This window comes from Vibrio sp. GJ43-1 (genome assembly GCF_055808835.1).
The window spans coordinates 3171931-3229601 of the sequence record NZ_CM147884.1; the positions used below are offsets into that span (position 1 = coordinate 3171931).

The 57671-nt window shown below is 45.7% G+C and carries 23 protein-coding genes, 1 other RNA gene and 21 pseudogenes (2 of these 45 only partly in view); 17 read left to right on the forward strand and 28 right to left on the reverse strand.

Features of this window, described 5'->3' with window-relative positions; all coding sequences use genetic code 11:
• The 17 genes and pseudogenes from secA to rsmI form a co-directional block, all read right to left on the reverse strand.
• A protein-coding gene (gene secA, locus AC0L66_RS15030; RefSeq protein WP_265673678.1) for a preprotein translocase subunit SecA crosses the window boundary here: on the reverse strand, window positions 1-561 show its beginning. Its footprint begins 2172 nt before the window's first position; 561 of the gene's 2733 nt are visible here — the first part of the coding sequence; the start codon lies at window positions 559-561; its stop codon lies off the left edge, out of view.
• Between the two features lie 554 nt (window positions 562-1115).
• Window positions 1116-2035, reverse strand: a pseudogene (gene lpxC, locus AC0L66_RS15035) (UDP-3-O-acyl-N-acetylglucosamine deacetylase).
• A gap of 99 nt (window positions 2036-2134) precedes the next feature.
• Window positions 2135-3360 (reverse strand): annotated as a pseudogene (gene ftsZ / locus AC0L66_RS15040) (cell division protein FtsZ).
• 29 nt (window positions 3361-3389) lie between these two features.
• Window positions 3390-4652: a cell division protein FtsA gene (gene ftsA / locus AC0L66_RS15045; RefSeq protein WP_265673675.1), complete on the reverse strand. Its 1263-nt coding sequence runs from the start codon at window positions 4650-4652 to the stop codon at window positions 3390-3392.
• Between the two features lie 137 nt (window positions 4653-4789).
• A pseudogene (locus AC0L66_RS15050) lies at window positions 4790-5480 on the reverse strand (cell division protein FtsQ/DivIB).
• Window positions 5481-5838: 358 nt separating this feature from the next.
• Window positions 5839-7307 (reverse strand): annotated as a pseudogene (gene murC / locus AC0L66_RS15055) (UDP-N-acetylmuramate--L-alanine ligase).
• Between the two features lie 18 nt (window positions 7308-7325).
• Complete coding sequence (gene murG, locus AC0L66_RS15060) at window positions 7326-8387, reverse strand: undecaprenyldiphospho-muramoylpentapeptide beta-N-acetylglucosaminyltransferase (protein WP_265673673.1); 1062 nt, start codon at window positions 8385-8387, stop codon at window positions 7326-7328.
• Window positions 8374-9596 (reverse strand): annotated as a pseudogene (gene ftsW, locus AC0L66_RS15065) (cell division protein FtsW). Before ftsW ends, murG begins: the two are co-directional and overlap by 14 nt.
• Window positions 9597-9612: 16 nt before the next feature.
• Window positions 9613-10946 (reverse strand): annotated as a pseudogene (gene murD, locus AC0L66_RS15070) (UDP-N-acetylmuramoyl-L-alanine--D-glutamate ligase).
• A 21-nt stretch (window positions 10947-10967) separates the two neighbouring features.
• Window positions 10968-12050 (reverse strand): phospho-N-acetylmuramoyl-pentapeptide-transferase, encoded by a 1083-nt coding sequence (mraY, locus tag AC0L66_RS15075; protein ID WP_250615751.1) that lies wholly within the window; start codon window positions 12048-12050, stop codon window positions 10968-10970.
• Window positions 12047-13410: pseudogene (locus tag AC0L66_RS15080) on the reverse strand (UDP-N-acetylmuramoyl-tripeptide--D-alanyl-D-alanine ligase). The gene mraY and the pseudogene AC0L66_RS15080 overlap by 4 nt, the downstream one beginning before the upstream one ends.
• Window positions 13407-14891: a UDP-N-acetylmuramoyl-L-alanyl-D-glutamate--2,6-diaminopimelate ligase gene (gene murE / locus AC0L66_RS15085; protein ID WP_265673669.1), complete on the reverse strand. Its 1485-nt coding sequence runs from the start codon at window positions 14889-14891 to the stop codon at window positions 13407-13409. The pseudogene AC0L66_RS15080 and the gene murE overlap by 4 nt, the downstream one beginning before the upstream one ends.
• Before the next feature lie 15 nt (window positions 14892-14906).
• Window positions 14907-16641 (reverse strand): annotated as a pseudogene (locus AC0L66_RS15090) (penicillin-binding transpeptidase domain-containing protein).
• Entirely contained in the window at window positions 16638-16958 is a 321-nt protein-coding gene (gene ftsL, locus AC0L66_RS15095) for a cell division protein FtsL (protein ID WP_250615755.1), read from the reverse strand. The pseudogene AC0L66_RS15090 and the gene ftsL overlap by 4 nt, the downstream one beginning before the upstream one ends.
• A gap of 11 nt (window positions 16959-16969) precedes the next feature.
• Complete coding sequence (gene rsmH, locus AC0L66_RS15100; protein WP_473567836.1) at window positions 16970-17920, reverse strand: 16S rRNA (cytosine(1402)-N(4))-methyltransferase RsmH; 951 nt, start codon at window positions 17918-17920, stop codon at window positions 16970-16972.
• Between the two features lie 152 nt (window positions 17921-18072).
• Window positions 18073-18478: RNase P RNA component class A (gene rnpB / locus AC0L66_RS15105), an RNA gene on the reverse strand.
• Window positions 18479-18508: 30 nt separating this feature from the next.
• Window positions 18509-19372 carry a 16S rRNA (cytidine(1402)-2'-O)-methyltransferase gene (gene rsmI / locus AC0L66_RS15110; RefSeq protein ID WP_265673666.1) on the reverse strand — a complete coding sequence of 288 codons (864 nt, stop codon included), beginning with the start codon at window positions 19370-19372 and terminating at the stop codon, window positions 18509-18511.
• A 62-nt stretch (window positions 19373-19434) separates the two neighbouring features.
• On the opposite strand from rsmI, the pseudogene AC0L66_RS15115 reads away from it, so the two are divergent.
• The 4 genes and pseudogenes from AC0L66_RS15115 to AC0L66_RS15130 all read left to right on the forward strand — a co-directional run bounded on the left by AC0L66_RS15115 (window position 19435) and on the right by AC0L66_RS15130 (window position 23029).
• Window positions 19435-21355, forward strand: a pseudogene (locus tag AC0L66_RS15115) (penicillin-binding protein activator).
• Window positions 21356-21388: 33 nt separating this feature from the next.
• Window positions 21389-21745, forward strand: a pseudogene (locus tag AC0L66_RS15120) (YraN family protein); the annotation flags it as partial.
• A 2-nt stretch (window positions 21746-21747) separates the two neighbouring features.
• Complete coding sequence (locus AC0L66_RS15125) at window positions 21748-22338, forward strand: phosphoheptose isomerase (protein WP_473567838.1); 591 nt, start codon at window positions 21748-21750, stop codon at window positions 22336-22338.
• Window positions 22328-23029, forward strand: a complete 702-nt coding sequence (locus AC0L66_RS15130) for a BON domain-containing protein (protein ID WP_473567839.1) — start codon at window positions 22328-22330, stop codon at window positions 23027-23029. Before AC0L66_RS15125 ends, AC0L66_RS15130 begins: the two co-directional genes overlap by 11 nt.
• A gap of 137 nt (window positions 23030-23166) precedes the next feature.
• Here the strand turns inward: AC0L66_RS15130 and ilvN are convergent, their stop codons facing one another.
• The 5 genes and pseudogenes from ilvN to erpA all read right to left on the reverse strand — a co-directional run bounded on the left by ilvN (window position 23167) and on the right by erpA (window position 30665).
• The gene (gene ilvN, locus AC0L66_RS15135) at window positions 23167-23661 is read right to left on the reverse strand and encodes an acetolactate synthase small subunit (protein ID WP_265673661.1); all 495 of its coding nucleotides are present in this window, start codon (window positions 23659-23661) and stop codon (window positions 23167-23169) included.
• A gap of 1 nt (window position 23662) precedes the next feature.
• The gene (locus AC0L66_RS15140) at window positions 23663-25399 is read right to left on the reverse strand and encodes an acetolactate synthase 3 large subunit (protein ID WP_265673660.1); all 1737 of its coding nucleotides are present in this window, start codon (window positions 25397-25399) and stop codon (window positions 23663-23665) included.
• A gap of 431 nt (window positions 25400-25830) precedes the next feature.
• Window positions 25831-28964: pseudogene (locus AC0L66_RS15145) on the reverse strand (efflux RND transporter permease subunit).
• Window positions 28965-28974: 10 nt separating this feature from the next.
• A pseudogene (locus tag AC0L66_RS15150) lies at window positions 28975-30087 on the reverse strand (efflux RND transporter periplasmic adaptor subunit).
• A gap of 236 nt (window positions 30088-30323) precedes the next feature.
• Window positions 30324-30665, reverse strand: a complete 342-nt coding sequence (gene erpA / locus AC0L66_RS15155; protein WP_102468319.1) for an iron-sulfur cluster insertion protein ErpA — start codon at window positions 30663-30665, stop codon at window positions 30324-30326.
• A 297-nt stretch (window positions 30666-30962) separates the two neighbouring features.
• Here erpA and hemL point away from each other — a divergent pair, with 297 nt between their 5' ends.
• From hemL to AC0L66_RS15180, 5 genes and pseudogenes are all read left to right on the forward strand, one after another.
• Window positions 30963-32258 carry a glutamate-1-semialdehyde 2,1-aminomutase gene (hemL, locus tag AC0L66_RS15160; protein ID WP_473567840.1) on the forward strand — a complete coding sequence of 432 codons (1296 nt, stop codon included), beginning with the start codon at window positions 30963-30965 and terminating at the stop codon, window positions 32256-32258.
• A 485-nt stretch (window positions 32259-32743) separates the two neighbouring features.
• A pseudogene (locus tag AC0L66_RS15165) lies at window positions 32744-33818 on the forward strand (AI-2E family transporter).
• A gap of 69 nt (window positions 33819-33887) precedes the next feature.
• A complete protein-coding gene (gene rsmC, locus AC0L66_RS15170; RefSeq protein ID WP_473567841.1) occupies window positions 33888-34910 on the forward strand; it encodes a 16S rRNA (guanine(1207)-N(2))-methyltransferase RsmC in 1023 nt (340 codons plus the stop codon).
• Window positions 34911-35204: 294 nt separating this feature from the next.
• Complete coding sequence (locus AC0L66_RS15175; RefSeq protein ID WP_473567843.1) at window positions 35205-35573, forward strand: hypothetical protein; 369 nt, start codon at window positions 35205-35207, stop codon at window positions 35571-35573.
• A gap of 707 nt (window positions 35574-36280) precedes the next feature.
• The gene (locus AC0L66_RS15180) at window positions 36281-38590 is read left to right on the forward strand and encodes a response regulator (protein WP_473569274.1); all 2310 of its coding nucleotides are present in this window, start codon (window positions 36281-36283) and stop codon (window positions 38588-38590) included.
• 121 nt (window positions 38591-38711) lie between these two features.
• Here the strand turns inward: AC0L66_RS15180 and acnB are convergent.
• The 4 pseudogenes from acnB to hrpB all read right to left on the reverse strand — a co-directional run bounded on the left by acnB (window position 38712) and on the right by hrpB (window position 49057).
• Window positions 38712-41351, reverse strand: a pseudogene (gene acnB / locus AC0L66_RS15185) (bifunctional aconitate hydratase 2/2-methylisocitrate dehydratase).
• 302 nt (window positions 41352-41653) lie between these two features.
• A pseudogene (locus AC0L66_RS15190) lies at window positions 41654-44006 on the reverse strand (patatin-like phospholipase family protein).
• 163 nt (window positions 44007-44169) lie between these two features.
• Window positions 44170-46525, reverse strand: a pseudogene (mrcB, locus tag AC0L66_RS15195) (penicillin-binding protein 1B); the annotation flags it as partial.
• Window positions 46526-46555: 30 nt separating this feature from the next.
• A pseudogene (hrpB, locus tag AC0L66_RS15200) lies at window positions 46556-49057 on the reverse strand (ATP-dependent helicase HrpB).
• Between the two features lie 56 nt (window positions 49058-49113).
• Between hrpB and sfsA the strand changes: the two are divergent.
• The 7 genes and pseudogenes from sfsA (at window position 49114) to panC (ending at window position 55089) form a co-directional block, all read left to right on the forward strand.
• On the forward strand, window positions 49114-49824 hold the full coding sequence (gene sfsA, locus AC0L66_RS15205) for a DNA/RNA nuclease SfsA (protein WP_265673650.1): 711 nt from the start codon (window positions 49114-49116) through the stop codon (window positions 49822-49824).
• A 126-nt stretch (window positions 49825-49950) separates the two neighbouring features.
• Window positions 49951-50397: an RNA polymerase-binding protein DksA gene (dksA, locus tag AC0L66_RS15210; protein WP_250615776.1), complete on the forward strand. Its 447-nt coding sequence runs from the start codon at window positions 49951-49953 to the stop codon at window positions 50395-50397.
• A 160-nt stretch (window positions 50398-50557) separates the two neighbouring features.
• A pseudogene (gene gluQRS, locus AC0L66_RS15215) lies at window positions 50558-51447 on the forward strand (tRNA glutamyl-Q(34) synthetase GluQRS).
• Window positions 51448-51534: 87 nt separating this feature from the next.
• A complete protein-coding gene (gene pcnB, locus AC0L66_RS15220) occupies window positions 51535-52893 on the forward strand; it encodes a polynucleotide adenylyltransferase PcnB (protein WP_265673648.1) in 1359 nt (452 codons plus the stop codon).
• Window positions 52890-53374: pseudogene (gene folK / locus AC0L66_RS15225) on the forward strand (2-amino-4-hydroxy-6-hydroxymethyldihydropteridine diphosphokinase). The gene pcnB and the pseudogene folK overlap by 4 nt, the downstream one beginning before the upstream one ends.
• 25 nt (window positions 53375-53399) lie before the next feature.
• Window positions 53400-54194, forward strand: coding sequence for a 3-methyl-2-oxobutanoate hydroxymethyltransferase (gene panB / locus AC0L66_RS15230; protein WP_473567845.1), 795 nt, complete (start codon window positions 53400-53402; stop codon window positions 54192-54194).
• A gap of 7 nt (window positions 54195-54201) precedes the next feature.
• On the forward strand, window positions 54202-55089 hold the full coding sequence (gene panC, locus AC0L66_RS15235) for a pantoate--beta-alanine ligase (protein ID WP_473567846.1): 888 nt from the start codon (window positions 54202-54204) through the stop codon (window positions 55087-55089).
• A gap of 143 nt (window positions 55090-55232) precedes the next feature.
• Here panC and AC0L66_RS15240 read toward each other — a convergent pair.
• Window positions 55233-56491 (reverse strand): annotated as a pseudogene (locus tag AC0L66_RS15240) (methyl-accepting chemotaxis protein).
• Window positions 56492-56623: 132 nt separating this feature from the next.
• On the opposite strand from AC0L66_RS15240, the gene AC0L66_RS15245 reads away from it, so the two are divergent.
• Window positions 56624-57385: an ion transporter gene (locus tag AC0L66_RS15245; RefSeq protein WP_473567848.1), complete on the forward strand. Its 762-nt coding sequence runs from the start codon at window positions 56624-56626 to the stop codon at window positions 57383-57385.
• Between the two features lie 80 nt (window positions 57386-57465).
• Here AC0L66_RS15245 and AC0L66_RS15250 read toward each other — a convergent pair.
• Window positions 57466-57671: pseudogene (locus AC0L66_RS15250) on the reverse strand (CYTH and CHAD domain-containing protein); it runs 1314 nt beyond the window's last position.

Sequence of the window (57671 nt, forward strand, 5' to 3'; positions counted from 1 at the left end):
TAGGTAGTCGAAACCAAATTCGTTATTTGTTCCGTACAAAATGTCCGCTTGGTAGGCTTCTTTTTTCTCTTGGGGATGCATATTGGGAACGTTGACACCAACGGTCATGCCCAGGAATTCAAACAACGCTCGGTTTGTTTCAGCATCACGTTTTGCTAGGTAATCGTTGACGGTAACGATATGAACACCTTTGCCTGGCAGAGCATTCAAGTAAGCTGGGAGTGTTGCTGTCAGTGTTTTACCTTCACCTGTTCTCATTTCAGCGATTTGACCTGAGTTCAGTACCATGCCACCAATGAGCTGCACATCAAAGTGACGCATGCCGAATACACGTTTCGATGCTTCACGTACCGTTGCAAATGCTTCTGGCAAGATGCGGTCTAGGTCTTCACCTTTATCCAGTCTCTCACGGAACTCTATCGTTTTCGCTTTTAAATCTTCATCCGATAGTGACTCAAATTGAGGTTCAAAGTCGTTAATCTGTTTAACAATTTTTTTTAGTCGACGCAATGTTCTATCATTGCGACTACCAATGACCTTCGTCAGTAGCTTAGTAATCATTGTGAATTTTTTCTCTCTACCATTAGATCATACTGACCTATTAAAATTGCCTTCCGTCTCGACTAGGGTCTATTGACCTAACAGAGATAAAATCTATATAAGCTGATATTGAGTTCAAACTTAAAAATTTCAAGGCAGACTTACCAATTAATGGCCATAGTGTAAGGAATTTTTGTCCTAACAACCAAGTAACTAGGCAAACTAACCTCAATTTGTTTGATGTATTTGGAAGTTTTTGCAATTTGAGTGTTTAAAAAACAAAATTGTCGCCGAAATAGCGCGATGAGGATACCGAGTAGTCTCGGTTAAAAATGCAATCTAAACATGCAGCAATACGCTCCCCAGTCTCATCCGAGTCACCTACAAACGCCATAACACGGCAATATCGATTAGAGTTTACGAAAAATAGGTTAACAAAGGGCAAGAATTTGCCGTGGTTATTGATAGATAGGCAAGAGAGCTTAGTCATGTCACGTTTAGTGAGAAGTGGAAAAAGTGAGTCGCTTAAACGAAAAAAATCAGGCGCTAGGCCTGATTTTTCATTTAGATTCTTATTATGCTAGAACCATTGCCGGGTCAGCAAAAGCAACTAGAGTGATCCAACTTCTTCTTCGAATGTTGCCCACTCCCAGGCTTCTTGGTCCGCTAGAACCGCACGCAATAACTGGTTATTGAGGCCGTGTCCTGACTTATAAGCAGAGAACTCACCAACAATGGCATGTCCTGCCATGTATAAGTCACCAATGGCATCCAGTACTTTATGAGTGACAAATTCATTCTCAAAACGAAGACCTTCTTCATTTAAGATTCGGTACTCATCAAGTACGATGGCGCAGTTGAAACTACCGCCTAAGCATAGATTTTGAGATTGAAGGTACTCAATATCACGCATAAAACCAAAAGTACGAGCACGTGAAATTTCTTTCACAAAACCTTGAGATGAGAAATCAAACTTCAGTCGCTGCTCATCTGAATCAATTGCAGGGTGGTTGAACTCAATTTCAAAGTCCATGCGGAAACCGTTGTATGGGCGTAGTTCTGCCCATTTATCTTCATCTTCAAAGCGCACTGGCTTTTTGATGCGAATAAAACGCTTCGGTGCATTTTGCACTTCAATACCCGCTTGTTGAAGTAGGTAAACAAACGGACTTGCACTGCCATCCATAATTGGAATCTCAGGCGCATCAACTTCAACAATAATGTTATCAATACCCATACCCGCTAACGCAGCACTAAGGTGCTCAACAGTAGAGATACGGATACCTTCGTCGTTCACCAGTGCGGTACAAAGCATTGTGTCGCGCACTGACAATGGGTCTGCAGGAAAATCAACAGGAGGGTTTACGTCTGTACGACGGTAAATCACACCAGTGTTAGCCGCAGCTGGTCGTAGAGTTAGTGTTACTTTACGGCCAGAGTGGAGGCCCACCCCCACTGTAGTCACTATTTCTTTCAGCGTACGTTGTTTGATCATCTGCAAACCTCTTAATCTACGTTACATATCACTGTTGATAATGTAAGCAACCGCGAATCCTACCAGAATTTTGAGCTATGTCAAATTCAAGCGGATTTATTAGTCCGCTTGACGACGCAAAAATGCTGGAATATCTAAGTAGCCATTTTCCTTTTCAGGTTTTGGTACAGCGTTGTTTGCTGAACTCGCTACGGCGCGCTTGCCGATGGTGCAGGTTGCTGTTTAACCTCTGGCTTCTGAGTATTTACATGCACATTTGGTGCCACTTTCTCTTCTACTTTCGCAGCTTGAGTTTGTGGTGCCGACTGTGGCTGAGCAGTTGCAACGGGGGCTTTACCACCAGCAACTAAAGTAATATCAGGTTTACGTTCATTGCCAATACCTGTAGCAACAACCGTTACTCGAATTTCATCGCTCATATCTGGGTCAAGAGACGTACCAATAACAACCGTTGCATTATCAGAAGCAAATGCCTTAACCGTGTTACCAACCGTTTCAAACTCGTCCAAGCGCATGTCTAGACCAGCAGTAATGTTCACAAGAACACCACGAGCACCAGCAAGATCGATGTCTTCAAGAAGTGGGCTAGAAATGGCCATTTCAGCCGCCTCTTCCGCTCGGTCTTCACCTTTAGCGACACCACTACCCATCATTGCATGTCCCATTTCAGACATCACGGTACGAACATCGGCGAAATCGACGTTAATCATACCAGGGCGAGTAATCAACTCAGCAATACCTTGAACCGCGTTTTTAAGTACGTCGTTCGCACTTGCAAAGGCTTCAAGTAAAGTCACACCGCGACCTAGCACCTTGAGAAGCTTTTCGTTCGGGATTGTAATCAAAGAATCAACATGCTTAGAAAGCTCTTCAATTCCTTGCTCAGCAAACGCCAAACGTTTTTTACCTTCAAAGCTAAATGGTTTCGTTACTACGGCAACGGTTAAGATGCCCAGTTCTTTCGCCACTTCAGCAATCACAGGCGCCGCACCAGTACCTGTGCCACCGCCCATACCTGCTGCGATAAACACCATATCGGCGCCAGTAATGCTTTCTTTAATTCTTTCTTTATCTTCTAGAGCTGCATCACGTCCAACTTGTGGGTTTGCACCCGCACCCAAGCCTTTTGTGATATCACCACCAATTTGAATGACGTGGTTAATACTCGTTTTGCGAAGCGCTTGTGCGTCTGTATTTACACTGATGAAATCAACCCCTTCGATTGATTCGCGCACCATGTGTTCAACAGCGTTACCACCGCCACCGCCAACTCCAACTACCTTGATTACCGCTTCGTCAGACATTTCCATCATCGGTTCAAACATTTGTTATCTCCGTTTCCCTGCAACTCAGGTTAAAACTCTTTTTGTATCCAATTACGCAATTTTCCGAATAGTGTCGACACCGATTGACGTTTTGGTTCGTTATAATCATTGTCGTCATTAATCTGACTATCTCTTGCGTAATGAAGTAATCCTACAGCCGTCGAATGATACGGCTCTTTAACGTAGTCCGTAAGGCCACTAACCTCGAGAGGTTTGCCAACACGGACCTGGTTGCGAAAAACACGTTCTGCGCATTCAACAACCCCTTCAATTTGCGCGGCGCCACCTGTTAAGACGACTCCGGCAGCGAGATGGTGTTTAACACCACTCTCTCTTAATTTAACCTGTACATTATCAATGGTCTGATTTACCAACCCCATTAACTCTGTATAGCGTGGTTCAATCACTTCCGCCAGCGTTTGACGCTGTAAACTGCGAGAAGGACGTCCACCAACACTTGGGACATTAACCGTGTCGTCTTTACTGACTAACTCACTTAATGCGCAGCCGTGTTTAACTTTAATCTCTTCAGCATCACTTAATGGTGTACCGAACGCAAACGCGATATCGCTAGTCACGGCGTTACCTGCGTATGAAAACACTTCTGTGTGTCGCAACGCTCCGCCAGTCCAGATAGACACATCCATCGTGCCAGCACCGATATCAACCACACAAACGCCAAGCTCTCGCTCATCTTCAGTAATGACAGCATTACTTGATGCCAAGCCAGAAAAAACAAGCTGCTCGACTTTTAAGTCACAACGCTCTACCGCCTTAATGATATTCCGTGCCATATCGTTATGGCAAGAAATCAAATGGACACTGACCTCCATTCGAACACCGGATAAACCGAGAGGGTTTTTTATGCCTTCTTGATAGTCTATGGTAAATTCTTGCGGAATTACATGCAGAATACGTTGTTCATCACCAATTTTTATAGATTTAGCGGTATGAATCGCTCGGTCCATATCATCTTGTGACACTTCTTCTTCAGAAATGGTTCCCATACCTTTTTCGATACGGCTGGCAATATGACGACCTGACAGAGAGATAAAGACATTGGTGATCTTACATTCAGCCATTAATTCGGCTTGATCAATCGCACGCTGGACTGACTTAACGACAGACTCAAGATCGTTGACACCACCCTTATCCATCCCTCTAGATGGACTGGATCCAGCACCAATAATATTCACCTGACCGTCTGGTAAAATCTCTCCTACCAAGGCCGACACGGTAGCAGTGCCTATATCAAGACCGACAATTAAATTGTCATCCATGGTCTTAGTCATCTGTACTCTCTTATTGTAAAGTTTCAATTACCATTTAAGTTTCTCCACCAGATCAATAATTTCACGGATAAAGAGACTTAATCGCAAGACTGAATTTATGTATCAACACTCAAAATATCGATACATAATGTCAGTCGTTAACTTGCTATATTCTTGGCGCTACCATTGCTTTCCATCACTTCAGCATCAGGAAACCAACCCACAGCCGCACCGCGTATCGTATCGCAAATCAATATAACTCACTTGAGATACCTTCTCACCGAGTCGTTGATATAAGAAAATAAATCGCTGCAAACGGTCGTTCAGTGCATCTTTACCGAGCTCGACTCGAATTCCATTATCTAAAATCACCTGCCAAGCACGGCGCTCATTTAATACTAAAGATGAAATCGATAGCCCTAATGCCGACAATTTTTTATTGCTTTCTCTATAAGCGTTCAACACTTTGAGCTGTGTTCCTGCTTAAGCTCCATACAGTTTCACTTTTTCTTCTTCAATTTGCGAAACATCGCCATTAAAGATCACACCGGAAGCATCCAGCATTTCAATACCATTCCAAATAGCACTGGCTTGATATTCCGTTAAAAATACTTTAACAGTATCTGGCCACTGCTTTCTTACGGAAGCTTGAGATACCCACTCGATATTCTCAACACTGGCTTGCAATACATTAATGTCCTGAGACATGAATGTACCTATATGATCAAGGTGAGCAAACGCATCTTGCACGTCTTTTGCCGACACGTGAGTCAGTTCACCCTGCAATACAATTTTAGACAAAGGAAGTCGTTGATCGTCCCACATCCAACTTATAGTGGCGTAGAGCATAGAGCCGATAGCAATAATGACAATAAACAAAAATGCCAAACCTAAACTGTTTTGCTTCAACAACGTGACGGGTTGTTTTAGCAAAGTGGCGGATTTTTTGTATGTTGCGCTGCTCGCAGAAGCTTCTGTCAAACCTATTGGTCCCTAATTAGTCTCTTCACCTTTTAAGATTGCCGAGTAAGCGTCTATTCTATTGTCTATAACCTTAGGATTATACTAACGAATATCAAACTATCAAACACTGAACCACATAAATCTGATGATTTGAGCGGGAAATCCGTAAAAAATCGGCTTGGGCAACTTTATAAGTTAAAACCAAGCCGTACAGCGTACTTTTATTTAACAGAATACACAATAACTAGCAATCGCTATTTTGCATCGTTTTGATGCTTAGCTCCATCGCTTGTAGTTGTTTCGCTACTTTACCGATATCACCTGCACCTTGCGTCAGCACTAAGTCTCCATCTTGCAAAAGATTGGATAAAACCGAGGGTAAACTGTTAATTTCTGGAACAAAAACAGGATCTAGTTTCCCTCGCGTACGTATAGTCCGACACAGGGCTCGACCATCGGCACCTACAATTGGCGCTTCGCCCGCAGAATACACATCCAACATCACTAATACATCGACCTGTTCCAGTACATTGGCAAAGTCTTCATACAAGTCACGAGTCCGGCTGTAACGATGGGGTTGAAATACCATGACAAGGCGCTTATCACTCCACCCATTGCGTGCCGCTTTAATGGTCACGTCAACTTCTGTAGGGTGATGCCCATAGTCATCCACTAGCATGACATTGCCATTACCGGTATCAAATTCACCCAAGTGCTCAAAGCGACGACCCGTCCCCTCAGTACCCAGCATAGCTTTGACTATCGCCTCGTCAGAAATATTATCTTCCGTTGCAACTGCAATCGCCGCGGATGCGTTCAGAGCATTATGCTCACCAGGTATATTGAGCGTAATATCTAGGTTATCTCGGTCTTTTCTGACAACAGTAAACTTACCTTGCTGCCCTTCTTGACGGTAATTTTCAATACGAACGTCGGCATCATCAGAAAACCCGTAAGTAATCACTTGGCGGCTGATACGAGGAATGAGCTCTCGCACAACGGGATCATCGACACAAACCACCGCTTGACCATAAAATGGCAGATTATGCAGAAAATCGATAAACGTCTGTTTCAGCGTATCAAAATCTCCACCGTAGGTATCCATGTGGTCTGCCTCAATATTAGTGACAATACTGACCATGGGTTGAAGGTGAAGGAAAGACGCATCACTTTCATCGGCTTCAGCAATTAAAATACGGCTTGAACCAAGGCGTGCATTGGTTCCAGCGCTTTTCACCAAACCACCATTCACAAACGTCGGATCCATGCCTGCTTCAGAATAGATCTGTGTCACTAAGGCTGTGGTGGTCGTTTTACCATGTGTCCCCGCGACTGCGATACCATGGCGGAAACGCATCAGTTCAGCCAACATTTCCGCTCGCTGCACTACTGGTATACGCAACTCTTTTGCCGCCATCAACTCAGGGTTATCGGCATTAATAGCCGTTGATACAACAACAACACTCGCCTGATCGATATTGCTTGCTTGATGACCAAGATAGATCGTTGCGCCTTTTTCGAGCAAGCGTTCGGTCACGGCATTACTTCCAAGGTCAGAGCTAGAGTAATTTGATACCCCTCATTGAGTAATACCTCGGCAATCCCACTCATTCCTGCGCCACCGATACCAACGAAGTGAATGGTTTTCACTCGTCGCATTTCCGGTACTAAAGCACGAATTTGTGCTAAATCTTGTTTGTGCTGCTGTGTCATTAAAAACGTCTCATTAATCTAATTTGTTAATTCTATAATTTCGTTGGCTACGCGCGTATCTGCGTCAAGTTTAGCGGCTTTTCGAGCATTTATCGCCAAACTAACCAACTGCACTCGATCTAGAACGCGAATTTGTTCTGCGAGAGCGTCCACCGTTAAATCGGGTTGCTCAATCATATACGCAGCACCACTATTCACAAGATGATCGCCATTAAGCGCTTGTTGTCGATCTTTATGCATAAATGGTACAAAAATAGCACCAACGCCAACTGCGGCCAATTCCGATACCGTTAAGGCACCTGAACGGCATACCACTAAATCGGCCCATTGGTACGCGGCGGATACATCATCAATAAAATCGCTAACGGTCGCACGCGATACACCACATTGTTGATACTCACGACTCACCGACTCTTGATTTCCTTTGCCCGCTTGATGGCGAACCTCATAACCGTCCCCCAACGCTTGCAATACTGGAGGAAGCGTTTTGTTGAGAATCTGAGCGCCTTGGCTACCACCCATTACAAGAACGCGAATATCCCCTTCTCGATGAGCAAGACGTGCCTCTGGTGGTTCAATATTCAATAAATCTTGTCTGACCGGATTTCCCACCACTTCTGCATTAGGAAATGCACCAGGAAACGCTTGAAAGACCTTTTTAGCAATCTTGGATAACCAGCTATTCGTTAAACCTGCTACGCCATTTTGTTCATGCAATACGACCGGAATTCCTAAGCTCCAAGCGGCAATCCCCCCGGGACCACTGACGTATCCTCCCATGCCAAGTACCGCATCGGGCTGCCAGTTTTTAAGATGAGCTCTGGCTTGTAAAATCGCACTAAAGATCTGGAACGGGGCCTTGATCAACTTTGCAATACCTTGACCACGTAACCCTTTAACTTTAATGAAATCAATTTCAATACCATGTTTCGGGACAAGCTCGGCTTCCATTCTGTCCGCCGTACCAAGCCAGCGAATATCCCATCCCTGCTCCTGAAGTCTTGTCGCTACAGCGAGACCAGGAAAGACGTGACCGCCAGTACCACCAGCCATCACCATTAATCGTTTATTTATCTTCATTATTCACTACTTTTTCTTCTGGCGCTTTTTGCGGTTTCTTAGCCTCAACACTATCCGGTAATAGACGGCATTCGTGGTCAATTCTCAGTAAAATTGACACTGCCACGGACATAATAATCAAACTCGAACCACCATAACTAATCAGCGGCAGTGTTAAGCCTTTCGTCGGCACCATGCCAGCGGCGGCTCCCACATTAACAAGGGTTTGAAATGCAAACCAGATACCAATAGCAAAAGAGAGATAACCACCAAAAAGTTCTTGTTTTTCAAAGGCTCTCTTACCAATAAATAGCGCTTTAATTACCAAGCCAAAGACTAACATCAAGACTAATACTACGCCGATATAGCCCAACTCCTCAGCCAAGACTGCAAAAACAAAATCGGTATGCGCTTCTGGTAAATATTCCAACTTTTGAATGGAGTTACCTAGCCCTTGCCCCATCAAGTTACCACGACCAAATGCCATTAATGATTGAGTCAGTTGATAACCGCTCCCGAACGGATCTTCCCAAGGGTCCAAGAACGATGTCACCCGTCGTACACGATAGGGTTCAGCTAAAATAAGCCCTATGACCGCTGTTACTCCTGCAACAAAAAGCGCAATAAAATGCGAGAGTTTTGCTCCAGCAACAAACAGCATGCCGAACAGTGTCACTAGCATCACGACAACAGAACCTAAGTCAGGTTGCCCCAATAAGAGCACAGCCAATGTCATGAATACCAAAATGGGTTTAATGAATCCCCCAAAGAACGACTGTCGAACCTCATCTTGTTTACGAACCAAGTAGCCTGACATAAAAATAAACAGCGACAATTTTGCCACTTCTGCAGGCTGCAAGTTAAACAGCCCCAACGGGATCCAGCGAGAAGCCCCATTCACCGATTTACCCGCTACCAATACCACTACGAGCAAAAAAACGGAGATAGCTAAAAGATAAGAGCTGTATTGAAACCATTTTTTAACCTAGGCACTTGTAGCACTACCGATGACACACCAATGGCTAAGCATAAAAAAATGGCATGTCTAAACATGAAGTGGAAAGGCTGATCAGTTAATCGAGAACTGATTGGAAAGGAGGCGGATGTCACCATCACTAGGCCGATCATCATTAAACCAAGTGCTAACCAGACAAGCTGTCGGTCATAAAGCGCCTTCGGTGCTGGCATAGATAACCAATCTGAAGTGCGTTGTTTAACTTGATGAAACATACTCGACCTGTCCGTATTAACTAACTTGTGGTGCGTATTGCAAAGCCAGTGCTGAAAAATGATCACCACGAGCCATAAAGTTGGCAAACTGATCAAAGCTTGCACATGCTGGAGAAAGCATCACCATATCACCCTTGGTGAGCATTGGCGTAATATGAGCAATCGCGTCATCAAGCGAAGAAAATTGTTGGGCGCTTGAGTGAAGCTCGGTAAAACAAGCTTTATCACGACCAAAACAGCAGAGCATGACATTTAATTGAGATAAGGGGTCAGCCAAGGCACTGAAATCTGCGCCTTTACCCTCGCCGCCAACAAGAAGATATAGTTTACCTTCTAATGTTAGGCCCGATAACGCCGCTAGCGTGCTCGCCACATTCGTCGCCTTGGAGTCGTTGACCCACGTCACACCTTGTTTCTTTACTACCGCTTGACAGCGATGGCTCAAACCAGAGTAGCGCGTCAATGTGTCAATGGCACGGCGATAATCGATGCCCGTAAGCTTAAGTAGCGCACAAGCCACCAGCGCATTAGACCAGTTATGTTTACCCACCAGACTTAAGCGTGTTGTGTCGACTATCGGCTCACCATGATCCATTAACCATGTCGTGCCCTGTGCCTCCGACATACCAAAAGCCTGATTATCAAAACCAAACGTCTCAATCTGGCAAGTAGTACCCAATTCATCAGGATACGTTTCCGGCTCGGCTCGATTAACAAGGGCATATTCAGCGTTCATGAAAATACGACGTTTCGCTTGCGCGTAATCGCTCATCCCTTGATATCGGTCCATGTGGTCTTCTGACAGATTTAAAAATGCCGCCACAGTCAGCTTTAAACTCGATGTTGTTTCCAACTGAAAGCTCGATAATTCCAATACATAAAGATCCGCATCCATAGTAAGCAAATCTAAAGCCGGTACGCCAATATTGCCGCCGACGCCAACTGACATCCCCGTCGCTTTAGCCAACGCTCCCGTTAGATCGGTCACGGTACTTTTACCGTTAGAGCGGTAATGGCGATGACGGGTTTCGTATTTGCCCAAGCAAACAATTCAATATCACCCACAACGGGAACACCAGCCTGCCTAGCAACATCAATTTCGGGCGTCGCTAAAGCAATACCAGGATTGCACACCACAAGATCAGCCTCATTTAACCACTGCTGATTAAAGCTTCCACAATGCAACTCAACACCATCAGGCAACTCACTTGCACCCGGAGCTTGAGTTCGAGAATCCATGACGCGAATACAAAGCGTATGTGGCAGTTTTTGAAGGTGATTAACGACTGAGAGCCCGGTAATACCGAGCCCTACAACAACAACATTGTGAATGTTTTGCCAACGTTCCATGCTTACTTTCCCTAACCTGACTTAACGTACTTTTAGCGTAGCTAAACCAATTAAAACAAGAACGATAGAGATAATCCAAAAGCGCACAATAACACGAGGTTCTGGCCATCCTTTTAGCTCATAGTGGTGATGGATAGGCGCCATACGGAAAATACGCTGCCCACGCAGCTTGTAAGAACCTACCTGCAAAATCACCGACAAGGTTTCCATAACAAAAACACCACCCATGATCACTAATACGAACTCTTGGCGAACCAATACCGCTATTACACCAAGCGCGCCGCCCAGTGCCAGTGAACCCACATCGCCCATAAATACTTGTGCTGGATAAGTGTTAAACCACAAAAAGCCAAGCCCTGCACCAACGATCGCGGTACAAACCACCACTAGCTCGGACGTATAAGGGATATGAGGGATATGCAAATAATTGGCAAAGTTCACGTTACCCGTTGCCCATGCAATCACCGCAAAGCCAGCTGCTACCAATACCGTTGGCATAATCGCCAAACCATCTAAGCCGTCGGTCAAGTTAACCGCATTGCTGGTACCGACAATAACAAAGTAAGTGAATACAATGTAAAACAGTCCCATTTGCGGCATCACATCTTTAAAGAAAGGCACGACTAGTTGAGTCGCGGCGGTGTCTTGTCCGTGAGCATACAAGGCAAATGCCACCACTAAAGCAATCATTGATTGCCAAAAATACTTCCAGCGAGCAATCAAACCATCGGTGTTTTTGCGGACGACTTTACGGTAATCATCGACAAAGCCGACAGCGCCATAGCCAAGCAGGACAAAGAGAACCGCCCATACATAGGGGTTACTCAAATCAGACCAAAGCAAGATGGTAATGGTGATAGCAAACAGGATCATCACGCCACCCATTGTCGGTGTACCGCGTTTGCTAAAGTGAGATTCTGGACCTTCGTTACGAACCACTTGACCAATTTGCAGCATCTGCAATTTAGCGATCATTTTTGGTCCCATCCATAAGGATATACCGAGCGCCGTCAATACACTGACAATCGCTCTAAATGACAGGTATTCAAAAAGACGAAAAAAAGAAAAGTATGGCTGAAGCAGCTCTGCAAGCCAAATAATCATGTAAAGTTCTCCTTCAGTGCATTGGCTACTTTAAACATACTCTGACACTGTTCGCCCCTTTCACCAATAAGGTGTGAGAGGTCTGATTTAGTAATAATAGGTGTTGCTCAATATAATCAAGCATAGCGTCGTGACTTTGAAAATGCTTACCACCGCAAAGGTCACTGATCGCTTTCGCATCTTCACCATAGGTTAAAACATGCTCGAAAGCGAAAGGTGCAGCATGTTGTCCGACTTCTTTGTGAAGTGCAAGGCTTTCATGCCCCAATTCCGCCATGTTGCCCAAAATCAACCAGCGCTCCCCATCAAATTGGGAGAGGAGGTCCACCGCGGCTTTCATCGCAGGCACACTGGCGTTGTAGCTATCGTCAATCAAGGTGATCGTATCTGTCAGTGTCTCTACCTCAACACGTCCTTTCACTTTGTCTAACGTTTTCAATCCAAGTTGAATATGCGCTAATGTTCCACCACATTGCACAGCAAGTGCCGCCGCCGCAATCGCATTACTCACGTTATGCGCGCCCACTAAACCAAGCTGAATCGCCACTTGCCCGATTGGAGTATGCAGTGTAAAGGAGGAGCTACCCTTCGATGACATTGCTATGTCAGAAGCAAAATAGTCTGCGTCAGAGTTTTGCTGAGCAAAAGTGACCACGCATTTATCACGCAGAACATCTTGCCACATTGTCCCACCTTGGCTATCAAGGTTAACTAAAGCAATGCCCCCTGCTTGCAAGCCTTGATAAATTTCACCTTTGGCTTGTTTTACACCATCTAGAGAGCCAAAACCTTCAAGGTGGGCTTCTGCGACATTATTCACTATCGCGATATCAGGATGGGTAAGTTGAGTGGTGTAGGCTATTTCACCAATATGATTTGCGCCCATTTCAATCACTGCGAAATCATCATCTTTGGTGCTTCTTAACAACGTCAAAGGCACGCCAATATCATTGTTAAAATTGCCAGCAGTATATAACACCTGACCCTGCTGGCTTAAAATGCTCGCCACCATCTCTTTAACGGTTGTTTTTCCGCAACTACCAGTAATCGCCACGGTTTTAGTGTGACAACCTTGATGCACATATTCACCGAGTTGACCCAGAGCCTTCAATGAATCTTCAACGATAATTTGCGCAATATCCACGTCGAGCACTCGCTCGACAACAACGGCAGTTGCTCCGTTGTCTTTGGCCTGACCAACAAAATCATGCGCATCAAAACGTTCACCAACTAAGGCAATAAACAGCGCGCCAGTTTCGATCGCTCGTGTGTCGGTCGTGACGTGTTCAATTTGTGTATCTTCACCAATCAGTCGCCCATCGACAACTTGCGCCAGCGTAGATAAAGCAAGTGTGATCATAACGCTACCCCTAATAGAGTCGCGGCCGACTCACGATCAGAGTAGTGTCGAGACTCTTGGCCTATAACCTGATAATCCTCATGCCCTTTACCCGCTAGTAAAATAATATCGGCAATCCCAGCATTAGAGACGGCAAGCTTAGCCGCATCAAATCGGCTATGCTGCACCATGATAGAGTCAGGACTTTGCACACCCGCTAGCATATCAGCAACAATGGCGGCTGGATCTTCACTGCGAGGGTTATCATCACTGATAATGACATGGTCGGCGAGCTGCTCGGCAATGCTTGCCATGAGAGGTCGTTTACCTTTATCACGATCACCACCACACCCAACAATCACCCAAAGTTTTCCTTCACAGTGAACGCGTAGTGCTTGCAGCGCTTTTTCTAATGCATCTGGCGTGTGCGCGTAATCAACCACAACTTTCGGTTTTGATACGGCGTGAAATAGCTCCATCCGCCCCAAAACAGGTTGTAAGTTTTGCGCACATTCAATTAACTGCTGCTTATCAAAACCTAACCGAAGCAAAGCTGCCAATGCCAGCATGACATTACACGCATTAAACTGGCCAATAAGGGGAGCCTTGAGTTGACCTTGACCAAAGCAACCATCAAAGTCGATTTCAATACCGTTTTCACTGTATTTGACCTGACTTGCCCACAGCGCATGTTGACCTATTTGATGACCATTAACGGAAACCGCTATCGCATCAGGGCGAGCTTCAAGCCAGCGCACCCCCACTTCATCATCAACATTAATTACCGCGTGTTCACAGTGATGTTGAGTAAACAGTTGTTGTTTCGCCGCTTCATAGCTAGCCATCGTGCCGTGATAGTCCAAGTGGTCGCGGCTAAGGTTGGTGAAAATGCCCAACTTAAAAGGTACAGCGGCGACGCGCCCTTGAATTAACCCATGGGAAGAGACTTCCATCGCTGTATATGACGCACCTTGCCCATCTAGAGAGGCCAATGTTTTTTGCACTTCAATGGCATTTCCAGTGGTGTTCTTTGCCACTTCAAGCTGCTGTAAAAAACCATTACCTGTCGTCCCCATGACTGCCGCACGCTGACCAAGTAATTCGATCCATTGAGCGATAAGCTGAGTGATGGTAGTTTTGCCGTTGGTGCCAGTAATCCCAATCACATTTTGCTGGTAACGATAGAGACGCGCTGCGAGTGTTGATAGAAAGCCGTCTAAGCCATAAAGATAAACAATCGGCACTGAGCCTGTTACGGATACTCGCCCATGCTGGCTTTCTTCATCGGCTTGAGCAATCACACTACTGGCACCCGCCGCAATGGCCTTCTCGATAAACTGGCGACCGTCCACTTCATGACCAATAATGGCAACGAAGGTGTCACCTTGGGTAATGGCGCGGCTATCCAACTCAAGGTTAGCCACTTTGATCGCATCCAGGGTTTTATTGTCGACTTTGAGCCAAGGCTCAAGCAACGCTGTCAATGTCAAAGACGTCAACATAGAAATAGCTCACTTTTATTGAAACTGATTTTCATCAGGCGCAACATTTAAAATCTGCAGCGCCCCTTTCATAATTTCAGAGAATACTCGGTCCCGCGACAGACCCACCGTAGTACTGATCGCCCTGCGGTTCATTGATCACCACGACCAGCGAGACTCTAGGGCGACTAATCGGCGCAACGCCAGCCGTTAACGCCACATATTCATCACTGTATCCACCTGCACTCGCTTTACGCGATGTCCCCGTTTTCGCGGCGACACGATAGCCAGGAACCGCAGCTCGGGTGGCGGTTCCACCCGGTTTCGTAACCCCTTCAAGGTAATGCAGTACTTGCAGCGCATTATCATGCTCCATGACTTGCTTCGAGAGATCTTGCTGATTGTTTTCAATGATATGCACTGGTTGGTACAAACCGGCATTACCTAGCGTGGCGTATGCATGCGCCAACTGTAATGGCGTAATAGAGATGCCATAACCAAACGCCAGTGTCGCAATTTCAAATTTAGACCAACGACGGCGATTTGGAAAAATTCCCGACGCCTCACCAATAAGATTAAGTCCAGATACTTGCCCAAAGCCAATCGAGCTATACATTCCCAGTAGCGCTTCTAATGGCATATCTAAAGCCAATTTCGCCACACCGATGTTGCTCGACTTTTGTAGTATTTTCGCGAGGTCCGCTTTCCCTACCTTCGACGTATCCCGAACTCGGCTACCGCCAATTTGCATAATACCGTTGCCAGTATCAATCACCGTTTTGTCATCTGCGGTACCGGCTTCTAATGCCGCGAGCACAACAAACGGTTTCACCGTAGAGCCTGGTTCCATCGAATCGGTAATCACGCGGTTTCGCATGGTAAATGACTGGCGAGACATACGGTTATTTGGGTTATAAGAGGGGGCATTCACCATCGCGAGCACCGCGCTTAGGTTTCAACATCAATCATCACCGCGCTACCCGATGTGGCACGGTAGTCTGCGACCGCTTGCTTAATGGCGCGATACGCTATCGCCTGTAGGCGTTGGTCAATCGTTAACTCTAATGGTTTGCCTTCTTCACGCTCTTCAAGGGAAATATTTTCAACGACCCGTCCATAGCGATCTTTACGAATAATTCGCTTACTAAGCTTCACCCGTTAACCATTTATCGTAACTGCGCTCGACCCCTTCAAGTCCATGACCATCGATGCCTGTCACGCCCACTAAATGAGAGCTCACTTCCCCAGCCGGATAATAACGACGAGATTCCGCTTTTAGCCCAATCCCAGATAATTTGAGTTCTTTTATATACTTAGCCATCGCAGGGCTGACTTGGCGCTGAAGATAGATAAAGCGGCGTGATTTATTCTTGTTAATCTTGGTAATTAAACCTTGGCGTTCCAAACCTAAAACGTCAGCAAGAGCATGCCAGCGATCAATTTCTTGAAAGCCACCATCTTTAAAAATAGTCGCAGGATCGGCCCAAACCGCTTGAACAGGCACACTCACCGCAAGTGGCTCACCATTACGGTCGGAAATAATGCCACGCGCTGATGGCAAGGCTTTGACTCGGACAGAACGGAGATCCCCTTGCTTAATCAAGTTATCAGGCTCGATCACTTGGATATAGCCAATACGTGCCAGTAGAGCGATAAAAATAACAATGACCGCGCCTAAAACCGTACGAAAGCGCCAAGGTATCATTGTTGATGATGAAGGTTGAGGTGTTGGCTTTTTCTTGGTGGGGTTGCTAACTTTTTTGCCTTTCATTTGAGAGAAACCACTACTTCCTTGCTTGCATCTGGACGCTTCATATCAAGCTCTTGCTTAGCCATAGCTTGAACACGGCTATGTTCAGAGAGGGCGTTTTCTTCTAACAATAAGTTTCGCCACTCATTATCCAATCTTTCGCGCTCTTGCAAAGCCATGTCTTTTTCGTTCACGGCTTGTCGGGTATGGTGAGTGGCAAACACCACTCCCATCGCCGTCGCAAAAATAAGCATAAGCGCAATAAGAGGCAATCGACCTACCGTAATAAGGTCGAAAAAAATAACTTTCGCAAGATTATGCTTAGGCTCGTTAGACATCCACTTGTCCGTTACAGTTTTTCAGCAACACGAAGCACTGAGCTTCTAGAGCGAGTATTTACTTCCACTTCTTGATCAGTCGGTTTCAGCGCTTTACCCACCGCTTTGAGGTTGGCACTACCCAACGCACGGATTTGAGCTTCTGTCATCGGAATTCCATGAGGCACTTGTGGGCCTCGGCTCTCTTTACGAATAAAGTGCTTCACCATACGGTCTTCTAACGAGTGAAAACTGATCACCGATAAACGCCCTTCCGGCGCTAAAATACTCGCTGCGCCTTTTAGTGCGGTATCGATTTCATCAAGTTCGCTGTTGATGTAAATACGAAACGCTTGAAAACTACGTGTCGCAGGGTGTTTTTTCTCTTTAAAACTTTTTGGGGCCGCTTCAGAAATTAACTTAGCAAGCTGGCTAGTGCGCGTAAGCGGCTCTTTTTCTTCATCTTCACGATGAGCCACAATTGCTTTTGCGATGCGGCGAGCATGTTTGTCTTCGCCAAACTCACGAATAACCCAAGTAATATCATCCAAGTCCGCTTCGGCTAACCATTGAGATATAAGCATACCCGACGTTGGGTCCATTCGCATATCTAGAGGCCCATCTTTCATGAAGCTAAAACCACGTTCCGCATCATCAAGCTGTGGCGAAGACACGCCAAGATCGAGCAATACACCATCAATTTTACCAACTAAATCATAACGCTCTGCGTATTGCGCCATCCCAGAAAATGGACCATGGATGATGGTAAAGCGAGGGTCATCAATTTCATCGGCTTCCTCAATTGCTTGGGGATCACGGTCGATACTATAAAGGCGACCATTTTCACCTAATTGTGAAAGAATTTGACGACTATGACCACCACGACCAAACGTGCCATCTATATAGATACCGTCAGGCTTAATGGCTAGGCCGTCGATGGATTCATGCAGTAAAACTGAAACGTGTTGAAAGGATTCGCTCATGGGTGATCTCAAGAGTTGCTTAGGGCAAAGATGACAAGTGTACTGATTTCACGAAGTAACGTCATCTGGTTAAGTTCAGCCTAACGTAAAGATAGGTGATAAAAAAGCAAAAAACCCATCACAAAATCAATTTGTAATGGGTTTTTCTTAAAAGGTGAAGTTGACCTATAAGCCGGGTTCTGTATCCGCCTAAGCGGTGATAGCCATTCGTCTAGGCCAGCAATCGCTCACTGGCTCAAGCAACCTACCCGCTTCCTTACGCGAGCCGCGCAATGTGAAAGCCTATTTGGTCTTGCTCCGGGTGGAGTTTACCCTGCAACGAACTGTTACCAGTCGTCCGGTGCGCTCTTACCGCACCCTTTCAGCCTTACCTGTGCTCTTTCCGAAGAAATAGAGCCATCGGCGGTCTTCTCTCTGCTGCACTTGTCGTGGGCTTGCGCCCCCAGGCGTTACCTGGCACCCTGCTCTGTGGAGCCCGGACTTTCCTCCCCTCCGTCAGTCTCCCCCAAGACAAGCTCAAGGGGACGTCAACGAAGCAGCGACTATCTGGTCAACTTCAGGCCGCGGATTGTATAGGAGCGCGAGCAATTACTCAAGGTTTTCTAGTCCCCATTTGTAAAGTGCGTTCTTTTTCAGGTTATAAATCTCAGCCGTCATCGCTGCGGCTTTCTTTAATGGCAGCTCTTTAACTAAAATACCTAACGCTCTTAGCGCCTCATCAGGTAAGCCTTCAACCGCTGCTTCACGATGGCCATGTATAAGCAATACCATCTCACCACGTTTACGGTTATCGTCTTCTGCAATCCACTCAATCAGTTCACCCAGCGGCAAGCCTTGGATAGTTTCAAAGGTTTTTGTAAGCTCACGAGCCAGCACCACTTCACGATCTGGCCCCAATACTTCAAGCATATTTGCCAAAGATTCAGTAATACGATGTGGTGATTCATAGAAAATACAGGTACGCTCAACTTTCGCAATTTCTAAAAACTTATCTTTACGTCCTTTACTTTTTGCTGGCAAAAAGCCTTCAAAACTAAAGCGGTCAGAAGGTAAGCCCGATGCACTTAACGCAGTAATCACTGCGCATGCACCCGGTAATGGCACAACATTAACGCCAGCTTGACGACATTGCGAAACAAGATGGTACCCTGGATCGCTGATTAATGGCGTCCCAGCATCAGAGACCAATGCAATGGACTCGCCAGATAACAATTTTTCAACTAAAACTTGTGCTTTTTGTTGCTCGTTGTGATCATGGAGCGCAAATGTTCTAGTTTGTATATTGAAGTGAGAAAGAAGTTTACCAGTATGTCTGGTGTCTTCAGCGGCAATAATATCCACACTATGCAACACCTCTAGTGCCCTATGTGTAATATCACCAAGGTTCCCAATGGGAGTTGGCACAATAAAGAGCGTTGGTTGCTCGATATGAATGGTTTTGTTGCTTGTCATTTGTTTACCATCACTTCAACGATTAATATAATGATTTTACACGAATAGTGATTAAAGAGCTCATGGCAATGATGAACCGTAAAAAAAATAGTGTAACGCGCCTGCTAACACCCATCGCACTGGCACTGTCCATTGCCGCGTGTTCAACACAACCCAGCGCGCCAACCAGTGTTGATATCACAATGGCCCCTACCGCCTCTTCTGAAACCTATTTAATGCGTGCAGACAGCGACCAAGGCGGTTTTGCCAATGAGTGGCTCATCCTTGCCTTTAAAGCTTCCATTCAAGAAGGCAACTACGAACAAGCGCAGCGCTTGTCTAACCGTTTAGCCAAACAAAACTTGAGCACCATTCAACAAGCTGAATGGCAATTGGCGCGCGCTGAACTTAACCTTGCTCAAGGTAAAGCTCAAGACGCTTACCTACAGCTTAATCTACCCGCAGAGTGGCCTTTGCTGCAGCAACAATGGATGCAGTATCACAACTTACGCGGCCAAAGCTTAGCGATTATGGGCGACTACGTAGAGTCAAGCCGTGAGTATATTGCCATGTCAGGTTTTGCACCACGCGCGCAGCAGCAAATTATTAACGACAATATTTGGCACAACCTAAATCAATTATCATCTGAGCAGTTGTCACAACTTACCATTAAACCTGAAGAAGAAATTCTTGATGGCTGGGTGCAACTTGCCAGCTATATGAAGGCTCTGGGAAGCAGCTTACCTCAATTGCAAAATACACTTGAAAAGTGGTTAGCGGAAAATAGTAATCATCCAGCTGCGCTTTATACGCCACAAAGTATCTACGATATCTTGAGCCTCGAGATTTCCACGCCTCATAGCACTGCGCTTTTACTGCCGTTAACGGGTAAGTATGCGAAACAAGCGCAATTGGTCCGTGATGGTTTCATGATGGCGACCATGGATGATGATCAACGCGATCCTGATGCGACCTTCACGATCATCGACACTAATGAAACAACGCCTGCTGATATCAAAGCGCAGCTTATTGCTAATGATGTCGACTTCATTGTCGGTCCGCTGATTAAAGAAAATGTTGAAAAACTGCAGCAAGCTCAATTAGCAACAGAGACGCCAATTCCAGCTCTTGCACTAAATATCCCTACCGTTATCGAGCCCAGCCAGTCGATGTGCTATTTAACCTTATCTCCAGAGCAGGAAGTCTCACAAGCGGCGAAGCATCTTGCGCAGGAAAACTATGCCTATCCGCTGATCCTGGCACCTAAAAGTAGCCTTGGAAACCGTGTAGTCAAAGCCTTCGAGGAAGAATGGGGCAAATTAAGCACCAATAACATTGCCGTGGCTCAATACAGCAATCGAGCTCAATTACAAAAAACCATTAACAACGTCTTTGGGCTGCAAGACAGCCAGCAACGTATTGCTCAAATGGAAACACTAACCTAGCCTTAAATTAGAGAACCAACCAAGAAGTCGCCGCGATATTGACTCGGTTTACATTGTGGCTAACGGCGCCGATCTTACGCTAATCAAACCCTTTATCGAAGTTGCCATTAACCCAGATGCAAGCCAACCAAAATTGTTTGCCGACTCCCACAGCAATTCAAGTAAGCGCCAATATGAAGATCTCACTGGCGTTGTGTATAGTGACATTCCAATGCTCATTGACGAAGATGAGCAACTTGACGCTCAAATGACCAAGTTTTGGCCAAAGAGTTCAAATGCAGAGAAACGCTTACAAGCATTGGGAATGGATGCGTATACCCTAACCAAAGAACTGCCACAACTTAAAGCCGTCGTCGGTTATTCTGTTGACGGTCAAACGGGTACCCTTTCGATAGATAGCAACTGTGTGGTTCAACGACAAATTGCATGGGGCGTCCATGGTCAAGCTAAATCACAAACCACTAACGTTGCCGACAGTGCTACCGATAACGCTACTGGCGTCAATAGCACCATCGAAAGCAGTGAATTGGAAGCAAATGATACGACAACTGTGGAATAAAACCCGAGCAAGTATCGAGCAAGACGCTCCAAAAACAAACGACAGCTAGGTCAACATTACGAAGACCTAGCGCAAGCGTATTTGGGTCGACACGGCCTAAGTACGCTGACAAAAAACTACACGGTAAAATGTGGCGAACTCGATCTCATCATGCAAGATGCTACATGCCTGGTCTTTGTTGAGGTAAAATACCGAAAAAACCGTCAATATGGCCATGCCCAAGAGATGGTGACTGCATCCAAAGCAAAAAAACTACAAAAAGCAGCCATGGTTTGGCTGATGAAAAACGACTTGTCACCGTACGATACTGAATTTCGATTTGATGTCGTCGCCATACATAACAGTGGCGAAGACATTGACTGGATAAAAAACGCGATTACTCAAGGATAACCATGCGCGATAGCATTAAAGAAAGCTTTACTGAAAGCATTCAAATTCAAATAGCAGCAGCAGAAGCACTGCCTGATGTCATCACCCACGCGGCACAAGCGATGGTTGCGACTCTGCTTAATGGCAATAAAATTCTTTGCTGCGGGAACGGGGGCTCTGCCGTCAATGCCCAGCAATTTGTTTCGTGTTTACTAAACCGCTTTGAGACCGAGCGACCAAGTTTACCCGCCATGGCACTGACCACCGACAACACCACCATGACCGCAGTTGCTAACGACTACAATTTTGAAGACATTTACGCTAAGCAAGTGCGTGCGTTCGGTCAAACTGACGACATATTACTGGCCATTTCTACCAGCGGAAATAGCAAAAATGTCATTAAAGCAATGGAAGCGGCAGTAACTCGTGATATGACAATTATTGCTTTTACTGGTAAAGATGGTGGCGAAATGGCCGGATTACTGGGTGAAAACGACGTTGAAATACGTATCCCTTCTCACCGCACCTCACGGATCCATGAAGTTCATATGGTCACCCTTCATTGCCTGTGCGATCTGATCGATCAGGTGCTATTTCCTGCTCATGAAGAGTAACGCTATGACTATCTACAAAACCGTCGCCTTATTGGCGATGAGCTTGATGCTCTCTGGCTGTGCTGGGTTATTTGTTGCAGGAGCAGCAACAACCGTCAACCTGGTAACCGATACTCGCTCAGCTAAAGAAATATGGAATGACAGCGCATTAGAGTCAGAAGTGGCGGGGATGACCAATAAAGCGCCATTCGTAGGCAAGGTTCGCGTCGTCGCGAGTTCACAACGCGGCACCGTGGTTTTAATGGGTCAAGCTCAAACCGAAGAATTACGAGACACACTCGATGCACGCGTTGCTGCCCTCGATGGTGTAAAACGTGTGTACAATCAAGTGCGAATTAATAGCCCACTTGGTTTTACACAAATGAGTAATGACAGTTGGTTAACGACAAAAGTGAAATCGGCATTATTGACGGATGAACGTCTTAATGGCGTTAAAATAAAAGTCATTACTGAAAATAAGGAAGTGTTCTTACTCGGTTATGTCTCCAAAGAACACGCCGATGTGGCTACCGATATAGCTCGTAACATTTCAGGCGTATCTCAAGTTATCCGTGCTTTCCAATTCAGTGAAACACAAGAAAAACTCAATACTGAAACCAAAGCCGAACCAAAAAAAGAACTTAGCGCGCAACAAAGTGTCAACTCAGCACCGGATTACTACAGAGGAAGAGGCGATGCGACCAATTATTGAAGAGCCTGCACCTTTCGTAGAAGTGGAAGGTTAAGGGTCAATCACTGACGGCTACCTACTTACTTCACCAGAAACAAAAAACCAGCCTGTCATCAACAGGCTGGTTTTTTATTGGACTGCATTTCGAACTTTAATCGTTAAGCTTTGAGGGCTCGCTCACCTCGAGCAATACCAACGATACCACTTCTCGCCACTTCCACAACGTCGGTGACTTCAGATAACGCCGTAATAAAAGCATCAAGCTTTTCACAGGTCCCAGCCAATTGCACCGTATACTGGGATGCGGTGACATCTACTATTTGACCGCGGAAAATATCCGCCGTACGTTTAACTTCAGCTCGAGCAAAGCCACTGGCTTTCACTTTGACCATCATCAACTCACGTTCAATATGCTCAACAGCTGTCACTTCTTGAACTTTCAGGACATCGATTAATTTATGCAATTGCTTTTGAATTTGCTCCAATTGCATTTCACTCGACGCCGTCGTGATATTGAGACGAGATAAGGTCTCATCTTCGGTCGGCGATACATTCAAAGATTCAATGTTGTAGCCACGCTGAGAGAACAAGCCAACCACGCGTGATAATGAACCCGGTTGGTTTTCCATGAGTAGTGAAATAATGTGCTTCATATTACGTTCTCTCCGTCTTGCTCAACCACATTTTATCCATGCCTTCGCCTTTGATTTGCATTGGATAGACATGCTCGGTTTCATCAACATTAATATCAACAAAAACCAAACGATCTTTCATCGAAAGCGCTTTTTTAAGACCTTCTTCAAGTTCATTTGGGTGAGAAATACGAATACCAACATGACCGTATGCCTCAGCAATCGCAGCAAAATCAGGAACTGAACTCATATACGAGTTAGAGTGACGACCTTGATAAATAATATCTTGCCACTGCTTTACCATGCCTAGGAAGCGGTTATTCAGGTTAATAATTTTAACTGGAATGTCATATTGCATTGCGGTCGATAGCTCTTGAATATTCATTTGAATGCTGCCATCTCCCGTCACACAAACCACTTCTTCATCAGGGTAAGCAAACTTCACGCCCATCGCAGCAGGGAAGCCAAAGCCCATCGTGCCTAGACCACCTGAATTAATCCACCTTCTTGGTTTATTGAATGGGTAGTAGAGCGCAGCAAACATCTGGTGCTGACCAACATCCGATGCCACATACGCATCGCCACCAGTCAGTTTATGGAGCACTTCAATCACTTGTTGTGGTTTGATTTTTTCATCTGACTTTTCGTAACTCAAGCATTGACGATCTCGCCAGCTTTCAATATCTGTCCACCAAGCATCAAGTGCTTGTGCGTCATTTGTGCCGCCTTGTTCAATGAGCAATTTCAGCATGGAATCAAGCACTACATCTGCAGAGCCGACAATAGGCAGATCCGCTGGCACATTTTTCGATATAGAAGAAGGGTCAATATCAATGTGTACCACTTTAGCGTTCGGACAGTACTTCTCTAAATTGTTGGTAGTACGATCATCAAAACGAACGCCGACTCCAAAAATAAGGTCTGCATCGTGCATCGCCATGTTGGCTTCATACGTACCATGCATACCGAGCATACCGAGCGCATTTTTATGCGTGCCAGGGAATGCCCCTAGGCCCATTAACGTGCTCACCACTGGCAGATTTAACGTCTCAGCAAACTTAGCAATCTGTTGATCGGCTTCCGCCATCACTGCGCCGCCACCAATATAAAGAATCGGTTTTTTCGCGTCTAAAATCGCTTTGAGTGCTTTCTTAATTTGCCCTTTATGACCCGACGTTGTTGGGTTATATGAACGCAATGCAACCGTCTCAGGGTATTCATAAGGGAATGTAATTTGAGGGTTCATTACGTCTTTAGGGATATCAACCACCACAGGTCCAGGACGCCCTGTTGACGCAATGTAAAATGCTTTCTTTATCGTATCGGCAATGTCTTCTGCGCGTTTAAGCAAAAAGCTGTGTTTAACGACAGGACGAGAAACCCCCACCATGTCACATTCTTGGAATGCATCATTACCGATTAGATTATTAGGTACGTTACCAGACAGTACGACCATAGGAATCGAGTCCATATAAGCAGTCGCAATACCGGTAATGGTATTCGTCGCACCAGGACCTGAACAGACCAACACCACACCAGGCTTGCCTGTTGCTCGAGCATAACCATCGGCCATGTGTGTCGCCGCTTGTTCATGTCGAACTAATACGTGTTGAATATCTTCTTGTTTTTGATGAAGCGCATCATAGATATCAAGTACAGAGCCACCAGGGTAGCCAAAGATTTGCTGTACGCCTTCATCGATCAAGGACTGAACGATCATTTCAGCGCCAGATAACATGTCTGGGGTTGGGTTTTGCATATTTTCTCCTTACCAGTTATCTCGACAAACAGGTAGTTTGAAGAGCTAGGTCTTACATAGTTAGGGCTTATTCGTAGCCTAATCGAAATCACTCACTTTTCGGCTATGTCGTTGTGCCAGTCATAACAAGCACACCGTTTACGCAACAACTGTAACGCTTTCTTATCACCAGGTCTAACCTTGTTTTGATCGCAAAAAAGAGACTCTTCTTCATTCCTGACTATTTGCAATAAATCGTGACAAATTAAACACCAAAATCGGAATATAATCTCAACTATACTTAAAGTTCAGGATAAAAAACTTACCGCCATCCTCTTCGGGTACAAAAAACCATTAACACTAACGATGAAAGTCATCTTATTCATCTATTCATAACAATAAAAAAGGCCCCTTTCGGAGCCTTAAGTAAGGTGTTAACAATAAATGGTTGTTTATGCGCTTTTTCGCCAAAAGAGCCAGCGACGCCTTGTCTTCACTTTCATGTCGTGCGGGCTTCGTCCTAACATCAGCAAGCAAGGAGTAAGCACCAGTGTGAGTACTGTTGCAAAGGCAAGACCACCAGCAATAGCCGTTGCTAACTGCGACCACCATTGAGTACTAGGCGCCCCAAACTCGATTTTTTGGTTAATAAGGTCAATATTCATTTCCAAAACCATTGGCATCAAACCCAATATCGTCGTAACGGTTGTCAGCATAACGGGTCTCAAACGCTGAACCCCTGTCCTTAATATCGCTTCTCGTTTATCTAACCCTCGTTTTAGCAGCTGATTATATGTATCGATCAAAACAATATTATTATTCACGACAATACCAGCTAAGGCGATCACGCCAATGCCTGACATAATAATGCCAAAGGGCCGCTGGAAAATAAGCAGACCTGCAAACACCCCTACCGTAGAGAATATCACCGCACTCAAAATTAAAAATGCCTGATAGAAGCTGTTAAATTGCGTAATTAAAATCAGCGCCATAACTGCAAGCGCGACTAAAAATGCACTTTGTAAAAACTCTGACGAGTTCTTTTGTTCTTCATTTTGCCCACGTATTCGCACGTCGATACCAGGCGGAAGCTCAAGTACATCGAGTGACTGCTGGAACTCAGGAAGTTCTATTGCGAGATTGTAGCCCTCAGCCATGTCTGCTTTAACGTTAATGATACGAATACCATCTAAGCGTTCAATCGCATCTTGCTTGGGCTGAGGTGTAATTTCAGCAAAATTGGTAATCGGTACCAAGCCTGCGGGGGTCTTGACTCGTAATTCATCAAAACGACCAATATCGCGCTTATCACTAGGGAAACGAACCAAGATATCGACTTCTTCTGACGAGTCATCTGGAAGGTAGTCACCAATTTTCAGTCCATTGGTGACAAATTGCACCGTATTTCCGACTAAGCTCGCATCAGCGCCAAACCGGGCGGCATCATCTCGGCGAATATCTATCTGCCAATCAATACCGGGCTTACTCGAAGAATCACTAATATTGGTAAGCTTCGCGTTGCCGTCAGCCCAATGCCGAATCACCTTGGCAGCCTCATCTAGGCGCTCAGGGAAACGGGCCGAAAGTTCAATCACTAAGTCATGCTCTACTGAGCGGTCCTGCATCAGGAAATTTGTACTCAATTTCTACCCCAGCAAACTGGTTCGTTGTTTGCTTTAACTCTTCGATAATGACATTAACTCGGCGCCGGTCTTGCCAATCAATCGACGTTATTTGGATATTACCAATCTCACTTTTTCCTCCGGTTTTTGTATAGACACTTTCGAATTCATCATGGTTAAGCATCACTTTCTCAACGACCCTCATGACTTCATCTTTTTCATTGATGGATAAGTCACCATGAGAGCGCACTTTGACATTAAAGTACGGCGGATCGACCTCTGGGAAAAACTCAGCCCCTAAACCCGCTTTGTTGTAGGCGGCACCGACACCAATCGCAATTAAAATCGCCAACAACAGTATTTTAAATGGATGAACAATCGCGATGGCTAACGTGTGGTAATAGAGCTTAGTGATACCCGTTGCCTTATCAAAGTCTCCGTCATGCAGTGCCACCATCTTGGCTTGTTGTGCACTTGACACATATTGAGGCTTACCAAACAGTCCTCCAAGGACAGGGACAAAAAGAAGCGCCATGACTAATGAAGCCGTTAAGGTCGCGATCAAGGTCAGTGGTAAGAACTTCATGAACTCACCTGTAGTATCTGGCCAAAATAATAACGGCGCGAAAGCGGCGAGCGTCGTCGCCGTTGATGCAGTGATCGGCCATGCCATACGCTTGGCGGCATCGGCGTAAGCTTGCTTTCTCGGCGTGCCTTCTTGCATCCGCCTATCGGCAAACTCGGTGACCACTATCGCGCCATCAACCAACATACCCACTGCCATAATGAGCGAGAACAACACGATGATATTGACGGTCAAGCCAAATACTGACAACACCAATAAGCCCGTCAAAAACGAACCCGGAATTGACACCCCCACCAACATTGCGGTTCGTACACCGAGAATAGCGATGATGACAATGACCACGAGGATAATGGCGGAAAGTACGTTGTTTTGTAGATCATTGAGCATGATCTTGACATCTTTCGACTCGTCCTTGGTGTACTTAACTTGCAGATTATTCGGCCACTCTGGAACCAATGACGCTTGACGCATCACTTCCTTTACTAACGCGACCGTCTCGATAATGTTTTCACCCGCGCGCTTCTTTACATCAAGTACAACCGCTGACTGCCCATCGAGGCGAGCAAAACTGTCGGGATCTCGAAATGCACGACGAACAGTCGCCACATCTCCAAAAGTGATCACCTGCTTACCATCGACTTTAACGGGCAGTTCTAGTACATCTTTTAAGGTTTCGAACACCGATGGGACTTTGACAGAAAAGCGTCCATAGCCCGTATCAACAAACCCTGCCGCCACCACCCGATTATTGAGCGCAATCAGGTTATAAATATCACCTTGATCTAAGCCGTAGCTTTCCATCAGTAATGGGTCAACAACAATTTCGACGATGTCATCGCGATCACCCGCGATGTCCACTTCTAAAACTTGTCGGTAGCTCTCCAGTTTGTCACGCAGTTGACGAGCGATTTGAACAATGGTTCGTTCCGGCACCGTTCCGTATAACACCACCGACAATACCGAGCTGCTGAGAGGCAAAGGTCACTTCATTAACGGTTGGCTCATCACTGTCATCCGGCAATTTGGGCTTTGCTAAATCAACAGCATCACGCACATCCGCCATGGCTTGTGTTAGATCGACCCCAACATTAAATTCAAGCGTGACTGACGCATGCCCTTCAGACGCCGTTGCCGTCATTTCCTTTACGCCTTCAATTGAGCGTAATTCTTTTTCTAGTGGGCGAACTAATAGACGCTCACTATCGTCGGGGGAGATCCCTTGATGCCCCACCGATACATAGATGATAGGAATCGTGATATCGGGGCTCGACTCTTTAGGAATGGTGTTATAGGTCACCACTCCGGCAATTAAAATTAAAACCAGTAAACTGATCATCGTTCGAGAGCGAGACAACGCCGCATCAATCAAAGCATTCATGCACCTTCTCCTATCGCTTAGCTTGATCAGCTATTTGATTGGCTTGCTCAACGCTAATCGCTTCTACCGCATCACCATCACGAACAAAGCCTTGCCCCAAAACAATAATATCAACTCGATCGCCAAGCCCTGTCAGCCAGACACCATCTTGTTCAGCCTTAACGAGCTGGATGGGGACAAACGCCACTTTGTTACTCTGAAGCGTTTTAACACCGAGGTTGCCACGTTCATCTAAGGCCAGCATTGTTGGGGTTATTTTTATGGCGATATTTTTCTCAAGCGCCAACTCAACTTCAGCACTCACCCCTGCAGAAATTTTTTGCTTGGGATTCGGAACTTCTATTTCAATAGGAAAGGTATTTGTCGTCGATGAAGAGACTCTAGAGATATAACGAAGCTATACGATTACTGGTGTGCCATCAATAAAACGCACTGTCGCTGGTTGGTTCACTGATAGATTTTGAATATGACGCTCACTCACGTCCGCTTCTATCACCAGAACATTTAAATCAATCATCATGGCAACCGGATCACCAATAGAGACAAAATCGCCTAATTCAATATCAATTTGGTCCACGATACCGGTAAAAGGTGCTTTAACGATGGTATTACGCAAGGCCAATTTCGCCGCGCTGACCATCGCTTTTGCTTCGGTATAGTTTGCCGCTGCCGTTGAATAGGCAACTTCACCTTGCAGTCCGCGACTCTTTAAAGATTTAGATGCATTAAACTCTTGCTGACGAACATTCAACATGGCCTGTGCTCGTTCTAATTGAATCGCAAGATCACCTTTATCGATTTGTGCTATCGCTTGGCCAGCCTTGACGCGGTCTCCCTTTCTAACGCTTAAGCCAATAATTTTCCCCGCGATTTCAGCGCCAAGCTTAGCGGTTCGATCCGGCGCAGTTCGACCATATAATTCGATTTTCTTATCAATACTTTCCGCGACAAAAGATTGGAAAACCACCCTTGCAAGTGGCGTGACTTCTGGTGAAGTAGACGGATTGCTTTCTTCTGCTCGTAAAGCACCAAGACCGAGCCAAACGGCGAGCCCTAAGATGAATAATAGCGAAATAAGCCAGGGACGTTTTGAAAAGAAGCTGCCAGGCTGCATGGTTGGCATAGTTATATCCTTATAATGGTCGTGCTGCTGCGCTTACCTAGCCTTTCCCTGATGAGAAAGGCTGATAAAAGTACTGAAACTTGAATAACATCCTTAGATTCAATGTCTCAGCACGCCCTGTACGTTAGGAGAAATAAGAGTAGAGCAGTAACACTACCTTGTTTTATTCATTTTTGTTATCTGCGTAGCAAAAAAAAGAGGCGAACTTCTCATTCGCCTCTTTCTTACTGGTTAACTTAAACGCTAAATGAAGCGCCACAACCACATGTTGTCGTAGCATTGGGGTTATCAATAAAGAATCTCGCCCCTTCTAACCCTTCGGTATAATCCACCGTGCCGCCAATTAAGTATTGTAGGCTCATCGGGTCTACCACTAAGGTCACACCACACTTTTCAATCGTGGTATCACCATCGTTGACACTTTCGTCAAAGGTAAAACCATATTGAAAACCACTGCAACCGCCACCCGTAATGTAGACGCGCAGTTTCAGTTCAGGGTTTTCTTCTTCTGAAATCAATGTGTTCACTCGCGTTGCCGCGGCATCGGAAAAATTTAAAGGAATAGCTGCATCACTCATGGGAACCTCTCTTGCTACTCATTCGCAATTCAAGCGCACCACTGATAACCAGTGACTCGCATCCCCTACGAAGATAAAAACGACTCACCAAAATGATGAGTAAACAAATAGTATTAATTGTATTACGGGGGATTATCTAATACCTGACTGCTTCGTTCAAGTATTAGGCAGATGCAATTTAACTTTACCGTCATATCAGAGTGCAATTTCCGAAAATGTGCTCAAAACACTACTAGATTTTGTGAGGGTATGTACAATGCTGCTCACTTGGTCCGAATAAGCAAAGAGGAATTCTCCATGACCAAATCAGCAGAGCTGTATCAAAAAGCGCAAGAGACTATCCCTGGTGGTGTAAACTCGCCCGTTCGTGCCTTCAACGGTGTAGGTGGTTCACCTATCTTTGTTGAGCGTGCCGATGGCCCTTTGATTTTTGATGCTGATGGTAAAGCGTACATTGACTACGTAGGTTCTTGGGGACCGATGATCTTAGGTCACAACCATGCTGTTATCCGCGAAGCCGTTATTGATGCCGCACAACGAGGTCTAAGTTTTGGTGCGCCAACCGAAATGGAAATCAACATGGCTGAACTCGTGCGCAAACTGGTGCCTTCTATGGAGCAGCTGCGTATGGTGAGCTCTGGTACAGAAGCGACCATGAGCGCCATTCGTCTCGCTCGTGGCTACACTGGTCGTGACAAAATCATGAAGTTTGAAGGTTGCTACCACGGCCATGCCGATAGCTTACTTGTTAAAGCTGGCTCTGGCGCATTAACACTTGGCCAACCAAGCTCTCCTGGCGTGCCTGCTGACTTTGCAAAATACACGCTGACGGCTCGTTTTAACGATCTTGAATCCGTCAAAGCGCTGTTTGCTGCCAACAAAGGTGAGATTTCTTGCATTATTGTTGAGCCTGTTGCCGACAACATGAACTGCATCCCTCCAGTTGAAGGTTTCCACGAAGGACTTCGTCAAATCTGTGATGAAGAAGGCGCGCTGCTTATCTTCGACGAAGTCATGACAGGCTTCCGCGTCGCACAAGGTGGCGCTCAAGCGTATTACAACATCAAGCCAGACTTAACAACATTAGGTAAAATCATTGGTGGTGGCATGCCTGTTGGTGCATTTGGTGGCCGTAAAGAAGTCATGCAATACGTTGCGCCTACTGGCCCGGTTTATCAAGCGGGTACACTGTCAGGTAACCCTATCGCCATGGCAGCTGGTTATGCTTGTCTTACGTTGCTGTCTGAAGAAGGCAACGAAAAACGCCTTGCGCATAAAACCAAACAACTTGCTGATGGCTTTAAAACCTTGGCAGACGAGCATGGCATTCCAATGGTGGTAAACCAAGTTGGCGGTATGTTTGGCTTTTTCTTTACCGATCAAGAACGCATTACTTGCTATGAAGATGTCGCTAAGTGCGATGTTGAGCGCTTTAAGCGTTTCTTCCACTTAATGCTCGATCACGGTGTCTACCTTGCACCATCAGCATTCGAAGCTAGCTTCCTGTCTCTTGCTCACGGTTCAAAAGAAATCGAAGCAACACTAGAAGCCGCTGATCGTTGTTTTGCTATGCTGGCAAAAGAAGCGGCGTAGCCAGTAACCACTGACTTATGCATAGCGTCGAGACTCCTAAAAGGGAATCTCAACGTCAATAAACGTAAGGGCTGATAGTTTCAGCCCTTTTTTATGCCTGCCAATGATAGGCGGCCAGTAACGCTATCGCGAATATCATCATCCAAAACCACGGGATTTTTCGCTTAATTTTAACACCTGACTGACACGTTTCCTTGCCGTTACAACATCCCATAAAACCCCCACTAATCACGGTATTAAATACCAATTAAAATTGATCACTCCATATTTTACGTCCATTATATGCTCAATTGGTCGCCGTATTTGATTACTTAGTTTACCGACTATACGTTGACCAGTAATACGTTGAAATAACTGAATTAGCGATGGCGCTTTGTCTACCGTAAAAACGCCACGACGCAGAAAAAACGACGCTCGCTCATCATCTTATCGCATGCAGATTTCGCAGCCGATATATTGAAAAAGGAACACTCGTGAAAACGAAAATGAACGTAACGGCAAGTCACTGGGTGCTCATCATCGCCCTACTTTTAACGGGCTTTGCCTGTTACTTGCTCGTCGAGCCTTACATTAACTCCATTGTCATGGCGTTTATTTTGTCACTGTTGATGTTCCCTATTCATGAGTGGCTAGAGGATAAACTGCCAAAACACAAAAACACTGTCGCCTTGTTATCCTGCGTTATTCTGACGTTTATCATTGTCATGCCATTACTGCTGGTTTTTAGTGCCATAGTTCAGCAAGGATCCGTGTTCTCACAAAATATGTATCACTGGGTGACCGCATGGTGGTATTCAAGAAGTGTTTGCCCACCCTTGGGTCGTTAAAGGGCTGTCGTTCATTAATGACTACCTACCTTTTGATAAGATTGATCCACAAGATATTGCCAAAAAGGCGGCAGAATTTGCGACCTCACTGGGTTCAAATCTAGTGGCAATCAGCGCTAAAATACTTGGGGATGCCACCAGCTTCCTGATGAATTTTTTCTTAATGCTGTTTGTTCTGTTCTTCCTACTGCGCGATCACGATAAGATCATCGCTGCGATTCGCCATATTTTGCCCTTTTCTCGCAGCCAAGAAGATCGCTTACTCAACGAGATTGAAAAAGTATCAAAATCCGCGGTGATGGGCTCTTTTTTAACCGCAATAGCGCAAGGTGCCGCAGGTGGATTTGGTATGTGGCTTGCCGGATTCCCCGGTTTATTCTGGGGGACGATGATCGGCTTTGCGTCGTTTATTCCTATCGTTGGCACCGCGTTAATTTGGATTCCAGCCACCGCGTATTTATTAATAACAGGTGAAACCCAATGGGGTCTATTTCTCGCGATATGGAGCATTGCCGTCGTCGGCTCTATTGATAACGTATTAAGACCCCTGCTCATGCAAGGCAGTTTAGGCATGAATACGTTGATGATTTTCTTCTCCCTGCTTGGTGGTATTCATTTATTTGGTCTTATCGGCCTGATTTATGGCCCGATCATTTTTGCTATCACTATCGTACTTTTCAATATGTATGAAGAAGAGTTTAAGGACTTTTTAGATAGCCAAGATAACAGCTAGAATGCTTTTTTAGTCTGGGGGTTTGTGAGAGAATCCCCTCCCTTTTTCAGTTTCCAAGAGATGACGTTCATGTCGCATTACATCGCTCCCAGCCAGATTGCCGAAAGACAGCTTGAGTACTTCGCAGGAAAACGTGTGCTGGTCATCGGTGAAATAGAAGACCAGTTCCCGATTGATTTGAGCAAGCATTGCGACAAAGTCACGGTATTTACTAGCAATTACTGTACTTACCGACAACTTCATCGCTCGGAACAACTTTGCTGTCACTTTGGTGCTAATTTACCAGACACGATCGACGCAGATATGATCTTAATGTATTGGCCAAAAGCTAAAGCAGAAGCGCAGATGCTATTAGACATGTCGTTAGCAAAGCTAGGTCAAGATACTGAAATCGTCGTGGTCGGTGAAAATCGCTCTGGCGTAAAAAGCGTAGAAAAAATGTTTGCGCCTTATGGCGTGATTAAAAAGTACGACTCGGCACGTCGTTGCTCATTTTATTGGGGGCAATGCCAAACAGCACCCGCATCGTTTGATCTGCAATCTTGGTTTAAATCCTATCCGGTCGAACTTGACGGCCAGCAATTAGTAGTAAAAAGCTTGCCTGGCGTCTTTAGCCATGGGGAGTTTGATTTAGGTAGCCAGTTACTGCTTAGTAACCTACCACCACTGCATGGCAAGGTACTTGATTTTGGTTGTGGTGCTGGGGTACTAGGCGCGTTCATGGCACTACGCTATCCGGATATTTCACTGCAAATGTGTGATATCAATGCCTTTGCTATAGAGTCTAGTAAGCAGACCCTATTAGCTAATGGCTTAAAAGGCGATGTCTTAGCTTCTGATGTCTATTCTGATTTGTCGTCTGATTTTCAGTTCATCGTAAGCAACCCACCATTCCATGCTGGGCTAGACACCAGTTATTCTGCAACTGAAGCACTGCTCAATGATGCACCAACGCATCTTAAAGCCGCAGGCAACATAGTCATCGTCGCAAATAGCTTCCTTAAGTACGCACCGATCATTGAGCGTCAATTTGGGCATTGTCATACGCTCGACAAAACCAGTAAATTCACCATCTATCATGCCATCAAGTAACTCACGTATTTAAATAAGTCTGTCGGCAATACTGCTCACTCTAACCAGTATTGCCGCCTTCTTTTCCCGCCTTACTTATAACCCTCTGTTTAACTGTTACTTTTATTGCAGCTGACATCAGCATCACCAATCAAATTTCAAGCAGTCATTAATTATGAGTGACCTCACACGCTTTGCATTCAACTTACTTGCCAAAGTAAAAAAAGTATTTAGATTAGTAAGGTCAGGTGTTTTATGACAAAAAAACACCTGCATTTATTCACTAAATACCCCTTAACGGCCTAAGACTTACGTATGTTCAAGCTGCATAGAAAACAGAAATTTAAACGATTACAAAGCACTTTGATGATGGCATTTTTGGCGCTCAGCATCACTCCACTTACTGTCATTGCTCTGTTTTTTCTTAATGCTCACAGCCAAGATCTTCGCGATCAAAGCACTACGCACCTTGTTTCTGTTCGCGATACAAAAAAACAACAGGTTCTCGATTACTTTGATGCACAGAAATCAGAAGTCATGGGCTTTGTGCGCTCAGAGCTTGCCTATGCCAGTGGTGGGCGGTTTTACGGCATCGTCAACGCATTCCAACGCTTGGGCGATGATATTAAGCAAGCCCAACAACATGCACAAGAACGCTACATTACCGCTCTGGCGATCAGGTAAAAACCTCTATCATGCCAGACTCGAGCAGCTATGTGGGCAGTGAGCGATATCGACTGCTCCACAAACGCTATCACCGCGCGTTTGTGGAACACCTTAAACGTTCTGATTTTGACGATATCGTCTTGGTCGATTTAGCGGGTAACGTTACCTACTCAGTGTTCAAACACGATTACTATGGTACCAACCTCAATACGGGCCGCTTTTCTCAATCCATACTGGGCTCAACGTTTGCGACTCTAGATCAAGAAGTGACAAAAAAACGTAAAGATAATGAAGAATACACGCCAGTTATCATTTCTGACTTTGCCTCCCAAGGAGAGCAGCAATACGCGTGGCTAGGTGCCCCGATTATTCAACAAGGGTATTTACACAGTTACGCACTATTTCGTTTGCCAATTAAAGGGATCACTAAGCTCATCAATAGCGGCAGCACCACCGACATCAACCTTCTGTTGGTCGGAAATGATGGTAAAGCCAAAATGATGGGGCTATCCGCAGAAAGTATTACACAAAGCGAACAAGTCATTCAGAAAGCCCTCTCTGGCGAAACTCAAGTTGGTAGCTATAGCAATACTCTCAATAACCTGTATCTCGCCGCCTTTGCACCCGTCCAATTCTCAGACACCACATGGGCACTCGTTGCAGAAACGCCTGAATCCGTAGCATTTGCCAGCATTCATCAGCTGGAAAAACTGTTTGTTATCGCGATGCTTAGCGCAATCATTCTGGTGGTGATTGCCTCTCACTATCTATCTAACTTTATTACCTCGCCACTACTAAAGCTAACATGGGCTGCCGAGCGAGCATCAGGAGGTGATCTTGAGCCATCGATCATTAGCGCTAACCGCAAAGATGAGATTGGTCGACTGGCACTCAGTTTTGAACGTATGCGTCGCTCTATCAAGGATAAAATCGAGTTAATTAAAAGCCAAAACCAAGAGCTAGAACAACACCTCATTGTGATTAAAAAACAGAATGAAGAACTACAACTTGCCAACAAACTAAAAGATGAATTTCTTGCCACTACCTCCCATGAACTAAGGACACCACTACATGGCATGATTGGCATTGCTGAAGCCATGATATCTGGGGCTAACGGCCCGATTGGCGCCAATCATCGCTATCAACTGGATATTATTGTTAACAGCGGTCAAAGGCTGGCAAGCCTTGTCGATGACCTTCTCGATTATCACAAGATGCGCTATGGCAGCCTGGCAATAGAGCGCTCCGCCGTGAGCCTTACCAGTGCGACACAACTTGTTCTCGACTTATCCCAGCACCTGTTGGGTAATAAAAAGATTCGCATTATTAACCAAGTGTTAGAACCTATTCCTTACGTATCCGCTGACCCTCAGCGGTTAGAACAAGTGTTGTATAACTTAGTCGGCAACGCCATAAAGTACACCAACGAAGGTAAAATTGTATTATCCGCAACCGCGATGGATGATCATATCCGCGTGCAAGTTGTCGATACTGGACATGGTATCCCGGCGCAGCAGTTAGAGCATATTTTCGAACCCTTAGTACAGGCTGGACACGATTCAGGTCACTATCGCCAAGGAGCAGGACTCGGGCTTTCTATCAGCCGCCAGCTCATAGAGTTAATGGGGGGCTCACTCTATGTCAGTAGCCAACCACATGTAGGAACCACATTCAGCTTCACACTGCCATTGGCTAGCCAAGAAGAAGTGGAAGCCATGTCTTATGTGCCACAATCGAATCACTACCAAGTGACGGATCAAAACGAGTTAGCAATCGGCGACGAAGAAACTCTTCCTGACAACCCTGATGGCCCTAAAATCCTTATCGCTGATGATGAACCCGTTAACCTGCGCATTCTAGAAAGCTTTTTACGACTTGAAGGTTATCAAGTCACACTCGCCAAAGATGGCATAGAAGCCATGGCGACAATAGAAAAAGACAAACCAGACCTACTACTGCTTGATATCATGATGCCAGGAATGAGTGGGTTTGAAGTCTGTGAAACGCTACGTGAACAATACGATCACGCTGCTTTGCCCGTCATTATGCTCACGGCGCTCAATCAATCAGAAGACCGTGTTCGTGGTTTTGAGGTGGGCGCAAATGACTATTTATCCAAACCATTTAGCAAACAAGAACTGGCGGCGAGAATTGCCGCCCACCTGCAAGCGAGCAAAGCTGAGGTACGGCGAGCAGAAAACCAAAGCCTTAAATATGAGCTCAAGCAGCGCGCGCTCGTCGAAGCCAGCCTACTGGAAACACAAGGGCGACTCATTGAGCAGCTCGATACCGCACCAGAAGCTATTTTGTGCGTACGTAATGATCTGAAAATCCAATTTGCCAATCAAGCGGCGGCAGCGTTATTCAAACGAAATGTTGAACAGCTAAAACGTTCGAGCTTGGATGATCTCATCGCCCCTAAGTTCGTGAACCTATCTCAAGAGCATTATTGTGGTGACATTGATATCTTTATAGAAGATGTCAGGCAGCGTATCAATGCTGACATTTTAACGCTACCAGAAGGCCCTGGACTGCGGAATGTTTATATCTTTGAACAAGGTAAAAATACTAACGTATCACGTGTTAAAAACCTTGAAACCGCCATTGATGCACTGTCTAGCTACGCCATTGAAGGGGATAAAGCCAAGCTACAAGAATTAAAAGAGCTAGGGGGAGAGTTTACTCGATTGGCCGATAAAGCCAGCGACGAGCAAAAATCTCGCCCTGAATTAATGCGTGAAATACTGGTAGAAGCGATGACAAATTCACTGACCTACTGGGAAGATGTCACCGGACAATCGAAATTTGCCTTTGCAGAACAAAGTGGACTTTGGCGAGTTTACCTAGATCGAAGCACGCTACAAACGCGAACGTTAGACAAATACTTGCGAGTAGAAACACTTCCAAAAACCCCTCGCTGGCGCACCGTATTGAGTTCAATGGAATACATTTTGGAACACTGCCACAAACAAGGTCCGGAGCGCGACCACATCATCGCTTGTAGAGACAGGCTGCAAAAGTTGTTAACGAGTTAACTCATGCATTCATCGTTTTAATCCAACTCTTTGCTTGACCCACAAAAAAGCCAGCCTTCGATTTCACATTGAAGACTGGCTTTTACATTAGTGTTGTTCTATTCCAGAGTCACTATCGACATTAAATTGGAAGAGCAAACTCTCCCAATTCATAGCGCTTATGCTTCAGCTCTTGGAAAATAACCGTATCGGCTTTTTCAGTATACTGACCCATTAGATGGAAATTCAAATAACGGTAGGTATCCGCCGCAGTGGCATCAATTTGCTGCATGTACTCTAAGTACTCTTCCTTGTTAGGAATTCGACCTAGAATAGCACCAACAGATGAAAGCTCAGCGGAAGCCAAGTAAACGTTCGCACCTGTACCCAAACGGTTCGGGAAGTTACGTGTTGATGTCGACATCACAGTAGAAGCGTCTGCCACTCGCGCTTGGTTCCCCATACACAGTGAACATCCCGGTGTTTCGATACGTACGCCCGCACGACCAAAGATACCGTAGTAACCCTCTTCTGTTAGCTGGTCTTTATCCATCTTAGTTGGTGGTGCAATCCACAAACGTGTATCCAGCTGACCTGTAAACTTATCAAGAAGCTTACCCGCCGCACGGAAGTGACCAATATTCGTCATACATGAACCAATAAAGACCTCATTGATTTCGGTACCTTGAACATCAGCCAACAAGCGAGCATCATCAGGGTCATTTGGCGCACAAAGAATTGGCTGGTCGATATCGGCCAAGTCAATTTCGATAACGTGAGCATATTGCGCATCGCTATCCGCCTGCATAAGATCAGGGTTTGCTAGCCACTCTTCCATTGCCACGATTCGACGTTCAATCGTACGGCGATCACCGTAACCTTCAGAAATCATCCACTTAAGCATGGTGATATTGGAATTAAGGTATTCCTCAATCGACTCTTGAGAGAGCTTCACCGTACAACCCGCAGCGCTTCGCTCTGCTGACGCATCAGACAATTCAAAAGCTTGCTCTACTGATAGGTGCTCAACGCCTTCAATCTCTAGAATGCGACCCGAGAATTCATTGATCTTGCCTGCTTTTTCAACGGTAAGTAGGCCTTGCTGAATGCCATAGTAAGGAATCGCATGGACAAGGTCACGCAGCGTAATACCCGGCTGCATATCACCTTTAAAACGAACCAAAATAGATTCAGGCATATCGAGTGGCATCACTCCCGTCGCAGCAGCAAACGCCACCAAACCAGAACCTGCAGGGAAAGAAATACCAAGAGGGAAACGCGTATGAGAGTCACCACCAGTACCAACGGTATCTGGCAACAACATACGGTTCAACCAAGAGTGGATAACACCATCACCTGGACGCAGTGATACACCTGCACGATTCATAATAAAATCTGGCAGTGTATGGTGCGTATTCACATCAACGGGCTTTGGATAAGCCGAAGTGTGACAGAAAGACTGCATCACTAGATCTGCAGAAAAGCCAAGACAAGCGAGGTCTTTAAGCTCATCACGCGTCATCGGCCCTGTAGTATCTTGTGACCCAACCGTTGTCATCTTAGGCTCACAGTAAGTCCCTGGACGAATACCCTCTACACCACAAGCTTTACCCACCATTTTTTGCGCAAGAGTAAAACCCGTACCGAGTATCTTCAACTTCAACAGGGCGACGGAAGACCTCAGAAGGCGCCATACCTAGTGCTTCACGCGCACGGTCCGTTAAGCCACGACCGATGATTAGAGGAATACGGCCACCAGCTTGTACTTCATCAATCAGTACATCAGTCTTTAACGAAAACTCAGCCAGTGTCTCACCGCTTTCATGATCGCAAACTTTACCCTCAAATGGGTAAATATCAATCACATCACCCATGTTCAGTTTCGTCACGTCCACTTCAATCGGTAGTGCACCCGCATCTTCCATAGTATTGAAGAAGATTGGCGCAATTTTACCACCTAGAACATAACCACCTGCGCGTTTATTCGGAACATTAGGGATATCATCGCCCATGAACCAAAGCACAGAGTTGGTTGCTGATTTACGTGAAGATCCCGTACCAACAACGTCACCAACGTAAACCAATTGATGGCCTTTTTGTTGGAGCGCTTCAATTTGTTTAATTGGACCAATAGAACCTTGTTGATCCGGTTCAATACCTTCACGAGCATTTTTTAGCATCGCTAGCGCGTGAACTGGGATGTCAGGACGAGACCAAGCATCAGGTGCTGGCGATAAGTCATCGGTATTCGTTTCACTCGAGTAACCTTAAAAACAGTTAGGGTAATTTTTTCTTGTAGTTTTGGCTTAGACTGGAACCATTCGGCTTCCGCCCACGACGTCATGACTTGCTTAGCATGGTCGTTGCCTGCTTTCGCTTTTTCTTCCACGTCATAAAATGCATCAAACATCAAAAGCGTATGAGAAAGAGCTTTAACAGCGATCGGGGCAAGTGCGTCATCATCAAGCAAAGAGACAAGCGACTCGATGTTATATCCGCCTTGCATAGTACCCAGCAGTTCAGCGGCTTTTTCACGACTGACGAGTGGTGATGTTACTTCACCTTTTGTAATCGCCGTAAGGAAACCAGCTTTAACGTAAGCGGCTTCATCTACGCCTGGTGGAATGCGGTTCTCAAGAAGATCAAGGATGATTTCTTCTTCACCTTGAGGGGGATTCTTTAATAGCTCAACAAGTCCAGCAACTTGTTCAGCATCTAGGGGTCTAGGAACAACTCCTTCGACAGCACGCTCTGCGACGTGTTTACGGTAGGCTTCAAGCACGACTTTTTCCTCTCATTGCGGTCCCTCCTTAATAATTAGAATTAGGAGTGGACATCCTTGGAAACTTGGCTCTCCCTCGCCATTTTTCGTCATCAATTCCTTTAATGATCAGCATTAGAGAGGCCAAACTGTGGGGCGAAGAATAGCAAATTTAACGATAAATTAAAATCTTATCATTTTGACCAACATAGCAACTTCGAGCAAAATCCATGATTTTCACTCGCCTCTATGTAGGATACTTTACTTATTTCACTCGCAAATTCTGTTCATAGACTCACGCCCGTGAACAATTGTGGGCTGAATTAATATGCAGCACCAATGATTAAATAAAACGACCGTAATCCTGTTTCGACCTGACCATAAGAGAGCATAATGGGTCCAACAGGCGAATCAATTCCAGCAAAAATAGAGCCTGCCATAAACAGCGGAGCATCAGAAATACCTTGGTCACCATCCCAAACGCCGCCGTACTCGGCAGATGCGCCTAAATACACGGGAGATTTAAACATACCAAAATCATTGTCAAACCATCGATAGCGATAGACGAGGCTACCATACAGTTTGTTCTCTCCTATCAAACTGTTTCTTGGGATACCCGATAAATTCAAAAAGCCACCCAGCTCTCTTGGATTGACGGGTAACGTCGAGTTTTCTGTTTCAATCACCGCATAATCAAACGAACCAACAAAGGTATTACGTCCAAAGGTATGTGCGTATTTTGTTTCCGCCGTAATCTCATAGGCGGTATCAGAAAAATCCGATGGCGCATCATTGATATCTTGCTGACCGCTATCGTTAGACAACAAGTATTCTAAATTGATGTACCAACCTTTTGTCGGCAAGCTGAAATCATCTAAGGTATCGAGTTTATAATTGACAAACATCCCTTGGCGATCGAAATCAAACGTTCCTGAAGACGGTAAAGGTGACACATAAGACTCACCCTGTACGAAGCGACCACCGACTTTAAACTCTTGCCATAAGGTAGGGGCATAGCCTACCGCCAGTTCGCCTAGCCATTCACGATAGGTAACTGGGACAAAATCGGCACTGCCTTCGAGCGCGGGGTCAACACAACCAGTACTGGTGGCATTGGGCGTACACAATACATTTCGCCTTTCATTGCCGTATTTAAGAGCCGCGAGGAAGAAAAAATCTTGGTTAGTCACAAAGGGAGAATACAACTCCGCCTCTATCCGTTTATCGGTACCAAAATCAGCGTTGACTCGCAGTTCCGCACCACGATCATTGAGATCAGTAAAGTTGGTACTAACACCAATGGCATAAAAACTATTGGCATTAAAATCTTCTTCCAGGTAGAAGCGGAAATCCATGTAGTTTGGACCCCATGATTTTTCTTTCACGTCCACCACCAGCGCGGTGTCTTCACCTTGCTCTTGATACTCGTAAGTAATGAGTTCAAATCGGTCTAGTGCGTAAAGGTTCTCAATTTTTTCTTCAATGTCATCCGTCTCTAGAACCTCACCAGATTTTAATGACAAATTATTACTCAACAAACTATCGCTATAGTGCGTCTGATTATTAATCACTACTTTATCAACTACTGTTTCATCGCCATAACGAAGGTGACGACGAGCATTTTGCTTGTCTTCTATGTATTGCTGAAACTGGGAAGAAGAAACGGATAGATGCTGTAATTCATCGGCAATTTGATAAGCAGCCTCATACCCTAGCTCATACGCTCTTGGCATACTTGAAAAGTCAGTTGTGGCTATTTTCCCTACTTCAGGATGCATGTAGACATCATGGTCACCAAGCGACTGCATTTGCTCTTCAGTACTACGGCGAACCAAATAGTTTGACAGTTGCTCACCAACACTCAAAAAGCTACTAAAGTCATCGCGGGTTTTATAGTCACTGCTTATATCCACAGCGATAATGAGGTCTGCGCCCATTTCTTTGGCAAGCTCTACTGGCATATTGTTGGTCACGCCACCATCGACCAACAAAAGATCCCCTAACTCATATGGGGGCAACGCGCCCGGAACAGACATACTCGCCATCATGGCATCGACTAAGTAACCTTTATCGATGACCACAGGTTCCAACTTAAGAATGTCTGTGGCGACAGAGCGATAAGGAATAGCCAAGTCATCAAAAGATTGGAATTTAGGAAGGTTACTGAGTTGTTTTGCGCAAAATACGTAGCATATTCTGCCCTTGAACCACGCCTTTTGGGGCCTCGATGGATCCAAAATGCAAGCCGATATCGGTACGAATTTGATAACGATCTTCGGCTTCTTTATCTCGGATTCGACGCTGACTGCGGTTTACGCGATCCACATAGCCATTATTCCAATCGACCGTATGGATAAAACTCTCTATTTCATCTGCACTCATGCCCGTGGCATACAGGCCACCAACATAAGCCCCCATACTGGTACCCGTTACAATATCAACGGGGATATTCATTTCTTCCAGCGCTTTAAGCACACCGATATGCGCCGCGCCCTTCGCACCGCCACCCGCTAACACAAGGCCAATTTTTGGCCTTGCCTTATCGTTATTGGCTGTATTTTCTTGAGCCGTTTGTTTAACTGAGGTCGCAGGTTCACTTGCTTGTGCGCATAACGTTGCACTACCCCATGTAAAAACTGACGCTATAAACCATCCCGTTAGGCGTTTCACATTCATCCCTAAAAGCGCTCTCAATTTAATTACTCTAATATATCAGCATTTTGCATCATAGCTATAGCCTAACCGCTTATCTCAAACGTATCCATTGTTTCGATAAGCGACAGTTTGGCTCGTTCTACAATTACATGTCGTGGCAATGACCCTTTTACTTTAGTGACAATTACCAATCAAACAGGTTCTTTATCCACTGTTTGGGTTGGTTGTCACACGATGCCTTCAATTTCCCCGATTCATCCCAGACGGGTAACTCAAATGCATTGCCGCAATCGAGCTGTAGTGAACCATTGGTGGTTTTATTGAAACCAATCATCGTGATATTTTTTGGCCACGGCAAAATAAGCGGTTCCGGCACGCGAGCGGCTAAGTAATCGGAATACACACGAAGTGCGCCACTTGAGCCAGTTAACTTGGTCGATTTGTTATCATCTCGACCCACCCATATGGTGGTCACTTCGCGGCCGTCTACCCCGACAAACCAGCTATCTCGCGTATCATTACTGGTACCCGTTTTCCCCGCTAATGCCGCGTGAGGAAACAGGCTATTTAAGTATCGACCCGTCCCTTCAAGCACGCCTTTTTTCATCGCGTAGGTGGTCAGCCAAGCCGCCTGTTGCGGCACTTTTTGAGTCGCTTTAGGTAAAGACTGGTACAGCACATCACCATCGACACTGACCACGGAACGTAACGCTGACAAATTAGCCTGTCGACCAGAATTTGATAACGTTTGATACATCTGCGCCACCTGGTAAGGCGTTAATGAAATCGCGCCTAAAAACATCGATGGCACTGGTCTTATCTCGCTAGCATCGACCCCTAGGCGCACAAGAGTGCTTGATACGTTTTTAATCCCCAGCGACATCCCTAAACGAACAGTAGGAACGTTCAGAGACTTAGCAAGCGCCTCATACAATGGCACGTCACCACGAAATTTTCGATCGTAGTTTCTCGGCTGCCACACATTGCCTTTACTGCCCTTCAAGGTCAGTGGTTCATCATCAAGTGTCGTTGCCAAATCAAACCTATCTGGCTGCTCTAACGCCGTTAAATACACGGCAGGTTTGACAAGAGAACCAATAGGACGACTCGCGTTCAGCGCTCGGTTAAAACCACTGTAGCCAGTGCGCTTTCCGCCGACCATTGCACGAATTTCACCGCTATTACGATCCACGGCAATCGCCGCAGCTTCCAACCCTTTGCCAGACGTTTTCTCTAGCTGTGGCAGCCGTTTCGCGATCGCTTTCTCTAGTTGGTCCTGCGAAACCGGATCAAGAGAGGTATAAATACGCACCCCACCTTTAGCGTTAATCTTATTGCCAAGCTTTTGGTTTAATTCTCGTTTTAGCTGTTGAAAGTAAGTATGGTTGACGACTGGCAATCTGCGGATTCTTTTGCAAGTCGAGATCGCGGCTCGCCGCCATTTCAAACTCACGCCCGGTTAACAGGCTTTGATCCATCATCAAGCGCAACACCAAATCCCGACGCTGCTTTGAACGCTCAGGATGACGAATGGGATTGTAATAAGAGGGGCCTTTCACCATGCCAACAAGCAAGGCTAATTGATCAATACGCAGCTCTTGCAACGGCTGACCAAAATACAAACGAGCAGCAAGGCCGAAACCATGAATCGCCTCCCCTCGGCTTTGCCCTAAATAGACTTCGTTGAGATAGGCTTCTAAGATTTGATCCTTGCTATAACGGTAATCCAGTATTAACGCGATATACACTTCACGTAGCTTACGCCACAACGTACGCTCACTAGTCAGGAAAAGGTTTTTCGCCAGTTGTTGCGTCAGGGTGCTTCCCCCTTGTACGGTTCTTCCCGCGCGTATATTGGCAAAAAATGCACGAGCGATCGCAGTAGGTGACACACCATCATGCTGATAGAAGTCTCTATCTTCCGTGGCGAGCAACGCATCTATCATGATTTCCGGAAACTGGTCACGACGTAAGAATAACCGCTGCTCATCAGCATTCTTCTCTAGCATCCCCAACATTTTGGGTTCAATACGGAGAAAGCCAAGGTTACCTTTTTTCTCTAATGACTGAATCCGTACTAATTCATTACCTTCAAAGTACAACATGACATGACGATCAGGCTCAGGGCCGTCAGCAAACTCAAATGGACGGCGAATCAACTCAATCTTCGTTGATGATGAAGAGTACTCTCCTGGATTACGAGGCTGATTCACCTTACGATAGCCAAGCACATCCAGTTCATTACGTAGCTGCTGAATCTCAATCGCATCGCCTGTCGACAAATTAAGCACACGCGCATAAACAACGGTCGGTAAATCAAACAGCTGCCCTTCAAAACGCTCTTTCACCACCTGATCGAGATAAAAGCCGACTGCAGCAAGCGCCACTCCGCCAACTAATGCCAATTTCCAGCCAATCGAGAACAGTCGTTTTCCAAGCGTTGAGCGCCCTTTCTTTTTGGCAGGCTTACGTTTCTTAGGCGCACTTTTTGCTCTCGGTTTTGCTGCGGTTTTGGTGGTTTTCTTGGTTGTTGTTTTTTTACTCGGTCGCCGCCAACTTTCTAACTTCTATCATGAGTTCAACTGTCTTTTGGTTTTGTGCGTTGCCTGATGATTCATTGGATCATCCGGCCATGGGTGTTTGGGATAACGTCCTTTCATCTCTTTTTGAACGTCTTTGTATGCGCCTTGCCAAAATGCGGCAAGGTCTTGGGTAATTTGTAACGGTCTTTGTGCTGGAGAGAGTAACTCCAGCACTATCGCTTGGCGACCATTTGCTATCAATGGTGAAGCTTTCTCACCAAACATTTCCTGAAGCTTGACTGACAACATAGGCGCTTGTCCCACTTGATAACGAATTTTTTCTTCGCACCTGTTGGCACCACAAGATGCGTCGGTAAAGCATCATTCAACACTTTTAACGCCTCCCATCCTAAGTACGCCTCGAGTGCAGGCATAAGATTGAGCGCTTTTAGCCCCTTCATGGATGAAATGCCATGCATAAAAGGCAGCAACCACTGCTCTAAGTGGGTCAATAATGCGGCCTGAGACATATCCGGCCATTGAGGTACATCAAGCCAATCTCGTGCACACTCTACCCGAGTGACGTATTCATTCGCAGAGGGTGTCCAGTTGAGTACCGATACGCCGTGACGGCGAACGGTCGCCAATAATGCCCCACTGACATCGGCATCGTCTGGGATAGGAATGATTTTTTGCTTCAAGATAATTGCGCCAAGCTGTGTCACTTCACTGGCCGTCAATGCCCCTCGCTTATCATCCCATTCCAGACGCTGTTTGTTTTCAATTAACTGCGGCGCTATGTGTTCAAGACTAGGGATATCTACGCTGAGAGCTTTAAAGATCTGACTAGCACCTCGCCCGGTATTAAGCACATCCAAAACAACAAGGTATTCTTCATCTGCAAGCTTGTCATGATCGTCAATTTGCACACCGTGACCGTTGGCCAATAAGAACTGCCCCGAATTTCCCGAGCGTTTCGCCGCAATTCTATCTGGGTAACCTAAGGCTGCAAGTATCCCGAGCAATGACTCATCACTCTCTTTCAAGATAAACCGATACTTGAGCTTCTGAGCTATCGATTTAGCTCGAAGCATTAGAGCAGCACTACGAGTATGCTGCCCCGTCTGCCAGCGATGTAACGCATACCTTAAGTCAATATGTCCCCTTTCTGGCTCTTCAATTAAACAGCACAACGCAATAGCCGTGGTTAGCTCGACGGCACCTAATGGCTGGGCTTGCAGTAGCAAACTGGCAAGGCGAGGCTCAACGCCAAGTGTATGAGCGCGCTGCCCCAAAGGCGTCAATTGCGATGAAGCATCAAGCAACTGCAGTTGCTTTAATAGCGCTTTAGCCTGCTCAATATGTGTCTCTTTCGGTGTATCTAGCCACCTTAACATCGTCACATCTTGGCATCCCCACTTAAGCAGCTCTAACATCAAGGCCGCTAAGTCGCTGCGTAATATTTCCGGCGTACTTTGCTGCGGCTGCTGATTAAACTGACTCTCACTATATAAACGAACACAAACTCCGGGCTCAAGGCGTCCCGCTCGCCCACTGCGCTGAATCGCTGAAGATTGCGCAATGCGTCCTTGTGCTAGTTTGGTAACGCCAGTTTTTAAATCAAAGGTCGCCTGATTCTCTAAACCAGAATCTAATACAATCCGAATGCCCTCGATCGTTAGTGAAGTCTCAGCAATATTGGTCGCAAGCACAATTTTTCGCTGGCCAGACGCTGCTGGTTGAATCGCCCGTTGCTGGGCTTTAAAGTCTAACTGGCCATAAAGCGGACAAATGTCATAGCCACTTTGTAATTGCGTCAAACTTTGTGATTCCGATAAGCTTTGTGATTGTGTTAACAACTCCTCAGTCCGTTTTATTGCCCCTACGCCAGGTAAAAAAGCCAACAACGACCCAGAGTGATGAGACATCGCTGATAGGATCTGCTGACACATGGCTTGAGGCAAGTTGTCATTCACCCCTATTGGCCGATAGGCAACCTCAACGGGAAAGGATCGGCCTTGAGACTCAACATAACGTGCTTGGGGTAAAACACGCTTAAGATCATCGCCATCCAATGTCGCTGACATCAGTATGAGCTTGAGATCATCTCGCAGCGCTTCTTGTACCTCTAGGGTAAAAGCTAGCGCGGTATCAGCATGCAAGCTTCTTTCATGAAATTCATCAAATATGATTGCGCCAATCCCGTTAAGCTCAGGATCGTCTTGTAGCATTCGAGTCAATACGCCTTCTGTGACAATTTCAAGCCGTGTATCTTTACTGACTTTACTTTCACCACGCACCCGATAGCCCACCGACTCCCCAACAGGCTCTGATAATTGTTGTGCTAAATACATCGCAATATTTCTGGCGGCAATGCGGCGCGGCTCTAGCATGATAATTTTGCCATCGACAGGCAGATGACGAAGAAGCTGCAACGGAAAGTACGTTGATTTCCCCGCCCCTGTTGGCGCCCTTCAAAATCACTTGGTTTGAGTTTTCAATCGCCTCAAATAACTCAGATAACACGTCTTTAATAGGGAGTTGTGACAACGGAAAAGCCTTGTGCTGTAATGTGAGCTCTCATTCTAATAAAAAATGGCCATGAAATGCACTTCGATCCACCTTTAGAATCAGGAAAGCTCATTAAACGATATAAACGCTTCCTCGCAGATATCACCACCGCATCCGGAGACGAGGTCACCATTCACTGCGCGAACACGGGCGCAATGACAGGCTGTGCCGTCCCAGGCTCGACCGTTTGGTACTCCACCTCAGATAATCCGAAAAGAAAATACCCAAATAGTTGGGAGTTAACCCAAACTGATAGCGGTGACATGATTTGTGTAAATACGGCCAGAGCCAACACATTAGCCGTAGAAGCCATTAAAAATAATGTGATTGAAGAGCTAAAAGGTTACCAAACGCTGCGCACTGAAGTGAAATACGGTCAAGAAAACAGCAGGATCGATATTTTGTTGCAAGACAGTGAGCGGGTCGATTGCTACATTGAAGTAAAGAGTGTCACACTGCTAGAAGAATCAGGACAAGGGTATTTTCCAGATGCTCAAACGACAAGAGGTCAAAAACATCTCAGAGAGCTCACGGAAATGGCTCAATCTGGAAGCAGAGCCGTATTATTATTCGCTATTTTGCATTCAGGCATTGAAAAAGTCTTTGCCGCACACCATATAGATGCGAAATATTCACAATTACTTGAGCAAGCAAGGAAAGCTGGGGTTGAAGTACTTTGTTATAAAGCATCATTTTCAGATAATGATATGACGCTCTTATCTCGGGTCAATTACGAACAAAAGTGATGACACGTTCACAATGATAAGAACTTTAACAAACATCGTTTGCCACAAGCATTTCTTTTTGCTATAGATACCCGCCTTAAAATTAACTGTTCGCGCAGTTGACTAGGTTTAAGTAGGAGATGCTGTATGCCAGAATCAAAGAAAAAAGCGCTAGGCATCCTAGCCATTGCAGGGGTTGATCCTTACCAGGAAAAAGCCGGTGAAGAGTACATGTCACCAGCTCAAATGGATCATTTTAGAAAAATCTTAGGCGCTTGGCGCAACCAACTTAGGGAAGAAGTTGATCGTACTGTGCACCACATGCAAGACGAAGCGGCTAATTTCCCTGATCCGGTTGACCGTGCATCTCAAGAGGAAGAGTTCAGCTTAGAGTTGCGTAACCGTGACCGTGAACGTCGCTTGATTAAGAAAATCGAGAAAACGCTTAACAAGATTGAAGAAGACGACTTTGGCTTCTGCGAATCTTGTGGTGTTGAAATCGGTATTCGCCGCTTAGAAGCCCGTCCTACTGCCGATTTATGTATCGACTGTAAGACACTTGCAGAAATCAAAGAACGACAGATGCAAGGCTAATATAGCGATAAAAAGGGAGCAAACGCTCCCTTTTTTGATCATTCATGATGATCATATCAATGCCGCAATAACACTCTACACTAACACTCTACACTGTTGTTTATTGTTACTGTTGTTTGTAAACACTGTCTTTATAACAAACTATGTATATAGGTCGGTTATGTATATAGGTCGATTTGCGCCCTCTCCGTCGGGTCCCTTACACTTTGGTTCTCTAGTTGCCGCACTAGGCAGTTACTTTCAAGCTAAAGCCCAATCAGGAAGATGGCTCGTCCGTATTGAGGATATTGACCCACCACGTGAAATTGCTGGTGCTTCATCCCTCATTCTGAAAACGTTAGAAGCTTACCAGTTAGTTTGGGACGGCGACGTTCTTTACCAAAGCTCGCGTCTAACGGCGTACCAACAGCAAGTGGATCAATGGTTATCATCAGACGATGCCTACTTATGTGAATGTACTCGCCGACAGATCAAAGAAACACACGGCTTTTATCAAGGCACATGTCGCCACAAAGGCTTAATGGCATCAGGCAACCAGGCGGTTCGCTTGAAAGTGACCCACCCTATTAGTGCATTTGATGACCAACGCTACGGTTCGCTCACTATTCCGGCAGGCTTAGTGCACGAAGACTTTATAATTAAACGTAGAGATGGGCTTTTTGCCTATAACTTGGCGGTTGTACTTGATGATATCTATCAAGGGGTAACCGAAGTGGTCCGAGGCGCTGATTTAATTGAACCTACAGGGCGGCAAATTAGTCTCTACAAAACACTCGGTGCGACAGCCAGGTGAGTTACTTGCACTTACCCCTTGCTATTGATGATAGCGGCAATAAACTATCCAAACAGAACCATGCTGTCGGTATAGATTTAACCAATCCCGTGCCAACTTTAATGAATGCGATGCGTTTTCTTGGTTTCTCTTTAGATGACCATATGGCAGGCTCTACACCAGAAGAACTCCTAAAATGGGGAGTGGAAAATTGGCACTTGCAACAGCTATCCGATGCGCTCAAGATTAAACCGCCATTCTCAAATGATGCACTCTAGGCTATCATAAGCGGCAAAATTCAAGCGACAGGAACGAAACGTGACGGATGAGCCGTCATTTTTTCTCACCTAAACTGCGTTAAGATTATGAATAAAACTGAAAATTCCAAAAATGTTCACGAGGTTTATGGTGACATTGCACTGCATGTCTATTCTCGCGAAGAGCACACTGTCTCGCGTCAGAAAATCAGTGATAATGCGCTAAAAGTACTCTATCGACTACACAATGCTGGCTATGAAGCCTATCTTGTGGGCGGTGGTGTGCGTGATCTCTTGCTTGGCGAACAACCAAAAGACTTTGACATCGCCACCAATGCGACACCAGAGCAGATTAAAACCTTATTCCGTAACTGCCGTTTAATCGGCCGCCGCTTCAGACTGGCCCACATCATGTTTGGTCGAGATATCATTGAAGTCGCGACGTTCCGTGGCCACCATCAAGAACAAGAGAAGAACGTTTCTCAACAAAGTAAAGATGGCATGCTACTGCGGGACAATGTCTACGGCAGTATTGATGAAGATGCAGAGCGTCGTGATTTCTCGATCAACGCAATGTACTACAACATTGGTGACTATTCGATTCACGATTATGCCGGTGGTATTGAAGATCTTGAAGACCGCATTATTCGCCTGATCGGGGAACCTGAAGTGCGTTACCGTGAAGATCCGGTGCGCATGCTTCGTGCTACCCGCTTTGCCGCAAAACTCGATTTTGATATCGAAGAAGATACGGCTGCACCCATTGAAGAATTAGCGCCACTGTTACGTGATATTCCATCAGCACGACTTTATGAAGAGTCGCTCAAGCTGCTGCAAGCTGGCTGTGGCCTAGAAACCTATCACTTGATGCGTGAATACAACCTATTCCAACAGCTGTTCCCGATCATAGCGCCACACTTAACATCAGACTATGCATCGAACACTGAGCAGATGTTAGATCTGGTTCTTGACGCCACCGATCAGCGCATCGAAGAAGGCAAGCGAGTCAATCCAGCATTCATGTTTGCCGCCATGCTTTGGTATCCGATGATGGAGCATGCCGTCAAGCTTATGGCGAGTCAAAACCTGTCTGACTATGACGCGGTAATGGAAGCCAGTAACATCATTTTGGATGAGCAAGTTAAATCAACGGCTATTCCAAGGCGCCACACGGCTACCATTCGTGAAATATGGCAGTTACAGCTTCGTCTACCACGCCGCACAGGTAAACGTGCATACCGCCTAATGGAATTGAATAAATTCCGCGCTGGTTATGATTTCCTAGAAATGCGCGGAGAAATCGAAGGCGGTGAAGTAGCAGAATTGGCCAGTTGGTGGAATACATTCCAAACCGCAGGCCGCAATATGCGCCAAGCGATGGTGAATGATTTAGGTGGAGCGTCAACCAAGTCGGGGAATCGACGTCGCCGTAGTCCTAAGAGCAAAAAGCCAAAGAGCAGCCAATGATCACTTGTTATATTGCGATCGGCAGTAATCTGTCCGATCCCGTAGCACAAGCTTTGGATGCGATGGATGCGCTAAAGTCACTGCCCAAGAGTTCGGTCATTCAATGCTCGTCACTCTACAGCAGCACACCTATGGGGTAAACAAATCAACCTGACTACATCAATGCTGTTGTTAAAATACAAACCGAGTTAACGCCGCTTGAGCTGCTTGATTGCACCCAAGCCATTGAGTTAGAGCAAGGGCGTGTCCGTAAAGATGAACGATGGGGGCCGAGAACACTCGACCTTGATCTTATTCTTTACGGCAATGAGGTGATTGATTCCGAGCGTTTAACCGTTCCTCACTATGGAATGAAGAGAGAGAGTTTGTGCTCTATCCGCTTGCTGAAATTACACCTAATTTACAACTCCCTGATGGGACTGAGCTCACGAACTTGCTTACGCAAGTCGATCGTAATGGGCTGAGCGTTTGGCAAGCATAGCCAACGCCCAAATAAGGATAAAATAATGAAAAAAATCACCATCAACGACCTAATCAAGTGGAAGCAAGAAGGTCGAAAGTTTGCTACATCAACGGCGTACGATGCTAGCTTTTCAGGGCTATTTGAAAGCCAAAACATGCCCGTATTGCTCGTTGGCGATTCTCTGGGCATGGTATTACAAGGCAAAACCGATACTTTACTAGTAACGGTTGAAGATATTGCTTACCACACTCGCAGCGTTCGCGCAGGTAGCCCGAATTGCTTACTGATGGCGGATATGCCATTTATGAGCTACGCGACACCAGAGCAAGCCTGCCAGAACGCCGCTCAATTAATGCGAGCTAGTGCCAACATGGTGAAGCTCGAAGGTGGTGAATGGTTAATCGACACGGTACGAATGTTGACTGAACGAGCGGTTCCTGTCTGTGCACACTTAGGCCTCACCCCTCAAAGTGTCAATATCTTTGGTGGCTACAAAGTACAAGGTCGCGATCAAAAAAATGCCGACCAAATGGTGCGTGATGCGTTAGCGTTGCAAGAAGCTGGTGCACAAATCGTCTTACTAGAATGCGTTCCACAGGAACTGGCTAAACGCATTACTGAAGCGCTCGATGTGCCTGTCATTGGTATTGGTGCAGGTAATGTTACCGACGGACAAATTCTTGTGATGCACGATATGTTCGGCATTTCAGCTAACTACATGCCTAAATTTTCAAAAGACTTCTTAGCTGAAACTGGCGACATGCGTCTTGCGATTGCTAAATATATTGCGGACGTGGAAAGCGCGGCTTTCCCAGATGACGCACATACGATTGCCTAGGGGAGTCATGCATACTTTTGCTGATATCGCAGAGTTAAGAGAACAAGTCGCGCAATTTAAACGTGAGCAGCGTCGAATTGCATTTGTTCCAACCATGGGTAACCTTCATGAAGGTCACTTGACGTTAGTGCGCAAAGCACGTGAACAAGCCGATATCGTCGTGGCAAGTATTTTTGTCAATCCGATGCAGTTTGAGCGCGCTGATGATCTCAACAATTACCCTCGAACTCTAGAAGAGGACTTGAGTAAACTCAGCGCGGAAGGTGTGGACATGGTGTTCACGCCGACACCTGAGATTATGTATCCACATGGCTTAGATAAGCAGACCTTTGTCGAAGTCCCTGGCATCTCTTCGATGCTAGAAGGGGCGTCTCGCCCAGGTCACTTCCGTGGGGTATCCACTATCGTGGCAAAGCTGTTCAACATCGTTCAACCTGATGTGGCCTGCTTCGGTGAAAAAGATTATCAGCAACTCGCGCTCATTCGCCAAATGGTCAATGATCTTGCGATGAATATTGAAATCATCGGTGTACCTACCGTCCGTGAGATGGATGGTCTTGCCATGAGTTCTCGTAACGGCTATCTAACCATGGATGAACGCCAACGTGCGCCAGTGCTTGCGAAAACGATGCGTTGGATCAGCAGTGCGATACGCGGTGGAAGAGATGATTACGCTTCTATAATTGAGGACGCGAACGATCAATTGCGCGCCGCTGACTTGCAACCGGATGAGATATTTATCCGTGATGCACAAAGCCTGCAAGTCATTAATGAGGAATCCACTCAGGCGGTGATTTTGATGTCAGCTTACCTAGGTCAAGCTCGATTAATTGATAATCAGGTGCTGGATTTAGCTCAAAGCAGTAATGAACCTGATGCTGAGCCTACGGCTTAGTGCTTAGTGCTTAGTGCTTAGTGCTTAGTGCTTAGTGCTTAGTGCTTAGTGCTTAGTGCTTAGTGAAAAATAAAAAAACGCTCACATATTGTGAGCGTTTTTTATTGATGGTTCGCGCAAGTGACTCGCACTAACCGCCATCCTTAAACTTTGAATGACTTAATCTTACCATCTAACTCTGCGGCGTTACTCTCCATCATTTCTGACGTTTCTAGCAATTCAGTAACCACGACAACCGATGCTTCAACTAGCTCTCTTACGTTGGTGAGGTTTTGATTCATCTCTTCCGCTACGCTGCTTTGTTGTCCTGCTGCCGTCGCGATTTGGAAGTTCATATCATTAATCTGATTCACTTGATTCACAATACCATCCAGTTCACTTCCGGCATTGGTAACCAGCTCCACGCCATCGGCGGCTTCAACGACACTTTTTTCCATTAGTTCAACCGCAGAATTCGCACTCGACTGAAGATGAGAAATCATCTCTTGGATTTCGACCGTCGCTTGCTGAGTACGCTGTGCTAAATTGCGTACTTCGTCAGCAACCACAGCAAAACCTCGCCCTGCCTCACCTAGGCACGCGCCGCTTCAATCGCCGCATTTAATGCCAATAAGTTCGTCTGCTCAGAAATACCTTGAATCGTACCAACCACACTACCAATAGACTCGACTCGCTCTTCTACTTGATTAACCGCAGCGGCAGAAGCTGAGATATCATTAGATAACTCATTCATTTTAGTCACTGTACCTTGCACAAAGCGCTGGCCAGTTTCCGCCTGTCCTGACGCCTGCTCAGTTAATTGCGACGCATTTTGTGCATGATCAGCGACCGTTTGTACGGTTGAGGTCATCTCACTCATGGCTGTCGCCAGCTGGTCAATTTCCTGGAACTCCTCTTGTGCTGATTCTTTCGTTTCAGACATACTTAAGGTCATAATTTCAGTTAATGATGATAATTCCTGAGACGTCACGACTTGAGTTTTGATGACATCTTGCAATTGAATTCGGGTACGCTCTAATTCTCTAGCGACGTCGCCATATTCATCCTTGCAGTCCATATTAATTGGCACGGTCAGATCTTTGTCTGCCATTCGCTTAATGGCAAGGTTCAAGTATTGAGTCTGCTTTAGCATAGTTTTAGCGGCGAAGAGTAATAACGTAACGAACACCACGATCATAACGACCGTTTGCCAAACCACCTGCACTAAATACGCTTCATAGTGCTCTTGCGCTATCGCCACATTCTGTGTCGCAGCCAATAGAGAGTCGTAAAACGTACTTGCATCCCAAAGTTGCTTTCCAATTAGAAGCAAGGTACTAAATACCATTAACATCAACATCTTCGGTACGAGTCGAACATCGGTGATGAGTCGCTCCCAAGGCTTAAATGCCAGTGTTGTCATTATTCGTTCTCCATTCTTTATTATATAGTTAGAGTATCCCTCTAACATTGGCGCCAACATGACTCAATCACAAACGTGTTTCTCTTCGAGCCAAGTCACGCATGCAATAAAACTATTTAATTCGAGCCTCGTATGAAAGACGATGATATCAAAACTGAAACTAAGCCATTGAGTCTATTGTCACTTTTCTTGTCATTTATGGCATTAATTGTGATATCCGCCCTTCTTTTTGCACCCATTAGTGCAAGCGGTCGTACCATTCTTATCGGCCTGGACTTTATTATCTGTAGTTTATTTATACTGCAACTTACTGTGGATCTGATCCGCTCCACAGATCGTATGCAATATATGAAAACGCACTGGATTGATTTTATCGCCAGTATCCCACTCATCGAACCGCTGCGTTTCGCCCGACTGTTTCATATCTTCCGCGTTATCTTAGTCATCCGCTCTGGTGAGGCAATTCTTAACCAACTCGCACGCAATCGACATGAAACAACACTCGTGTCGATTCTACTGGTACTGTTCGTATTAATTACCGCAGGGGCAGGGATGATGCTTTTGGCGGAAAGCTCGGATCCGCGCGCGAATATCACCCATATTGGCGACGCTGTTTGGTGGGCGTTTGTCACCGTCTCGACCGTTGGCTACGGTGATCATTATCCGGTCACCGCTTTTGGGAAGGTTCTTGCTGCAGGTATCATTATTTGTGGCGTAGGACTATTTGGTATGACATCTGGCCTAATCACCTCTTTGCTTTCTTCTCCGAGTTCCTCAGAAGAGCGTCGCTCAAAACACACCGAAGTCCAATTGCAGAAAATACTCAATCAACAAGAGGTGATTATGCATCGCATCAATCAAATAGAACATAAACTAGAACGTCGAGATAAATAAAAAGAGAGGCCGCTAAGGGCCTCTCTTTCTTATACCAGGGTTATCACTGTTAATGACACACCTTGATGTGTCATGTGTAATTATGGCTGCCAGTAAGGTTCAACTTCCATACTAATCTGTCTGGTTTGCTCCATTGCATGCAAGATTGAGCTTTCTTGGCGACTAAGCCAACGTCCTAGTTGTTCTTTTTCATCGCCTTCTAAGCGCTCAATCAGCGCCTCTAAGAGCTCTAACATCAACAGGTCATCAATGCCTTGCAGTAAGTCTGCCCACGGCAGTCTGAAGC

Coding starts and splice junctions, on each gene's coding strand:
- ftsA (WP_265673675.1), bottom strand. CDS start 4,652: ATGACTAAGACCATGGATGACAATTTAATTGTCGGTCTTGATATAGGC.
- murG (WP_265673673.1), bottom strand. CDS start 8,387: ATGAAGATAAATAAACGATTAATGGTGATGGCTGGTGGTACTGGCGGT.
- mraY (WP_250615751.1), bottom strand. CDS start 12,050: ATGATTATTTGGCTTGCAGAGCTGCTTCAGCCATACTTTTCTTTTTTT.
- murE (WP_265673669.1), bottom strand. CDS start 14,891: ATGTTGACGTCTTTGACATTGACAGCGTTGCTTGAGCCTTGGCTCAAA.
- ftsL (WP_250615755.1), bottom strand. CDS start 16,958: ATGTCTAACGAGCCTAAGCATAATCTTGCGAAAGTTATTTTTTTCGAC.
- rsmH (WP_473567836.1), bottom strand. CDS start 17,920: ATGAGCGAATCCTTTCAACACGTTTCAGTTTTACTGCATGAATCCATC.
- rsmI (WP_265673666.1), bottom strand. CDS start 19,372: ATGACAAGCAACAAAACCATTCATATCGAGCAACCAACGCTCTTTATT.
- AC0L66_RS15125 (WP_473567838.1), top strand. CDS start 21,748: ATGCGCGATAGCATTAAAGAAAGCTTTACTGAAAGCATTCAAATTCAA.
- AC0L66_RS15130 (WP_473567839.1), top strand. CDS start 22,328: ATGAAGAGTAACGCTATGACTATCTACAAAACCGTCGCCTTATTGGCG.
- ilvN (WP_265673661.1), bottom strand. CDS start 23,661: ATGAAGCACATTATTTCACTACTCATGGAAAACCAACCGGGTTCATTA.
- AC0L66_RS15140 (WP_265673660.1), bottom strand. CDS start 25,399: ATGCAAAACCCAACCCCAGACATGTTATCTGGCGCTGAAATGATCGTT.
- erpA (WP_102468319.1), bottom strand. CDS start 30,665: ATGAGTGATGCAGCTATTCCTTTAAATTTTTCCGATGCCGCGGCAACG.
- hemL (WP_473567840.1), top strand. CDS start 30,963: ATGACCAAATCAGCAGAGCTGTATCAAAAAGCGCAAGAGACTATCCCT.
- rsmC (WP_473567841.1), top strand. CDS start 33,888: ATGTCGCATTACATCGCTCCCAGCCAGATTGCCGAAAGACAGCTTGAG.
- AC0L66_RS15175 (WP_473567843.1), top strand. CDS start 35,205: ATGTTCAAGCTGCATAGAAAACAGAAATTTAAACGATTACAAAGCACT.
- AC0L66_RS15180 (WP_473569274.1), top strand. CDS start 36,281: ATGCTTAGCGCAATCATTCTGGTGGTGATTGCCTCTCACTATCTATCT.
- sfsA (WP_265673650.1), top strand. CDS start 49,114: ATGCACTTCGATCCACCTTTAGAATCAGGAAAGCTCATTAAACGATAT.
- dksA (WP_250615776.1), top strand. CDS start 49,951: ATGCCAGAATCAAAGAAAAAAGCGCTAGGCATCCTAGCCATTGCAGGG.
- pcnB (WP_265673648.1), top strand. CDS start 51,535: ATGAATAAAACTGAAAATTCCAAAAATGTTCACGAGGTTTATGGTGAC.
- panB (WP_473567845.1), top strand. CDS start 53,400: ATGAAAAAAATCACCATCAACGACCTAATCAAGTGGAAGCAAGAAGGT.
- panC (WP_473567846.1), top strand. CDS start 54,202: ATGCATACTTTTGCTGATATCGCAGAGTTAAGAGAACAAGTCGCGCAA.
- AC0L66_RS15245 (WP_473567848.1), top strand. CDS start 56,624: ATGAAAGACGATGATATCAAAACTGAAACTAAGCCATTGAGTCTATTG.